At 48.9% G+C, this 57,671-nt stretch carries 56 protein-coding genes and 1 tRNA gene (1 of these 57 running past the window's edge); 34 read left to right on the top strand and 23 right to left on the bottom strand.

The window, feature by feature from the left end:
• The 9 genes from DEF47_RS16525 to DEF47_RS16485 all read left to right on the top strand — a co-directional run.
• Window positions 1-516: the 3' portion of an SIMPL domain-containing protein gene (locus DEF47_RS16525; RefSeq protein ID WP_012188590.1), read on the top strand. The gene continues 216 nt to the left of window position 1, outside the view; 516 of the gene's 732 nt are visible here — the last part of the coding sequence; its start codon lies beyond the left edge, outside the window; it ends in the stop codon at window positions 514-516.
• Window positions 517-961: 445 nt separating this feature from the next.
• A complete protein-coding gene (locus tag DEF47_RS16520; RefSeq protein WP_012188589.1) occupies window positions 962-1,810 on the top strand; it encodes an ABC transporter permease in 849 nt (282 codons plus the stop codon).
• Between the two features lie 2 nt (window positions 1,811-1,812).
• The gene (locus tag DEF47_RS16515) at window positions 1,813-3,096 is read left to right on the top strand and encodes an ABC transporter ATP-binding protein (protein ID WP_012188588.1); all 1,284 of its coding nucleotides are present in this window, start codon (window positions 1,813-1,815) and stop codon (window positions 3,094-3,096) included.
• Window positions 3,096-4,337: a glycosyltransferase gene (locus DEF47_RS16510; RefSeq protein WP_012188587.1), complete on the top strand. Its 1,242-nt coding sequence runs from the start codon at window positions 3,096-3,098 to the stop codon at window positions 4,335-4,337. Before DEF47_RS16515 ends, DEF47_RS16510 begins: the two co-directional genes overlap by 1 nt.
• Window positions 4,330-5,004: a class I SAM-dependent methyltransferase gene (locus tag DEF47_RS16505; protein ID WP_012188586.1), complete on the top strand. Its 675-nt coding sequence runs from the start codon at window positions 4,330-4,332 to the stop codon at window positions 5,002-5,004. The genes DEF47_RS16510 and DEF47_RS16505 overlap by 8 nt, the downstream gene beginning before the upstream one ends.
• Before the next feature lie 2 nt (window positions 5,005-5,006).
• Complete coding sequence (locus tag DEF47_RS16500) at window positions 5,007-6,044, top strand: ADP-heptose--LPS heptosyltransferase (protein WP_012188585.1); 1,038 nt, start codon at window positions 5,007-5,009, stop codon at window positions 6,042-6,044.
• The gene (gene rfaE1, locus DEF47_RS16495) at window positions 6,037-7,017 is read left to right on the top strand and encodes a D-glycero-beta-D-manno-heptose-7-phosphate kinase (protein WP_012188584.1); all 981 of its coding nucleotides are present in this window, start codon (window positions 6,037-6,039) and stop codon (window positions 7,015-7,017) included. The genes DEF47_RS16500 and rfaE1 overlap by 8 nt, the downstream gene beginning before the upstream one ends.
• A 194-nt stretch (window positions 7,018-7,211) precedes the next feature.
• Window positions 7,212-7,988, top strand: a complete 777-nt coding sequence (locus tag DEF47_RS16490; RefSeq protein ID WP_012188583.1) for an O-methyltransferase — start codon at window positions 7,212-7,214, stop codon at window positions 7,986-7,988.
• Window positions 7,985-9,118, top strand: coding sequence for a glycosyltransferase family 4 protein (locus tag DEF47_RS16485; RefSeq protein WP_012188582.1), 1,134 nt, complete (start codon window positions 7,985-7,987; stop codon window positions 9,116-9,118). Before DEF47_RS16490 ends, DEF47_RS16485 begins: the two co-directional genes overlap by 4 nt.
• Window positions 9,119-9,838: 720 nt before the next feature.
• On the opposite strand, the gene DEF47_RS16480 is transcribed toward DEF47_RS16485, so the two are convergent.
• Window positions 9,839-11,104 (bottom strand): chloride channel protein, encoded by a 1,266-nt coding sequence (locus DEF47_RS16480; RefSeq protein WP_012188581.1) that lies wholly within the window; start codon window positions 11,102-11,104, stop codon window positions 9,839-9,841.
• A 27-nt stretch (window positions 11,105-11,131) separates the two neighbouring features.
• A complete protein-coding gene (locus DEF47_RS16475; protein ID WP_012188580.1) occupies window positions 11,132-12,280 on the bottom strand; it encodes a metallophosphoesterase in 1,149 nt (382 codons plus the stop codon).
• Window positions 12,281-12,686: 406 nt separating this feature from the next.
• On the opposite strand from DEF47_RS16475, the gene DEF47_RS16470 reads away from it, so the two are divergent.
• Together DEF47_RS16470 and DEF47_RS16465 are read left to right on the top strand one after the other, a co-directional pair.
• Window positions 12,687-13,610: a phosphotransferase family protein gene (locus tag DEF47_RS16470; protein ID WP_012188579.1), complete on the top strand. Its 924-nt coding sequence runs from the start codon at window positions 12,687-12,689 to the stop codon at window positions 13,608-13,610.
• Window positions 13,607-15,040 carry a zinc-binding metallopeptidase family protein gene (locus DEF47_RS16465; protein ID WP_012188578.1) on the top strand — a complete coding sequence of 478 codons (1,434 nt, stop codon included), beginning with the start codon at window positions 13,607-13,609 and terminating at the stop codon, window positions 15,038-15,040. Before DEF47_RS16470 ends, DEF47_RS16465 begins: the two co-directional genes overlap by 4 nt.
• Here DEF47_RS16465 and DEF47_RS16460 read toward each other — a convergent pair.
• Genes DEF47_RS16460 through DEF47_RS16450 form a run of 3 tightly spaced genes read right to left on the bottom strand, consistent with a single transcriptional unit; the run spans window position 15,037 to window position 16,003 of the window.
• Window positions 15,037-15,345 carry a hypothetical protein gene (locus DEF47_RS16460; protein WP_041304090.1) on the bottom strand — a complete coding sequence of 103 codons (309 nt, stop codon included), beginning with the start codon at window positions 15,343-15,345 and terminating at the stop codon, window positions 15,037-15,039. The two genes, DEF47_RS16465 and DEF47_RS16460, sit on opposite strands and share 4 nt — an antisense overlap.
• Window positions 15,345-15,641: a hypothetical protein gene (locus tag DEF47_RS16455; protein ID WP_012188576.1), complete on the bottom strand. Its 297-nt coding sequence runs from the start codon at window positions 15,639-15,641 to the stop codon at window positions 15,345-15,347. The genes DEF47_RS16460 and DEF47_RS16455 overlap by 1 nt, the downstream gene beginning before the upstream one ends.
• 50 nt (window positions 15,642-15,691) lie before the next feature.
• Window positions 15,692-16,003, bottom strand: coding sequence for a hypothetical protein (locus tag DEF47_RS16450; protein WP_012188575.1), 312 nt, complete (start codon window positions 16,001-16,003; stop codon window positions 15,692-15,694).
• Window positions 16,004-16,082: 79 nt separating this feature from the next.
• Here DEF47_RS16450 and DEF47_RS16445 point away from each other — a divergent pair, with 79 nt between their 5' ends.
• Window positions 16,083-16,574: a hypothetical protein gene (locus DEF47_RS16445; protein ID WP_012188574.1), complete on the top strand. Its 492-nt coding sequence runs from the start codon at window positions 16,083-16,085 to the stop codon at window positions 16,572-16,574.
• Here the strand turns inward: DEF47_RS16445 and DEF47_RS16440 are convergent.
• The 6 genes from DEF47_RS16440 to DEF47_RS16415 all read right to left on the bottom strand — a co-directional run bounded on the left by DEF47_RS16440 (window position 16,546) and on the right by DEF47_RS16415 (window position 24,854).
• Window positions 16,546-17,058 carry a shikimate kinase gene (locus DEF47_RS16440; protein ID WP_012188573.1) on the bottom strand — a complete coding sequence of 171 codons (513 nt, stop codon included), beginning with the start codon at window positions 17,056-17,058 and terminating at the stop codon, window positions 16,546-16,548. The two genes, DEF47_RS16445 and DEF47_RS16440, sit on opposite strands and share 29 nt — an antisense overlap.
• A gap of 354 nt (window positions 17,059-17,412) precedes the next feature.
• Complete coding sequence (gene aceA / locus DEF47_RS16435) at window positions 17,413-18,705, bottom strand: isocitrate lyase (protein WP_012188572.1); 1,293 nt, start codon at window positions 18,703-18,705, stop codon at window positions 17,413-17,415.
• A 169-nt stretch (window positions 18,706-18,874) separates the two neighbouring features.
• Window positions 18,875-20,467: a malate synthase A gene (gene aceB / locus DEF47_RS16430; protein WP_012188571.1), complete on the bottom strand. Its 1,593-nt coding sequence runs from the start codon at window positions 20,465-20,467 to the stop codon at window positions 18,875-18,877.
• Between the two features lie 392 nt (window positions 20,468-20,859).
• The gene (locus DEF47_RS16425; RefSeq protein ID WP_012188570.1) at window positions 20,860-22,545 is read right to left on the bottom strand and encodes an MDR family MFS transporter; all 1,686 of its coding nucleotides are present in this window, start codon (window positions 22,543-22,545) and stop codon (window positions 20,860-20,862) included.
• An 18-nt stretch (window positions 22,546-22,563) separates the two neighbouring features.
• The gene (locus DEF47_RS16420; RefSeq protein WP_012188569.1) at window positions 22,564-23,202 is read right to left on the bottom strand and encodes a TetR/AcrR family transcriptional regulator; all 639 of its coding nucleotides are present in this window, start codon (window positions 23,200-23,202) and stop codon (window positions 22,564-22,566) included.
• A gap of 176 nt (window positions 23,203-23,378) precedes the next feature.
• On the bottom strand, window positions 23,379-24,854 hold the full coding sequence (locus DEF47_RS16415) for a helix-turn-helix domain-containing protein (protein ID WP_012188568.1): 1,476 nt from the start codon (window positions 24,852-24,854) through the stop codon (window positions 23,379-23,381).
• 204 nt (window positions 24,855-25,058) lie between these two features.
• On the opposite strand from DEF47_RS16415, the gene DEF47_RS16410 reads away from it, so the two are divergent.
• The gene (locus DEF47_RS16410; RefSeq protein WP_012188567.1) at window positions 25,059-26,069 is read left to right on the top strand and encodes a GNAT family N-acetyltransferase; all 1,011 of its coding nucleotides are present in this window, start codon (window positions 25,059-25,061) and stop codon (window positions 26,067-26,069) included.
• 115 nt (window positions 26,070-26,184) lie between these two features.
• Here DEF47_RS16410 and DEF47_RS16405 read toward each other — a convergent pair whose 3' ends face one another.
• Window positions 26,185-27,171, bottom strand: coding sequence for a helix-turn-helix domain-containing protein (locus DEF47_RS16405; RefSeq protein WP_012188566.1), 987 nt, complete (start codon window positions 27,169-27,171; stop codon window positions 26,185-26,187).
• 200 nt (window positions 27,172-27,371) lie between these two features.
• Between DEF47_RS16405 and DEF47_RS16400 the strand changes: the two genes are divergently transcribed.
• From DEF47_RS16400 to DEF47_RS16390, 3 genes are all read left to right on the top strand, one after another.
• Window positions 27,372-27,593 carry a response regulator transcription factor gene (locus tag DEF47_RS16400; RefSeq protein WP_012188565.1) on the top strand — a complete coding sequence of 74 codons (222 nt, stop codon included), beginning with the start codon at window positions 27,372-27,374 and terminating at the stop codon, window positions 27,591-27,593.
• A gap of 104 nt (window positions 27,594-27,697) precedes the next feature.
• Window positions 27,698-27,922, top strand: coding sequence for a response regulator transcription factor (locus DEF47_RS16395; RefSeq protein WP_012188564.1), 225 nt, complete (start codon window positions 27,698-27,700; stop codon window positions 27,920-27,922).
• 104 nt (window positions 27,923-28,026) lie between these two features.
• Window positions 28,027-29,715 (top strand): CHAP domain-containing protein, encoded by a 1,689-nt coding sequence (locus DEF47_RS16390; protein WP_012188563.1) that lies wholly within the window; start codon window positions 28,027-28,029, stop codon window positions 29,713-29,715.
• A gap of 359 nt (window positions 29,716-30,074) precedes the next feature.
• On the opposite strand, the gene DEF47_RS16385 is transcribed toward DEF47_RS16390, so the two are convergent.
• Complete coding sequence (locus tag DEF47_RS16385; RefSeq protein ID WP_012188562.1) at window positions 30,075-30,599, bottom strand: GTPase domain-containing protein; 525 nt, start codon at window positions 30,597-30,599, stop codon at window positions 30,075-30,077.
• Window positions 30,600-30,729: 130 nt separating this feature from the next.
• Window positions 30,730-31,095 carry a hypothetical protein gene (locus DEF47_RS16380; protein WP_012188561.1) on the bottom strand — a complete coding sequence of 122 codons (366 nt, stop codon included), beginning with the start codon at window positions 31,093-31,095 and terminating at the stop codon, window positions 30,730-30,732.
• 130 nt (window positions 31,096-31,225) lie between these two features.
• Here DEF47_RS16380 and DEF47_RS16375 point away from each other — a divergent pair, with 130 nt between their 5' ends.
• The 4 genes from DEF47_RS16375 to DEF47_RS16360 all read left to right on the top strand — a co-directional run bounded on the left by DEF47_RS16375 (window position 31,226) and on the right by DEF47_RS16360 (window position 33,551).
• On the top strand, window positions 31,226-31,702 hold the full coding sequence (locus DEF47_RS16375; protein WP_012188560.1) for an aminoacyl-tRNA deacylase: 477 nt from the start codon (window positions 31,226-31,228) through the stop codon (window positions 31,700-31,702).
• A 144-nt stretch (window positions 31,703-31,846) separates the two neighbouring features.
• On the top strand, window positions 31,847-32,659 hold the full coding sequence (locus tag DEF47_RS16370; RefSeq protein WP_041304084.1) for an exonuclease domain-containing protein: 813 nt from the start codon (window positions 31,847-31,849) through the stop codon (window positions 32,657-32,659).
• A 91-nt stretch (window positions 32,660-32,750) separates the two neighbouring features.
• A complete protein-coding gene (locus tag DEF47_RS16365; protein ID WP_012188558.1) occupies window positions 32,751-33,428 on the top strand; it encodes a RhiA family protein in 678 nt (225 codons plus the stop codon).
• 46 nt (window positions 33,429-33,474) lie between these two features.
• Window positions 33,475-33,551, top strand: a tRNA-Glu gene (locus DEF47_RS16360).
• Window positions 33,552-33,607: 56 nt separating this feature from the next.
• On the opposite strand, the gene DEF47_RS16355 is transcribed toward DEF47_RS16360, so the two are convergent.
• Window positions 33,608-34,816, bottom strand: a complete 1,209-nt coding sequence (locus tag DEF47_RS16355; protein ID WP_012188557.1) for a metallophosphoesterase — start codon at window positions 34,814-34,816, stop codon at window positions 33,608-33,610.
• Between the two features lie 152 nt (window positions 34,817-34,968).
• Between DEF47_RS16355 and hemW the strand changes: the two genes are divergently transcribed.
• Together hemW and acs are read left to right on the top strand one after the other, a co-directional pair.
• Complete coding sequence (hemW, locus tag DEF47_RS16350) at window positions 34,969-36,243, top strand: radical SAM family heme chaperone HemW (protein ID WP_012188556.1); 1,275 nt, start codon at window positions 34,969-34,971, stop codon at window positions 36,241-36,243.
• A 99-nt stretch (window positions 36,244-36,342) separates the two neighbouring features.
• The gene (acs, locus tag DEF47_RS16345) at window positions 36,343-38,304 is read left to right on the top strand and encodes an acetate--CoA ligase (protein ID WP_012188555.1); all 1,962 of its coding nucleotides are present in this window, start codon (window positions 36,343-36,345) and stop codon (window positions 38,302-38,304) included.
• Between the two features lie 58 nt (window positions 38,305-38,362).
• Here the strand turns inward: acs and DEF47_RS16340 are convergent, their stop codons facing one another.
• On the bottom strand, window positions 38,363-39,037 hold the full coding sequence (locus DEF47_RS16340) for a DUF4397 domain-containing protein (RefSeq protein ID WP_012188554.1): 675 nt from the start codon (window positions 39,035-39,037) through the stop codon (window positions 38,363-38,365).
• A 258-nt stretch (window positions 39,038-39,295) separates the two neighbouring features.
• Here DEF47_RS16340 and DEF47_RS16335 point away from each other — a divergent pair, with 258 nt between their 5' ends.
• The gene (locus DEF47_RS16335; protein ID WP_012188553.1) at window positions 39,296-39,736 is read left to right on the top strand and encodes a hypothetical protein; all 441 of its coding nucleotides are present in this window, start codon (window positions 39,296-39,298) and stop codon (window positions 39,734-39,736) included.
• Here DEF47_RS16335 and DEF47_RS16330 read toward each other — a convergent pair.
• On the bottom strand, window positions 39,733-39,945 hold the full coding sequence (locus tag DEF47_RS16330) for a hypothetical protein (protein WP_041304081.1): 213 nt from the start codon (window positions 39,943-39,945) through the stop codon (window positions 39,733-39,735). The genes DEF47_RS16335 and DEF47_RS16330 overlap by 4 nt on opposite strands.
• Before the next feature lie 276 nt (window positions 39,946-40,221).
• Between DEF47_RS16330 and egtB the strand changes: the two genes are divergently transcribed.
• From egtB to DEF47_RS16300, 6 genes are all read left to right on the top strand, one after another.
• The gene (gene egtB / locus DEF47_RS16325) at window positions 40,222-41,514 is read left to right on the top strand and encodes an ergothioneine biosynthesis protein EgtB (RefSeq protein ID WP_012188552.1); all 1,293 of its coding nucleotides are present in this window, start codon (window positions 40,222-40,224) and stop codon (window positions 41,512-41,514) included.
• Window positions 41,511-42,491, top strand: a complete 981-nt coding sequence (egtD, locus tag DEF47_RS16320; RefSeq protein WP_012188551.1) for an L-histidine N(alpha)-methyltransferase — start codon at window positions 41,511-41,513, stop codon at window positions 42,489-42,491. The genes egtB and egtD overlap by 4 nt, the downstream gene beginning before the upstream one ends.
• An 82-nt stretch (window positions 42,492-42,573) precedes the next feature.
• Window positions 42,574-42,945 carry a hypothetical protein gene (locus tag DEF47_RS16315; protein WP_012188550.1) on the top strand — a complete coding sequence of 124 codons (372 nt, stop codon included), beginning with the start codon at window positions 42,574-42,576 and terminating at the stop codon, window positions 42,943-42,945.
• 50 nt (window positions 42,946-42,995) lie between these two features.
• Window positions 42,996-43,409 carry a hypothetical protein gene (locus DEF47_RS16310; RefSeq protein WP_012188549.1) on the top strand — a complete coding sequence of 138 codons (414 nt, stop codon included), beginning with the start codon at window positions 42,996-42,998 and terminating at the stop codon, window positions 43,407-43,409.
• A 200-nt stretch (window positions 43,410-43,609) separates the two neighbouring features.
• On the top strand, window positions 43,610-43,906 hold the full coding sequence (locus DEF47_RS16305; RefSeq protein ID WP_287045236.1) for a hypothetical protein: 297 nt from the start codon (window positions 43,610-43,612) through the stop codon (window positions 43,904-43,906).
• Window positions 43,907-43,944: 38 nt separating this feature from the next.
• Window positions 43,945-44,358: a hypothetical protein gene (locus tag DEF47_RS16300; RefSeq protein ID WP_012188547.1), complete on the top strand. Its 414-nt coding sequence runs from the start codon at window positions 43,945-43,947 to the stop codon at window positions 44,356-44,358.
• A 213-nt stretch (window positions 44,359-44,571) separates the two neighbouring features.
• Here the strand turns inward: DEF47_RS16300 and DEF47_RS16295 are convergent, their stop codons facing one another.
• Both DEF47_RS16295 and DEF47_RS16290 read right to left on the bottom strand, forming a co-directional pair.
• The gene (locus tag DEF47_RS16295) at window positions 44,572-45,612 is read right to left on the bottom strand and encodes a glycosyltransferase family 4 protein (protein ID WP_012188546.1); all 1,041 of its coding nucleotides are present in this window, start codon (window positions 45,610-45,612) and stop codon (window positions 44,572-44,574) included.
• Between the two features lie 26 nt (window positions 45,613-45,638).
• The gene (locus DEF47_RS16290; protein ID WP_012188545.1) at window positions 45,639-47,099 is read right to left on the bottom strand and encodes a serine/threonine-protein kinase; all 1,461 of its coding nucleotides are present in this window, start codon (window positions 47,097-47,099) and stop codon (window positions 45,639-45,641) included.
• Between the two features lie 333 nt (window positions 47,100-47,432).
• Between DEF47_RS16290 and DEF47_RS16285 the strand changes: the two genes are divergently transcribed.
• The 5 genes from DEF47_RS16285 to DEF47_RS16265 all read left to right on the top strand — a co-directional run bounded on the left by DEF47_RS16285 (window position 47,433) and on the right by DEF47_RS16265 (window position 53,590).
• On the top strand, window positions 47,433-47,627 hold the full coding sequence (locus tag DEF47_RS16285; protein WP_012188544.1) for a hypothetical protein: 195 nt from the start codon (window positions 47,433-47,435) through the stop codon (window positions 47,625-47,627).
• Window positions 47,628-47,629: 2 nt separating this feature from the next.
• A complete protein-coding gene (locus DEF47_RS16280) occupies window positions 47,630-47,851 on the top strand; it encodes a hypothetical protein (protein WP_012188543.1) in 222 nt (73 codons plus the stop codon).
• Complete coding sequence (locus tag DEF47_RS16275; RefSeq protein ID WP_012188542.1) at window positions 47,851-48,717, top strand: alpha/beta fold hydrolase; 867 nt, start codon at window positions 47,851-47,853, stop codon at window positions 48,715-48,717. Before DEF47_RS16280 ends, DEF47_RS16275 begins: the two co-directional genes overlap by 1 nt.
• Window positions 48,718-48,845: 128 nt before the next feature.
• Window positions 48,846-51,464 (top strand): histidine kinase dimerization/phosphoacceptor domain -containing protein, encoded by a 2,619-nt coding sequence (locus tag DEF47_RS16270; RefSeq protein WP_012188541.1) that lies wholly within the window; start codon window positions 48,846-48,848, stop codon window positions 51,462-51,464.
• 11 nt (window positions 51,465-51,475) lie between these two features.
• A complete protein-coding gene (locus tag DEF47_RS16265) occupies window positions 51,476-53,590 on the top strand; it encodes a two-component system response regulator (RefSeq protein WP_012188540.1) in 2,115 nt (704 codons plus the stop codon).
• A 108-nt stretch (window positions 53,591-53,698) separates the two neighbouring features.
• Here DEF47_RS16265 and DEF47_RS16260 read toward each other — a convergent pair whose 3' ends face one another.
• From DEF47_RS16260 to DEF47_RS16245, 4 genes are all read right to left on the bottom strand, one after another.
• Window positions 53,699-55,144 carry an MFS transporter gene (locus tag DEF47_RS16260; RefSeq protein ID WP_012188539.1) on the bottom strand — a complete coding sequence of 482 codons (1,446 nt, stop codon included), beginning with the start codon at window positions 55,142-55,144 and terminating at the stop codon, window positions 53,699-53,701.
• Window positions 55,145-55,504: 360 nt separating this feature from the next.
• Window positions 55,505-56,146, bottom strand: coding sequence for a response regulator (locus DEF47_RS16255; protein ID WP_012188538.1), 642 nt, complete (start codon window positions 56,144-56,146; stop codon window positions 55,505-55,507).
• An 11-nt stretch (window positions 56,147-56,157) separates the two neighbouring features.
• On the bottom strand, window positions 56,158-57,198 hold the full coding sequence (locus DEF47_RS16250; RefSeq protein ID WP_012188537.1) for a sensor histidine kinase: 1,041 nt from the start codon (window positions 57,196-57,198) through the stop codon (window positions 56,158-56,160).
• 55 nt (window positions 57,199-57,253) lie between these two features.
• Complete coding sequence (locus DEF47_RS16245; RefSeq protein WP_041304076.1) at window positions 57,254-57,589, bottom strand: hypothetical protein; 336 nt, start codon at window positions 57,587-57,589, stop codon at window positions 57,254-57,256.
• Window positions 57,590-57,671 lie beyond the last annotated feature (82 nt).

Below are 57,671 nucleotides of genomic sequence, written 5' to 3'. Positions count from 1 at the left end.
AAAAGCGCTTTGAGCGAAAATAACACCAAAATGAATGCCTTGATCGAGCAATTGAAAGCCGCTGGCATTGCCGATGCTGATATTCAAACCACCAACCTTAACATCTCGCCAAGCTACGATTACTCGGGCAACACCCCAGTTTTGAAGGGCTACGATGTCAACAACAGCGTGCGCGTCAAAGTTTCGGTTAGCGATGCTGGTGGTTTATTGGATAAAGTGGTTGAAGTTGGCGCAAACAACATTTCAGGCCTGAGCTTTGATGTTGCCGACCCAGCTAAATCATTGGAAGCCGCTCGCCAAGCTGCCATCAAAGATGCTCAATTGCGGGCCGAACAATACGCCGCCGTTAGCAACGCTCAAGTTGGCGAAGTGTTGGTTATCAGCGAAACGTCAACTCCTGTAACTTACCCAGTGGCCTACGAATCACGCGATATGGCCGCCGGCGCTGGCGCACCAATCCAACCTGGCCAACAAAGCCAAGTCATCGAAGTTCAAGTTATCTTTGAACTCAAATAACCTTAGTTCGATTTCAGCGCTAAATCCTTGAAATTGTGGGCTTGCTCAAGTATGTTGCTTGGGCAAGCCCGTTTTTACTATACCCTGACCCCCAGCCTCTTTCCCACGGCGGCGGGCGAGGGGCATTCTAACCCTGCATTTTCCCCCTCGCCTCGCATGCGGGAGAGGGGGTCAGCTTACAAGGGTAGGTTTTAAAACCCCTCACCCCAACCCCTCTCCCACGGCGGCGGGCGAGGGGCGATCGAATAATCATGGTGGTGCGGTTCCCCCTCGCCTCGCATGCGGGAGAGGGGGTCAGGGGGTGAGGGAACGCTGGCGGTTGTTAATACGATAAACCATGACACCTAGAGCCTAGAGCCGTATCCTCTTCGTGCACTTCGTAAATCAAAACCCAATATGCTATAATGGCTTGGTCTGTTAACAAACATTGTGTGGTGAGAAAACAGTGCAAAGAGCCTCCACGACGTTACAAACAACCCCCATCACGCGGATAGAACCATCCAAAGGCTGGGTTTCGCTGCAATTACGCGAACTCTGGGCCTACCGTGAATTACTGTTTTTTCTGATTTGGCGCGATGTTAAAGTTCGCTACAAACAGACCGTGCTTGGCGCAGCTTGGGCCATCATCCAACCAGTTTTTTCGATGATTGTCTTTACGCTGATTTTTGGCAGGTTGGCCAAATTGCCTTCCGATGGCATTGCCTACGAAGCTTTTTCGATTACGGCGCTTGTACCATGGGCGTTGTTTGCCAACGCACTCAGCCAAGGCTCAAATAGCTTGGTTGGTAACGCCAACTTAATCAAAAAAGTCTATTTTCCACGATTAACTGTGCCAATTTCAACTGTGCTTGGCGGCTTAGTCGATTTTGCGATTGCCTTTGTAGTGATGTTTGGCATGCTGCTGTGGTTTGGCATCACGCCAAGCATCCGTATGTTGGCGTTGCCATTATTCATTATGCTGGTGCTAATTACTGGTTTAGGCGTGAGTTTATGGCTAGCAGCATTAAATGTGCAGTTTCGCGATATTCGTTATGTCATTCCGTTTATGGCCCAGCTTTGGCAATATGGCAGCCCGGTAGCCTACTCCAGCAGCTTGATTCCTCAAGAATGGCGCTGGTTGTATGGCTTGAACCCCATGGTTGGGGTGATTGATGGCTTTCGTTGGTCGATGCTTGGTACAGGCCAAATTAGTTGGTCAAGTATGCTGCCATCGGTGGGCATTGCCTTATTCCTGCTGTTTACCGGAGCTTTATACTTCCGCCGAATTGAAAAACAATTTGCAGATATGGTGTAACAATGAGCGAGATTGCGATTCAGGTTGAGCATTTAAGTAAGCAATTTCGCATTGGGGCGAATGCATTTCAAAAAACCTTTCGCGAAACAGTGTCGGATATGATGTTAGCGCCAGCCCGCCGCTTGCGTTCAGCCATGCGTGGTCAAGGCAGCCAAGCTGCGACCAAGGAATTTTGGGCGCTGCGCGATGTTTCATTCGATGTTAAGCAGGGCGAAGTCGTTGGGATTATCGGCCACAACGGCGCGGGCAAAAGTACCTTATTGAAAGTGCTTTCGCGGATTACCGAGCCAACCACTGGCTCAGCCTTGATTCGTGGGCGGGTTGGCACGCTGCTTGAAGTTGGCACGGGTTTTCATCCCGACCTCACAGGTCGCGAAAATATGTATCTCAACGGAGCGATTTTGGGCATGAGCCGCGCCGAAATTAACCGTAAGTTCGATGAAATTGTGGCCTTTGCTGAGGTCGAGCAATTTATCGACACCATGGTTAAACATTATTCCAGCGGCATGTATTTGCGCTTAGCCTTTGCGGTGGCCGCCCACCTTGAGCCAGAAATTCTGATTGTCGATGAGGTTCTGGCGGTTGGCGATGCTCAATTTCAAAAGAAATGCTTGGGCAAAATGGGCGAAGTTGCCCAGAATGGCCGGACTGTGCTCTTTGTAAGCCACAATATGGCGGCAATTCGCAGCTTATGTCAACGAGTGGTTTGGCTCAACCAAGGCACTGTGCTCAAAGATGGCCCTTCGGCAGCAATTGTCAACGAATATTTGATGCAAACCGTCACTTCAAGCAGCTCTCGCGTCGATCTGCGCGAGGCAACTCGCCATTATGATTATGGTAAGCGCTTTAAGATTAATGACCTGACCTTTAACCACGGCGAGCCAATTTTGCATGGCGAGGTGCTCAACGTCAGCTTCAACTACGAAGCCTATGCCGATGTCTATGGCGTGTCGTTTGGCTATGGGTTTTCCTCACTCGAAGGCACGCGCCTAATGACGGTCGATAGCGATTTGAATGCACCACGCTACCTTATTAAGCGCGGCCAGCACGGCCAACTCACCAGTACCCTCGATACGCTCAACTTGCAACCTGGCATCTATTTGCTTGATGTTGGGGTGCGTTCAGGTGATGGTAGTGCGTTGGATTACCTGCCTGGATGTGCTCAGGTTGAAATTTTGCCTGGCCCGACTACCCCAGCTTCAATGAGCCGCTTGGATTATGCCGGTAATGTACGGCTTGGCGGGCAGTGGCAATGGCCTGAGACGGCCCAAGAGGATCGCGATTAATGCAACCATTAAAGATTCTGGTGTTGACCAGCTTATTTCCACCGCACTATATCGGTGGCTACGAGGTTGGTTGTGGCGATGTGGTTGCTGGTTTACGCGCCAAAGGCCACGATGTAACGGTGCTAACCAGCACCTACGGCGTGGATCGCGAAGTGCGCGAAGGCTTTATCGAGCGTTCGCTGACGATCGATATTCACCCCGTGGCTCAAACTACTTTAGCCCACCAACGCCGTTTATACGAACGTGAACTCCACAATCAGCCACGCATTTTAGCACTTGCCGAAGCGCTAAAACCCGATATTGTGTTTGTTTGGAGTTTCTACCAAGCCTCGATGTCGGCAGTGCGTATGCTCCAAGCACGCGGCTATCGCACAGTCTTTTTCATCTCCGATCATTGGCCAATTCGGATTGGAATTTTCGATCCATGGCACTATATGCCGCGCCATCCTGTGCGTTGGCTTGGGCGCAAACTGCTTGGCCGAAAGCTTGGGCGCAAAACTGGTTTTCGCAATCATTTGCCATTGAGCTATGCCAATGCAATTTTTGCTAGCGACTTTTTGCTCAAGCAAACCCAACCCATCGGCTCCATGCCCAATGCTCAAGTGATTCGCTGGGGTGTTGATTACGATTTGTTTGTGCGCCGTGAACGATCAGCTAGCATGGGCCAGCGCTTATTGTTTGTTGGTCAAATTTCCGGCCACAAAGGCATGGAAACCTTACTTGAGGCCTTTGCCTTGGTGCAACAAAAGCATGGCTTTGAACAAGCGACGCTCTCGATTGTTGGGGCTGGGCTTTCCGCTGAATATACCAGCGAGATGCAGCGCTACGCCGAAACCCTTGGTATCAGCCAAAGCGTTGCTTGGCGGGGCAAATTGCCGCGCCAAGCACTACCCGACATCTACGCCAGCCACGATATTTTGATCTTCCCATCACGTTGGGATGAGCCATTTAGCATTACTGTCGTTGAGGCGCTGGCAATGGGGTTGGTGGTAGTGGCCTCGGATACTGGCGGCACAACCGAAATTATCAAGCATGAACAAACTGGCATGGTGTTTGCCCGCGACGATGCTGCAAGCTGCGCCGACCATATTGCAACGCTCTTTACCCAACCAGCCTTAGCCCAAAAACTCCACAACCAAGCCACCCAGATTGTCGATCGCGAGTTTCGCATGAGCACCATGATCGATCGGGTTGAAGCAGCGCTCTATGCTGCCTGTAACAAGGATTCGCACCATGACTAAATATATTGCTCGCACACGCCAAATTGTTTGGAAAAATTATCTGCGGGCTTTGCCAGCATTAAAAACTGTCAGCCGTGCCTTAGGGATCGAAAATGCTGCTCGTTCGGCGATGCGCACCATTTTGCCCAAAATTCAGGCTAAACGCACCAGTAAATGGGCTTGGGCCAGCGAAACATCCAAATGCCGCGCTCGGCTTGACCCATTTTGTGTCGGTTATGGCTTAGATTTAGGCTTTGGTGGCGACCCAATCAACCCTCGGGCGGTGCGGGTCGATTTACCGCAACCTTATACTGCGGTTGGTCAATATCCAGTGCAATTGGGCGGCGATGCCGATCATTTATATTGGTTTGCCGATAATGTGATCGATTATATTTATTCATCGCATTTGCTCGAAGATTTCGACGATACCAAAGCGGCGCTAAAAGAATGGCTACGCGTATTAAAAGTTGGTGGTCGTTTGGTGATTTTCTGCCCCGATGAACAACGCTTTCGCGTCCATTGCCAAAAAACTGGCCAGCCCTATAATCCTCATCACAAGCATGCCCATTTTTCGCTAGAGTTTGTCAAAGGCTTGCTGCGCGAATTAGGCCAAACCAAATTTATTCATGAAAACCCCGATGTTGATATTTATTCGTGGGAACTGGTGTGCGAGAAAATTGAGGCCTAGTTGTGGCAGACCCAAACCAAATCTCATTTTTAGCGCGAGTTCAGCGCCGCTTGCGCTACGATTGGCAAAGCAAATTTTTGCCGCGCTGGTGGCATTTAAACTTACACCTACGCAAACCCACGATCCGACGAGTATTAGGCTTTGGCGGTGGCCTTGGCGATCAATTGTTATGCACAGCGATTTTTCGAGCCTTGCGCGAACATGACGAAGCCGATCTTTGGATGCAAACCAATAATCCTGAATTATTCGCGCATAACCCCGATATTGCTGGAATAATTCCGGTGATGCCCTATTATTTTAAAATCATTGAACAGCATGGATTGCCATTCAAACGGCTTAATTATACGACCCATATTAAAGAACAAGCCCGCGATTTACCACCACAGCAACATCTGATTACCAATATGGCTTCGGTTTTGGGAATCGATTATCCTGTGGGTGTGCGGCCTTATCTGCACTTAACTGAGACTGAACGTACTCAACACATTATTTCCAAGCCCTATATTGCAGTCCAAAGCTCAATTTTGGCAGCACGCTACCCAATTGCCACCAAAGAGTGGTATCCCGAACGCATGCAAGTTGTAGTCAATCAATTAGCCAAACACTTTACGATTGTGCAACTTGGCATGCCCAGCGACCCCAAACTTGAGCATGTGATCGATCTGCGGGGCAAAGCCAGCATCCGCGAATCGGCGGCAATTTTGCAAGCGGCGCAGCTCTTTATTGGCTTTGTCGGCTTTCAGATGCACTTAGCACGGGCGGTGGATTGCCGCTCGGTGATTATTTTTGGTGGTCGTGAAGCGCCGTTTCAATCGGGCTATAGCTGCAACAGCAATTTGTACACGCCATTAAGTTGTGCGCCCTGCTGGCTCTGGGAGAATTGCCCAATCGAGCGCCAATGTATGCAGGAAATTACGCCAGAAATGGTCTTGGCGGCGGTCGAAGAACAATTAGGCTTAGTTGGCCAGCCATTGAAAATCGATTATATCAAGCCCCGCCCAGCCCATGAATTGATCGAATTGGAGATTCATTGTGCATGAATTAACTGCCACGCTAGCCAAATTAAGCCAACAACGGGTCTTAATTGTTGGCGATGTTATGCTCGATGAATATATTTGGGGCGATGTGACCCGCATTTCGCCTGAAGCGCCAGTGCCAATCGTCAATGTGCGTTCGCGCAGCTATCGGCCAGGCGGAGCTAGCAACGTTGCCGCCAGTATTGCCGCACTGAATGCCGAGGTGCTGCTTGGCGGGGTGATCGGCGACGATTTGGCAGGCCAACAGCTCAAAATTGCCCTCCAACAGGCGGGCGTTGCTGATAGCACAGGCTTGATCAGTGCTCAACGCCCAACCACGCTCAAAACCCGCATCATCGCCCATAACCAACAGATGTTGCGCTATGATAGCGAGGTCAGCACGGCGCTTGATGAAGCGAGCGAAGCAGCACTGTGCGCTTGGGTTGATCAACAGATTGCTAATTGCCAAGTTTGTATTCTCTCGGATTATGCCAAGGGGGTGCTGACTGAGCGAATTTGCCAGCATGTGATTCAACAGGCACGGTATTACAACATTCCGGTGGTGGTTGATCCCAAGGGCATCAATTATCAGCGTTATGCCCAAGCCAGCGTAATTACGCCTAATCTGCAAGAAACCCAAGTTGTGACTGGGCTAAGCCTCCAAACGCTTGAACAACTGCACCATGCTGCTGATCAATTGTTGGATTTGCTGCAAGGTGCAGCGCTGATTATTACCCGCAGCGCTGATGGCATGGCGCTCTATCGCAACGACCATGCCCCTGTCTTTTTGCCAACCCATGCCCGCAACGTCTACGATGTGACTGGAGCAGGTGATACGGTTGTAGCAATTTTGGCCTTGGCGCTAGCTAGCGGTAGCAGTTTGGAGCATGCCATGCAATTGGCCAATCTAGCAGCCGGAATTGTGGTGGGCAAAGTTGGCACGGCTACCGTCGATCTGGCCGAATTATCGCAAGCAGTTACCAGCCTTTATTTGTAATGGATTATGAGGTTCGCAACCAGTTTCGCCGTACCCTCACCCCCAACCCCTCGCCCACTGTGGCGGGCGAGGGGTGTATTTCCAGAGTGATTCCCCCTCGCCTCGCGTGCGGGAGAGGGGGCTAGGGGGTGAGGGTATGCACGTCATTGCCAACCAATTAACCATTACATGTATTAATTATCAAAGGAACCGCTATGTCGTGGAAAAGCCGAGTCCGGCCATTTATCCCCAAGCCAGTGTTGCAACGTTATATCGCTTGGCGCGTTGCCAATAATCAAAAAACTGTGCGCCAACGCCTATTCGAGCAATATGGCCGCTACGCCGAATATACATTAACCCAACGCTCGCTACCTGAGCTATTTCCCGAAGGTCGTCAGGCCAGCATCGAAGTGCCAGTTGCGGCGATTGTGCGCGACGACACCATGGAAATGCCTTTGGCTGAATTGCTATCATTGGCGGGTGTGACCCAAATTAGCCAACCCAAAACTATTTTTGAATTTGGCACCTACATGGGCGCAACCACGCGCATGATGGCTCAGCATAGCAGCCCGGAAACCAAAATCTACACGCTTGACCTCGATGTCAAGACCCGCAACGAGTATTTGCGGCGCAATGGCTATCAGTTTGAATTAAGCTTCACGCCAGGCCAACACTTTCACAATACCCCTGAGGCCAGCAAAATCACCCAGCTTTGGCTTGGTTTAGAGCCATTCGATTTTAGCCCATATTATGGCCAAATGGATTTAGTCTTGGTTGATGCTGATCATTCGTATCCCTTCGTTAAGGCTGATACCGAAGTGGCGCTGAAATTGGTGCGGCCTGGTGGAGTAGTTGTTTGGGATGATTATACTTGGGTCGATGCGCATCCTGAGTGTGTTGGGGTCACCCGCTGTGTCAACGAATTGGCTGAGCGCTTGCCGATTTACCGCATCAAACAAACTCGTTTAGCGATCTATCGAGTGCCTGCATGAAACGGCGACTCTGGTTCGTCACCGATAGCACAGCCCTTGGGGGAGCCGAGGGCTATTTAGAAACCCTGTTGCTCAATGCCGACCAACAGCAATTTGAACTTGGCTTGTTGCTGCCGCCGCGCCCAGCCACCCAACCCTTGATCGATCGAGCCAAAGCCCATGGAGCGAGCATTGCAACCTTGGATGTGGTGCACGAGCATGGGTTATCGCTGAAGGCAGTCAATCAAGCGGCACGACTTTTTCGCCAATTACAGCCTGATATTGTGCATTTCGTTGTGCCTTCACCGCGCCGCGCCGCAGAATTGGTGCTTGGGGCGGCCTTGGCGCGAGTGCCACGCCGAGTTATCACCTTCCAGTTGGTCACGCCAATTCCCCGCTTCAATTGGCTTTCCCATCATCTGCGGCTGCTCAATCGGCGTTGGCAATACGCCACCTTACACGCTGGCATCGCGGTTTCGCAAGGCAATGCTCAATTGTTATTAGAGCAATTTGGCTTTCCCAAGCGGCGTTTGCATACCATTTATAATGCGGTTGATAGCCAACGCTGGCAGCCGCAACCGCGCGATCCTGCAACTCGTGCAGCGTGGCAAATTCCCGCCGATGTGCCACTTTTAGGCGTGGTTGGGCGTTTGAGCCGCCAAAAAGGCCACCAAATTTTATTCGAGGCCTTACCAACGTTGTGGCAAGCGCAGCCGAATTTGCATGTCGCATTAATCGGCGAGGGCGATTTAGCTGACGAATTACGTCAAGCTGCCCAACAACTACCCAAGCCAAATCAAGTGCATTTTGTCGGCCAGCAAACTAATATGCCTGCGGCTTTGGCCGCACTTGATGTTTTTGTCTTGCCATCGCTGTACGAAGGCTTATCGTTTGCCTTGCTCGAAGCCATGGCCAGTGGGCAAGCAATTGTTGCCAGCAGCACCGATGGTACACGCGAAGCAATCAGCGATGGAATCCAAGGTCTATTGGTTGAGCCAGGCCAAAGTGCTGCGCTGGCGCAGGCAATCGGGCGCATGCTCAGCGATCAATCATTAAACCAAGCCTGTCGCCAAGCCGCCCGCCAACGCATTCAACAACAATTTGAGTTGCAAACGATGTTGCAACGCACGTTTGATTTGTATCGAGCATAGGGATCAGGGGCTAGGGGTCAGGGGTCAGGAAAGAGAGCATAGAACATAAAGATATGAGTGCTTAGTTATTGAGTGATGGAAACTTAACGCAGAGGCGCAGAGCAATAATGGCTCTAGGCTATTGGTATTCCCAACGAATCTCCGATTGCCCATAGCTTATAGCCAACTCCCCTTCGTGTCCTTCGTGTCCTTCGTGGATCAGAAACATAATCAAATACATCTGTGCCAATCTGTGGCTAAAAATCAACCTTTATGATTGCCCTATCTGATCTCTGCCTCCTAGCCACTCGTGAATCAGCCTAAAGCACGATTGCCCAAAGCTGCAACCTAGCCTACAATAGCACTGCGCAAGAGCGCAAGCTGAGACTAAAGCTCAAGCTGAATCGGCAAACGTCGTGTTAGAAAGTGGAGGTTCGAATCCTCCCCCAGCCACCAACTTAGGCTGGGTAGCCCAATTGGCAGAGGCGCTAACACAGCCACTCAAATTCAGATTATCGCTCTAGATTCAGTATTCGCTGTTGAACATCAAGTCAAGCACTATCATGCATATACCGCTGGATGCTAGTTCGAATCTAGCCAGCTCCGCCAAACTTTGGGGCCGTAGTTTAATGGAAAAACCCAGCGCTCTTAGGACTGACGTGGTAGTTTAAACGTATTGATGTGTGCAAATCAATAGCACTGCCGAGGCCCGACACTAGGCTAGAGTTCGGGCCTCATTTTTTAATCAATATGCAGTTGATCAAGCCGTTTGCTAGTTTGATGTGCCAAATGCTGGCGTTTGGCCCAGCCAACCCGTTGCGCCGCGTAGATTCCGCGATGGCCCGAAATGGCGTAGGCAATGCAGGTTGTGAGCATCAAAGGCCCAAGCAAGGCCGAGCCAAATAATTCAACTCCCATCAAGACACAGGCAATCGGGGTATTAGCAGCCCCAGCAAACACTGCAATAAAGCCCAATGCCGCCAACAGATCAGTTGGCACACCAAATAATTGCGCTAAAGCTGAGCCAAGCGTCGCGCCAATCACAAACAATGGCGTTACTTCGCCACCTTTAAAGCCCACGCCCAAGGTCAAGCCAGTTAACAATAATTTGAGTGCAAAAGCCCAAAATACAACGCCTCGTGGCTCAAAAGCCTGCGCCAGCAACGGCAAGCTTAGCCCATTGTAATCACGCGTATTCAACAAAAAACTGATGCTTACAATCAGCCCGCCACCAGCCACTGCCCGCAAAATTGGGTTGGGCAGCCAACGCCGTGACCAGGTTTGCACCAATTCAGTCCAGATCGCAAACGCACTGCTGGCTAAGCCAAAGCAAATTCCTGCTCCAACTAAAATCGCCCAGATCATGCTCAAATCGGGTACACTGCCTACATGATAATGGCTATGGGCAACATTCAGCCAACGCACCACTCCATCGCCAACTAAGGCTGCCACCAAACATGGCAACAACGCTTCATAGCGCAAAACCCCAAATGCTAGCACTTCCATGGCGAAAATTGTGCCGGCTATCGGCGTACCAAAGACGCTGCTGAACCCCGCGCTGATGCCCATCATTACTACCAAACGCCATTCAGCTTGGGGCAAGCGCCACCAACGCCCGATTCGCGCTGCCAAACTCGCGCCCATTTGCACTGCCGTCCCTTCGCGCCCAGCCGAGCCACCACCAAGATGGGTCAACAAGGTTCCGAGCAACACCAACGGAGCCATGCGCAAGGGAATTCCCGCCGAATCAGGGTTATGCAGTTGTTCAATGATCAGATTATTGCCAGCCGCCACGCTTGTGCCAAAACGCTGATAGAGCCAAGCCACCAAGCCACCAAGCAACGGCAAACTGAGTAATAGCCACCAATTGGTGGTTTGCAAGCTGGTCACCCAAGCCAAACTGACTAAAAAGAAGGCACTTGCCACACCAGCAGCAAAGCCTATCACCAAAGCTAATCCAGTCCAGCGCCCAACTTGGCGCATCAGCGTAATAATAGTTCCCAACATCTGATTCCTAAACTACCCAATCTGGTTTTAAAAACTATTCCCGATCTTCTGTCCAGTCAACCGAATCACGCTAATTTCGGGGCGCTTGCCAAACCGCAGCGGCGGCCCAGTAAATCCCCAACCACGATTAACATAGATCTGGCTGTTGGCAAGTTGATAGCGCCCAGCCACAAAACGATCGCGCGAACGCACGGCGCTTTCGGTCAAGATCGGAACCCAGATCTGGCCGCCATGGGTATGCCCGGCCAGAATCACCTGTGGCCCATACGACTTTACCACACTTGGTGCAAAAATTGGGTTATGCAACAACGTGATGCAGGGATCACCAGCCGATAGCTTAGCAAATGCGCGGGTCAGATCAATGCTGCTATGGCTCCAGCCATCACCATCATCATGTTTTGGGTCATCTAAGCCCACCAAATTCAAACGATCAGCGCCACGCCGAATAACCGTTTGCTGATTGATCAACAGTCCAAGATCTGCCCGTTTAATCGCCCAAATCATGCGATCAATATCGCCAGTGTAGTAATCGTGGTTGCCGAGCACCGAAAAAATGCCTTCGCGAGCTTGTAATTGACGCAAGGGCACAGTTGCATCATCAGCAAATTTTGCATGCTGATCAACAAAATCACCAGTAATTGCTACAATATCAGCATCAAGTTGATTAATCAGGGCCACAGCGCGGGCTACATCAGCAGCGGGAGTATAAGCACAAACATGCAAATCGCTTAATTGGACAATTTTAAAGCCCTCGAAACGGCTTGGCAAATTGGCAATCGGTAACTCAAGCTCAACAATTTCTGGGTTAAATGGCTCGATCACACTGCTATAACCAACCAAACCACCCAATAAGCCAGCTTCAAGCATAAAACGCCGCCGACTTAACGTTTCTGCATTGGGAGAGGGTTCAACCATTAAATTAGCTTTAGTTGCAGCGAGTAAACGACGGCCAAGCCACAAGGGATGCAGCAATAACAGCAAGCCAAATACTAAGGGCAAGCAGACCAATGCTCGAAATATCCATTGAGCCAGCCAAAAACGCCAACCTGTTTGCTCAGCCAGCCACTGCCAATCTTTGAGCCACGCCAAATTCCAGCCAAACAGGCCGCCCAGCAAGCCCATCCCAGCCAGCCAAATGCCGATGTTCAAACCCCAAAACCCAAGCTTACGCACCACAAGCCTGCTCTCCACGTATCCAATCGGTTTCATCATTCTAGCACTCAAGTATGTTGGCATACAGCAATCAATACAATCAATCGCTAGTCCACTCTGATTGTTAGGAGTCGCACTGAAGAACATAGAGCAAAGAACATAGAACATAGGGAAGGGATGCAGGCTAAATCAAAAGGCAGAAGTCAAAAATCAAAAATGGAGCTAGATTTTAACGCAGCGGCGCAGAGCATAAAAGAACATAGAACATAGAGCAAAGAACATAGGGGATCAGGCGCTTGGCATAGTAGAATAATCAAACAAATCTGTGCCAATCTGTGGCAAAATAAAACCTTCGTGGGCTTCGTGTCCTTCGTGGATCAATCGGGGTACAATCAACGTCGAGCACTATTCAATTATTGGAGAACGTTTGATGCAGATTAATCCAGCATTAGCGCAGGCAATTGAGGCCGATTCAGGCTTTGAATTGACCCAAGTGGAGTTTATCGGAGCAGGTTGGTTTGCCCAAGCCTATCGATTTTGCAGCCAAGCCAAGCATTATGTAGTGCGGATTAGCAAGCATTACCACGATTTTTTAAAGGATGTCTACGCCTACCAGCATTGGGGCCAACAACTACCAATTCCAGCAATTCTGGCGCATGGTCAATTTGCTGATGGCTGGGCCTACGCGATTAGCCCACATATTGCAGGCCAAACAATTGTCTCACTCGAAGCAGCAGAACTCAGGCAAATTCAGCCAGCACTCTTTAAAAGTTTGCAGCAACTGCATCAACTTAAGCTAGGACCAGTCACCGGCTGGGGTTCGGTCAACAGTCAAGGCCATGGTCGCTATCAATCATGGGCTGAAGAAGTTTTAGATATTGGCAATTACAAATTTGATTTCGATTGGCATGATTGGATCAAACGTGATGATCAAACAGGGACGTTGCTGCGGCAAGGTTATCGGCTAATGGAGCAATTGTTGAGCACAATCAGCACTGAACGATCTTTAATTCATCGTGATTTTGGCTTTGATAATGTGCTGTGTCAGCCACCAACAATTGTGGCCGTGCTCGATTGGGCCGATTTTGGCTATGGCGATTGGGTTTATGATATTGCCCAGCAAAGCTGTTATGGTCAAGCTGAAATCTATTTACAGCCATGGCTCAAATTCGCCCAACAACACGATTTAATTCCTGATAATTTTGAAAAACGTTTGCACTGCTATTGGCTGCGCATGAATTTGACCGATTTGATTGTCTCACAGTTGCGCAACGATTGGCATTGGCAGCGTAAAATTGTGGCAGAATTGAGCTGGTTGATTGAGAATCCTGTGGTAGTGAGGTTGAATCAATGAAGATCACCACAAGTCAAGAGCTGATCGGCTGGCATCGGTATCTTGAGCAATTGGGTCCACGGCTGACTGGCAGTGAGGCTCATCAGGCCTTTATCGAATTTTTAGCGACAGAATTAACCAGTTTGGGCTGTGAGGTTCAGCGTGATCGCTATTATTTTACCCGTTGGCAAGCTCAAAACTGGAGTTTAGCGCTCCTCGATAGCGCTGGCAACGAAACGAGCATTCCCTGTAGCTTTTATTACCCATATTCAGGCTCTACACCGCCTGAGGGCATCATTGGCGAGTTGGTGGATTGTGGCAAAAGCCCTGGCAATTTTCAGCAAGCTGCTGGCAAAATTGCTTTGGTTGAAGTGGCAGTTCCGGCGTTACCAACCATGCTATTTCTGCACCCAACCAAATTCGCCCAAGCCCAGAAATTGCCAAAACTGCTGCGAAACCCAACCCTTGGCTCGTTTTTGACTGGCCCAAATTTAGCCGCCGCCAAACAAGCTGGAGTAAAAGGGGTAATTTGCATTTGGTCGAAAATCTCAGCGGCCAATGCCGATGCTCAATATTTGCCCTTCACCACCAGCTATCAAGCTTGCCCAGCGCTTTGGGTCAACGCTGCGGTTGGTCAGCAACTCAAACAGGCAGTTGGCCAAAAGATTCGCTTCACCCTCGAAGCAACGCTCACTGAGCAATGCCCAACTGATAGCTTGTATGTGGTTTTGCCAGGTCAGCAATCCAACGAAAGCCTTTTGATTAATACTCATACCGATGGGCCGAACGCACCTGAGGAAAATGGCGCACTGGGCTTGCTGGCATTAGTGCGTTGGTTCAAACAGCAGCAGCATCAACGGAATTTGATTTTTATTTTTGCCACAGGCCATTTTCAATTGCCGCAACTTGGCAAGCATGGCCAAGCTACCAGCACATGGCTCGCTGAGCACCCCGAATTGTGGAATGGCCAGCAAATGCGGGCAATTGCAGGTGTGACCTTAGAGCATTTGGGCTGTACTGAATGGCTCGATAATCGGGCATTAAGCGATTATCAACCAAGCCAGCAACCTGAACTTGAGCTAACCTACACCACCAGCCCAATGTTGGAGCAACTGTATTACACCGCGTTGTTGCAGCGCACCAAACAGCGGGTACTCACGATTATGCCAATTAACGAGATTTATTTTGGCGAGGGCGAGCCATTCTACAAAGCCAACATTCCGACAATTTCGCTGATTCCAGCGCCTAATTATCTATGTGCCACACCGAGCAACGCTGTAATCGATAAACTTGATTTTGATTTGATGCAGCAACAAATCGAAACCTTCGCCCGCGTGATCAAGATGATCGATCAGATCAGCACTAGCCATTTGGGCGTAGCTGAACCCCAGCCATTTAGCCTTGTTGGCAGTGTATTCCGCCGCATGGTTGGAGCCAATCAGCGGCACTAAATCACCACAGCCTCAAATTCGATCTGTTCAATTTCAAAGTAGGGGGCAAAGCAACAAACCCATGCTTGGCGCTTTGCCCCTTGTTCATTTAATATATCCAGCAAGAAAACCTGATTTTGGCGGCGATCACGGCCATCAAACGGGCCAAAATCCAAATAGCAACGCCTTTGGCTTGTAATTTGATACTGATTTTCTACGGCCCAAATCTTGATTGATTGCTTAATTGCCTGCGATTGCTTAACGCTGAGATACAGACCAAGGACAGCAATCAATCCCAGTATAAATGATGATATAGCATACAGCATTATTCAACTTCCAAATCAATTTCATAGTTGCCAAAGAAATAGCCGCGATAGCGCAACCAACCTGCAATCTGTTGGCCTGTTTGATCACGTAATTCAATTTTGTACACTTGGTCGTTTTCGCCAGTGCGCCAGAGAAATGGCCCTAAATTGAGCCAAGGCCGCTTAATTTCGATAATTTGATAGTGCTGACCGATAGCCCAAGCTTCAATATGTTCGTTGCGCTTAAGAATTTGATAACGCCCAAGCAAAAAGGCCCCACTCACCACAGCCAACGTTACTAAAACATATACAGTCATAACAATCCTTCCTTTACACTTGCTCTCAATACGTTCATCCAAACCGTTCGTTACGAATCAAAGCGCACATCAAGTTGATCGGAGAATAGGCCGCTAATCCAGCCACCACAACGCACCCAGATTGCCCGTGCCATCCCTTGTGGATCAATCACATCGACATAGAATACGGTATGATACTTACCAGAACGCCAAAAGAACGGGCCACGCCGCAACCATCGTTGCTCCAAGGCGATAATTCGATAGCCATTGGTAGCAGCCCATTGCTGAATTAATTGCACCGAACGTTTATGTTCAAACACATGCCAAGCGATAATTAGGCCCAAGAAACCAACAAACATCAGAAATGGTAAAAACGAATCCATCATCAATCCTTTCAAACTCTCAGAACGTAGAATCGTTATACTATAGGCTGTACGTGCTGATGCATGTGGAGTTGCAAACATGAGCAATGAGCTATTTCTACGCCGCAAATGGACATTCAAGGCCCATGGTTCGCAGGTGGTGATGATCAAACGCCCAGTTGAATCGAGCGAACATGTGATGATGAAGGCATTAATTTGGGCGTTGTATTTGCCCAATTATCCTGAGGCACGGGTTGAAACGCCAATCGGCTTGCGCTATAAGCCCGATGTGATTGCACTGGATTGCCAAGGGTTGCCGAGTTTTTGGGGCGAGGCTGGCCATGTGGGCATGGATAAGCTGGAAACCTTGCTCAAGCGCTATCGCCACACTCATTTTGTGTTTGCCAAATGGGATAGTAATTTAGAAGCCTTAGCTCAGGTGGTTAGCGAATTGACCAGCAGCATCAAACGCTCAGCCCCGATTGATCTGCTTTCGATCCCGGCTGACAGTGGCGAGCGTTTCTTTGGCGCTGATGGCACAATTACGGTTGAGCATAGCCAGATTAATTATCGGCGTTTAATGCAGCCATAATTTGGCTAACGGTGTGTTCATGATCTTCGCCAGTGCAATCTACGGTGATATTGGCAAATTGGCGATACAGCGGCACGCGCTCGGCATATAAATCGGCAAAACTTTGGCCTGGCTGCATCACAATTCCCCGCGAATCCATATCGGTGATGCGTGGCAACAGTTCATCGAATGCGATTGAAAGATAGACGATTGTGCCAAGCCGCTGGAAATTGGCCATAGCATCGGGGCTATAAATCACGCTGCCACCAGTCGCCACCACATATTGATCAAGCTCTAGCTCAGCGCAATATTGATTTTCGACCGCACAAAATTGCTCAGCGCCTAGCCGTTCGAGAATCTCAATCAAGCGGCCATGCTGGCGGGTTTGAATCACCACATCGGTATCAATAAAATCAAAAACTAAGGCTTTAGCTAATAAAATGCCCAGCGTACTTTTGCCCGATCCAGGCATGCCAATTAAAATCACATTGCGATGCTGCGCCATTGCCAAATCTCCAAACACAAGCGTGGGCTGTATTATACGCCAAGCAGCGTAAATACAAAAAAGCTCGCACCGCGATCAGGGAGAGATCGGCGCGGTGCGAGCAATGCAGGGTGTTTTACCATCGCAAAGCCGGCTCACTGGCTTTGCAATAGTCGCAGATCTGTAGGATTCAGGAGCTAGGGATCAGGGGTCAATTTGGCTATAGGCTATGGGCTATCGGAATTATTGCAATACCACAAAATGTTCCGATAGCTCAGCACAATAGATGCTCTGCGCCTCTGCATTAACAGTTATCTAATCCCTGATGACTCCTAAATCCTACTTTTGCCTTTTGATTTCTGCCTTTTGACTTTACTAATGGGCTCCAACAAATTGTTCGTGCTCGGTCGAGCCGCTCAAGGCGGTGGTCGATGACATGCCACCTGAAACTGCTTGCGCAACCAAATCGAAGTAGCCAGTGCCAACTTCGCGTTGGTGCTTGACGGCGGTATAGCCTTCGCTTTCGCGGTTGAATTCAGCTTGTTGCAATTGCACATAGGCGCTCATGCCTTGGTCGCGATAGCCGGTTGCCAAATCGAACATGCTGTAGTTCAAGGCGTGGAAGCCCGCCAAGGTGATGAATTGGAACTTGTAACCCATCGCGCCGAGTTCGCTTTGGAACTTGGCAATCGTGGCATCATCCAAGTTGCGCTTCCAGTTGAATGATGGCGAGCAGTTGTAGGCCAACAATTTGCCTGGATATTGAGCATGGATCGCTTCAGCAAATTTCCGTGCTTCTTCCAAATCTGGGGTTGAGGTTTCACACCAAATCAGGTCGGCATATGGAGCATAGGCCAAGCCACGGGCAATTGCTGAATCGATCCCACCGCGAATACAGAAGAAGCCTTCGGGGGTGCGTTCGCCTGTACAAAACTCGCGGTCACGTGGATCAACGTCGCTGGTCAAGAGGTATGCACCGTTGGCATCGGTACGAGCGACGACCAAGGTTGGTACGTCCATCACGTCGGCAGCCAAACGGGCAGCTTGCAGCGTGCGAATAAAGTGGCTCGTTGGGATCAAGACCTTGCCGCCCAAGTGGCCACATTTCTTTTCTGATGATAATTGATCTTCGAAGTGCACCCCAGCCGCGCCAGCTTCGATCATAGCCTTCATCATTTCAAAGGCATTCAGTGGGCCACCAAAGCCAGCTTCAGCATCGGCGATGATGGGCGCGAACCAGTAGGTACCATCTTTAGCTTCTGAGTGATAAATTTGGTCGCAGCGTTGCAAGGTTTGGTTGATCCGTTTGACAACTTGTGGCACGCTGTTAGCGGGATACAAGCTTTGATCGGGATACATTTGCCCAGCCATATTGGCATCGGCGGCAACCTGCCAGCCACTCAAGTAAATCGCCTTCAAGCCTGCTTTGACCATCTGCATGGCTTGATTACCAGTCAGCGCACCCAACGCATGCACGTAATCTTCGGTGTGAAGGAGATCCCACAAGCGTTCAGCACCCATCCGAGCTAAAGTTTGCTCAATAATCACTGAACCGCGCAAGCGCACAACATCTTCGGCTGTGTAATCGCGCTGAATCCCTTGCCAACGTGCGTCCGTTGCCCAACCCCGTTCCAGTTCTGTTGTTGAGATACCGTTCGTGGTGTTCATGGCTGACTCCTTTGTCAAATTACAATGGTGGCTATTCATTACAATCGCTCAAAGCGCTTGGGCAACGTCGCCAAGGTAATGAAAATCAAGAATCTATCCCAGCGTAGAATTGCAGGTTTTGGTCATTGTTGTTTGATGCCAGCACCTGCAAGCTGCCAATTAATTCACATTAATCGATTTGTTCGTAAGCAGGAAGCGTGAGAAATTCGGTAAAGGTTGGGTTGGCAACCAATTGATCAAACAATTGGCTAGCCCGATCATAATGACCGTTGCGATAGCGTTCTGCGCCAACTTCTTGTTCGATCTTGGCCAGTTCTTCGACGATCAACTCGCGCACCCAATCGAGGGTGATTTTGCGAAAATCTTCGGTAATGCCATTAGGTTGATGTACCCATTGCCAAACTTGAGCACGGGAGATTTCGGCGGTTGCGGCATCTTCCATTAAGTTGTACAGCGGCACGCAGCCTAAGCCACCCAACCAAGCTTCGATATATTGGATGCCAACGCTGATATTTTTGCGCAGGCCTTGCTCGGTAATCGGCGCTGATGGCTCGAAGCGCAGTAAATCATCGGCAGTAATTTCAACATCAAGCTGCTTGCCAATTTGGTTAGCTTCAGGCATCAAAGCATCAAAGGCGGCCTTAGCTAACGGAACCAAACCTGGATGAGCGACCCATGTGCCGTCGTGGCCGTCGCGAGCTTCGCGCTCTTTATCGGCTTGCACTTTGGCGAGGGCTTCGGCATTGGCTTGGGCATCGTGCTTGATCGGAATCTGAGCAGCCATCCCGCCCATTGCGTGAGCACCACGGCGATGGCAGGTTTTGATCGCCAGCAACGAATATGAGCGCATAAAGCGTGAAGTCATCGTCACTAAAGCACGATCAGCCAGCACAAAATGTTGTAATTTAGCAAATTTCTTGATGCAGCTGAAGATGTAATCCCAGCGGCCACAGTTGAGGCCAGCCGAGTGGTCGCGCAATTCATACAGAATTTCGTCCATCTCGAAGGCGGCCAAAATTGTTTCAATCAAAACCGTTGCCTTGATTGAGCCATGGGGCAGGCCGAGTTGCTTTTGGGCAAACACGAACACATCATTCCACAAACGGGCTTCGCGATGGCTTTCGAGTTTTGGCAGATAGAAGTAAGGAGCCGAGCCACGTTCGAGCAAGGTTTTGGCATTGTGGAACAAATACAAACCAAAGTCGAACAGACCACCAGCCAAGGGTTCGCCATCGACGGTGACATGCTTTTCGAGCAAGTGCCAGCCACGAGGCCGCACAAACAGCACCGCAACCTGATCGTTTAATTGATAGGCTTTGCCAGCTTCATTGGTGAAGCTTATCGTCCGATTGACCGCATCGCGCAAGTTAAGTTGGCCGCTGACCAAATTATCCCAGCTTGGAGTGGTTGCATCTTCACAGTCGGCCATGAAGACATTGGCTCCAGAGTTGAGCGCATTGATGATCATTTTGCGATCAATTGGCCCAGTAATTTCCACGCGACGATTACGAATCTCATCGGGGATGGGCGCAATTTGCCAGTCGCTAGCACGAATATGGGCAGTTTCAGCGAGAAAATCAGGGTTTTCGCCTGCATCAAGGCGGCTTTGGCGTTCCACTCGTCCGAGCAATAAGTCGCGGCGAGTTTGGTCAAAAGTGCGATGCAAGGCAGCTAAGAAGTGTAGGGCTGGTTCCGTCAACAATTCCGCCGCAGCGGGGGTGATAGGGGCGTTGATTTTCACGCCATGTTGCCGATCGGTCATGCGGTCGTTCCTTTCCGGTGCGTCACCATCGACGTAGGATTGGTGCATGGATTCTGGTAAAAATTGGCTTGGTAGATAATTTTTATCGCCAGCGAATTTTCACTGAATGAAGAATATCACAATGTTTTCTATCTGTCAAGCGAATATTCGCTAGCAGATAATTTAGTTTATTTAGATAATCTACAAAGAGTTTAAAAACCGAAACCGCGAAGAGTACGAAGAACGTGAAGGCTGTTTTCGCCACAGATTGGCACAGATTATTTTGATTCAATTCTTGCTTGCCCAACACCAATAGCCAAACTTCATAATTTATCCCTCATAATTCATCCTTAAAAAATGAGGATCGAGCTATTGCTAGCTCGACCTCGTATGTTCTATGCTCTATGTTCTGATTAATGAAACGCCGCCATTCCAGCCGCTCCAGCTTCGCCAGTTTGTTCGATTTGGGCCTCAGCTTTTTTGCGACCACCACGCAATTCGATCTCTTTGAGGAAGAAAACCACCACAAAACCCAAAAGCGTAATGCCAAAACTGAAGATAAACACATGATGAATGCCATCGACTAAGCCATATTTGACTGCGCCTAACAAGGTGTTATAAAGCGCTTCGCCCTGCTGGCCGCCTTGGGCAAACTGAGCTTGAATCAGTGATTGGGTTTCGGGTGAGAGCAAAATTTGCGGGTTGTTGAAGGCTGCCAAACTTTCGGCTGGCACATTTTGGGCAACTTCGGCTGGAATTGCCGCCTTGAAAGCTGGCAAATAGGCCGAATTCATCACCGAACCCATCGCTGCCAAGGCAATTGTGCTGCCAATTGAGCGGAAGAAGGTCAAAGCTGAGGTGGCTTGGCCAATTTTGTTGGGCAAGGCATTTTGGGTAATCAAGGTATACAGCGACATCCCCGCACCCATACCCAAGCCGAGCACCACCATATCTATCGCCACATTAGTATTGGTCGAATTGATATCGAGTTGCAGCAGCAGGAAGCCGCCTAACACGCTAATCGCCATACCAACAATTGCGATAATTTTGTATTTACCTGTTGCTGCCACAATTTGACCTGCTACCACGCTACAGATAATCGCAGTTAGCATCAACGGGGTCATAATCAGGCCACTATTGGTAATCGAGGTGCCAATTACGCCTTGCACAAACAAGGGCAAGAAGAAAATATTGCCAAACAGCGCCATATTCGAGATGATTGTGATCAACACCGAGATGCGGAAAATGCTATTTTTGAACAGGCTTGGCTCGATAATTGGCTGGCCATTGTTACGTTCAAGCCATGCTTCAAAGGCAATGAATGCACCCAAAAATACAATCGAAAGCCCAAACATGCTCAAAACTTGAGCTGAAAGCCAAGCGTATTGCGAACCAGCCCAGGTAAAGCCCAGCAACAGCGGCACTGTACCAGCAACCAACAAGATCGAGCCGATGTAGTCGATTTTGACCCGTTGGGCTTTGCGGCCAAGGGTTGGCATCAAAAACACTAAAGTCAAAAGCGCGATAATGCCCAACGGCAAATTGACGTAGAAAATCCAGCGCCATGAAACGTGTTCAGTCAACCAGCCACCAGCGGTTGGCCCAAGGATGGCCGAAATCCCAAAAACCCCACCAGTGATGCCTTGCCAGCGAGCGCGTTCGCGGGGTGTGAACAAATCGCCAACAATCGCCAAGGCAATTGGCATTAAGGCGGCTGCACCTAAGCCTTGCAAACCACGAAAGATGATTAATTGGTTCATGCTTTGGGCCGCGCCACACAAGCCTGAGCCAATCAAAAAGACAATTAAGCCAAAGATAAACAACGGCTTACGCCCGAACATATCCGAAAGCTTGCCATAAATTGGCACCATCACTGTCGAAGCCAACAGATAGGCCGTCGTAACCCAGGTATAGCGATCAAAGCCGTGTAAATCGGTAATGACTTTGGGCATCGCCGTACCCACAATTGTTTGATCGAGCGAGGCCAACAGCATCACCAAGAGCACGCTCAACATGGTGAGCAAGGTTTCGCGCTTGGTATAGCGTGGCTGTTCAAATTCAACTGCTGCCGAAGCCGCTTGCTTAATTGCCGTTTCCATTCCGCGCCTTTCTTAAGCCTACTTCCGTGAAATCCCATGGAAGAAAATTTGAATTATTTGAGGCAGCAACTCTTCAAACGCCACTGTTTGATCAGTTGTCAGATGATGGTAGTTGCGAGGAGAAAGCAAATTGAGATACATCACAATCATTACTTTGGTTGAGATGTTGGGATCAAATTCGCCCTGAGCTTTGCCTTGCTCGATAATTTCGCGTAGCAAATTGCGCACATGATCGATAATCGGCTGGGTGCGTTCATGCTTTTCGGCAAACCGCGAACGCATATCAGCACTGCCAAACACCTCTAGAAAAATCTGCATCCGACGAGCTTCGCTTGGATCATACGTCCGTTGCAAAATTGCTTCTAGGCGTTCGCGGGCGCTGCTAGTGCTGGCCGCCACCGCTTCGATCACTTGCACAAAGTTTTGTAATTGCCGCTCCACCAGGGCAATCATCAAATCTTCTTTGCTAGGAAAGTGCAAATAGACTGTGCCTTTGGCAATGCCAACTTGGGCTGCAATATCGTCGATTGAAGTTTCATGGTAGCCGCGCTCCAACAAAATGGTTTGGGCTGCCTCTAAAATCAGCCGAGCGCGTTCTTCGCGTTGGCGCTCTTTCAACGATCCAGCGGGCTTGGTTGGTTTCTCTAGGCTTGGCATGCTCAATTCCTTACGCTCAGCCATTATTTGACCATCAAACAATTTATGACCGATAAGTCAAATAATAACCCTAACACTATTCCATGTCAATCCAGTCAAAAGTCCTAGGACTCGGGGTTAAATAGTAACAGCGCCGAGGGCTGGCGCTGTCGTGGATTAATTGGTCTTTTGGAGCATTATGGCAACAACGTTCGGCGGATTTCGGCAATTGCGGCGTTGCGGCGATCGCGCAGTTGCTCGCCCCATAGCACCGTTGGCACAGATTTACGCACCGCACAATCGTCAATCGGGCAGCGCTGACAGGTTTCGTGAATCACCGCGCGATGAATCGCCGGATCATCGACGAACTTGATCACTTTGGCTAGCTCAGGCGTAAAGCGAAAACCAACCACCACACTACTGCCAACAGTTGGAGTCAGCACCAATGGCCGCGCAAAACCCAAATCTAAAAAGCGATCTTGGCTTTCTAAAAACTCTGAGATTTGCACATCGACCAAGGGTTGCTGATGCCCATTATGATCAGCCAAATTGATTAACAGTCGCGAGGCCAGCCAACGCCGACAGTAATGTTCGTGTAAACCGATTCCACTTGGTAGCAACAAGCGATTCATGTTAATTCGTTTGATCAGCTTGTAGGAGCCTTCAACATTGTGGAAGCGCAAAAAGTGTAGCGAAATGCCAAAGGCCGCTGGAATGACCTCGCTGAAACGATAGAGCAACATTTCGGGCGTAACATCATAGTGATTAAGCATCGCCAATAGTGGCTCGGCACTCCACGTCGTTTGATTGAACAAGGTTGCAATATCAGCGATCATCGGCTGCCGTGGCATCAACAGCGCACCACCAAAATATGAAGCCTTGAAATCGTTGGAAACTTGGCGAAACGACAGCACTTGATCAGGCGTTGAGGTGACTGAACGCTCGTTCAAGCCCAGCGCTGCATAACCAAGCTCGCGAGCCAAAATAAATTTACGCTGCAATTCATACAAATTCGGATTGATCAACAAGGTTTTGCGCGGCGTGTCGATATAGACCGCACGATAATGCGAGAGAATTTCGTGCTCGGCCAAGCTGGTTTCATCAATGTGATAGCCAAATTGCTGCCGCAAAATCTGCTTGAGCTGATCGATGCCAACCGGAAAGAGATTAAGCTGATATTTGGTGGCAAAAGCTTCGGCCTCTTCCTCAATTTCGGGAAAATAATTTTCATGAATTTCTTGATACGAACGCAACGCCGCCCGAAAAAAATGCTCATCCTTCATATCATATTGGCGGGCAATTTCCCAAATTGCGTGTAACAAGGCGCTAGCTTTATCAGGCGCTTTGGTAAATAAACCAACCAACTCATTCGGATCAAGCTCAAATTCCTCGAAGGGAAAATGGCGTAACAACGGCGAAGAAAGCATATTTTCAAGGTAGGCCAGAGCCGGATTCAGCTTGATCGAGACCAATTCATCGTAGCCTTTGCCCAACACTTGGGCCATTTTGACAATTTTATCGGGCTTAGGATACTTGCGCCCCTTCTCCATCTCAGTCACATACGACGGCGATAATTCAGCGCGTGCAGCAAATTCAGTCAGGCTTAAATTGGCTTCGAGGCGGGCTTGACGCAGTTTCATGCCAAAAATTAAATTAATTACATCAGTGCTCATTCGGTTCCTTCATGCTGCAAAGTCTCGGAAAATAGCGTGAGGCAACCCACTCCCGCTTAACTATACCATCAGAATGAACTTACCCAATTGTGCTCAGTCGCAAGGCGGAGATCGTAAATCGGCCTTAGGCTGATGGCAAACTGCGGCCAGCAAACGATACTTGACAGCAGCAATACTTAATCACCTAGGAGCAACCTTCACATTATGACTGAGCAACAAGCAGCAATTCACCTGAGTAATCCACCGCAAATCGATGGATTTCAAGTACGCTTTTTTCGCGATGACACAGACTTTGCCGCAATGGCTGAGATTTTTACCGCAGCATCCAAAGCGCTAGCCGAGCGCAATATCACCACCGCCGAGGATATTCAACGCCAATATCGTAACACCCCCAATGCCGATTTATCCAAAGATTTGGTGATTATCGAAGTCGATCAGCAGCCGATTGGCTATGCCTTTAGTCGTTGGTACGATGAAACTGCCGGCAATCGGATTTTACGCGCAATTGCCCATATTCGGCCAGAATGGCTTAATCGCGGGATTGGCCACGCGATTTTGCCCTATCAAGAGCAACGATTACGCGAAATTCATGCCGAAAATCCCACTAGCAACACGCCCTTCTTCCAAACCTATGGCTTTGATCGCAACCCCTACAGTGCCAAGCTTTACCAAGAATTTGGCTATGAGGTGGCACGGCGTGGTTTCAGCATGAAACGCGATTTGAGCCAGCCGATTGGAAGCCAAGAACTACCCGCAGGGATCGAAACTCGCCCAAGCCCACCCGAAGTCTATCGCCAAGTTTGGGCAGCCGATGCCGAAGCCTTCCGCGACCACTGGGGCTATTCCGAGCCAACCGAAGCCGATTTTCAACGCTGGGTTCAATCGCCATTCTTCCAGCCGGAGCTTTGGCAAGTAGCATGGTCGGGAGATCAGGTGGTGGGCATGGTGCTGAACTATATCGACCAAAACGAAAATGCCGAGTACAACCTCAAACGTGGCTATACCGAAGGCATCAGCGTGCGACGGCAATGGCGTAAACAAGGGGTAGCTTCAGGCTTGATCAACCGTAGTTTAGCGATCTTTCGTGACATGGGCATGACTGAGGCGGCCTTAGGAGTCGATAGCGAGAACCCAACTGGTGCGCTGCGCGTTTATCAACAATGTGGTTTTGAAGTTGAATATGTGTCAAACACCTATCGTAAGCCGTTAATCTAGAACACAGAGCATAGAGCATAGAACATAACAATTGGGAACAAAGGTTAATAGGCTCTAGGCAATTGGCTTATGGACATGCCATCCATCGCTCCGATAACCTAGAGCCTCATTATCACTACTCCACACATTCTGGTTGTTCATAGATATTGGGTGGAATATAGACCCGAAAATCTTGGAAGGTGCAAATAACTGGAGCCATTGATTGACTAATAATGCCAACATCGAGTCGGCTATACGGAATGCGCTCAATTTCAGCAGAACCGATCAAGCTATTATTCACAAAAAAACGATGCTGATTGTGAATAACCAACATTCCTAATTGATTGACCTCACCAGGGCGGATTGTTGGAACACGTTTTCGATCAAGATGAATTTGAAAACTATCGCCACCATTACGGGTGCTAATCACTGAAGCCAGCTGAGGTTGGTCACGAATCCGAAAGATGGCATGGCTGGCATCGCTCATTTCTTCAAAAATTAGTGCAAAGCCATCATTTTCGCTTTCACCTGCTACCCGTTGAGCATAGACACTTAGATAATAAATTGGTGGCGCAAAACAATGGGAATCACCGCCAATAAACACATCATTATGAAAACGGTTGTGCAAGGTAAGTTGATAAGCGCCATCAGTGATCGTTCGTTCAACCCGACACACCCCATCATCTTTATAACCCAACCCCCAATGTTGATTATTGCCTACAAATAGATCATGAAAATAGAGTTGCCACGTCGCGTAGACCGTTGCCAGTGAAACATCAGCGGCGCTGGGGCTATGCCGACTTGAGAGTAATTCTTCACGATAGCGCACAATTGTGTATTTCTGCAGCACATCGTGGGGTGTGCCGTAGGTATTCCACGCTTGCTTAATCGAACAAAGCATTAAATCTGCCTCAAGAGCTGTCAGGCCAAGTGCTTGCGCCAGCCGCAAGACCTGATCTTTGAAGCGTGGCGTATATTTGCCATTGAACCAATTGCTCAAGGTTGGCACAGCTACGCCAACTTTTTGGGCAAGGGCATTTTGGTTTATCTGTTCATCACGGCTTCGCTCAAAGAACAGTCGTAACAATTCGGCAAAGGTATAGGCTTGATAGCGATGATCCATAGTTCCCCCAACACATCCGCAGAAATACAGCCAAAACGTATCCAATATTCAGTAAAAGTCCAGATTTAAAGCTGAGTGCTAAAAAAACATAACTCGCATAACCCCGCTACTGTTACAGTCATTTCAACAAGTTCTTGTGCTGCGCAGCATATGGCTTCTAGCAATTCAAGAGGCTCAATTGATATAGGGAGACCGAGCGTATGCATAAGTTAAGTGCCCGTGAATACGATGTTTTGGCATTAGTTGATCAGGGTTGGAGTGATGCAGAGATTGCCAAGCGTTTATCAATTTCGATCTGGACAGTCCGAACCCATCTGCGCAGTAGTGCCAGCAAATTGGGCGTGAAATCGCGCCAACAAGCAGCCCATGCCGCCCGCACATTAACCGCCTTTCAACAAGCTGCAACCGCCAAAAATCGCTAATTTTAGCGATGCAAATGGCACAATACTTTTCTATCATAGCAATAGTTCAAGGCCAGGCAATTAATCGTTTTTCGTCATTAGAATAGCCTAAATAGGGAGTATTTATGTCAACATCAACCACTCAACTCACTGCCAGCGAACACCGTGTGATGCAAATCCTAATTCAAGGCAAAACCAACAAAGCCATTGCCCACATCCTTCAGACAACTGAAGGCACAATCGAAACCAGCTTGCATCGGATCTATAGCAAACTCAATGTTGATAATCGAGTTAGCGCCACTCTTACCTATCTAGCAATTGAACCCACCAAGCATGCTAGGGATTCCTAGCATGCACCAGCGAAAGCTAGGAGATCCTAGCAGCGCAAGTATAGCGCAATCTCTATACTCTGCTCAACCAGATTAAGGTTTAAACGAAGTACAAGGAGGACAGTATGCGCAACCACCACTGGCGGATCTGCTTAATTGTAGGACTTTTAGTAAGTCTTGGTCTATGGATGCAGCCTGCTAATGCGAACAAATCGTCAGATCCAAATCGCTTGATTGAGCCATCGATGGGTTTCGAGTTTGCTCAGCTCGATCAGTGGATACCAAGTATTTTTGCTGAGAATGGCCCGCAAACAAACTCACAAGTTGCCCAACGCAGCATTGGATTTGTCCATCGCACAACCCCTTCATTATTGGCAATTGTCAGTAGTTTCGCAAACCCGAAAGCGTTAAGTAGTAGCGGCTGGATTAAACGCTATGATTATCGACGAACTAATGCTGCATATCAGATTGAAACTATCGAATGGCAAAAACGCAGTGTGCAGTTAATTAGTGAACATCAGTTGAGTCGTCAAGCCCATGGAACTCCCGATCATTTACGCTTGATCATCGCGATCAATCAGCAGATTATGGTTTTTGAATATATTGGCTATAGCATCAATCGGGCTGAATTCCTCGCTTGGCTTGAGCAGATCACCCTAATTCCAGCCCAAAAATTCCAAGCATCACCGTTGAGCAACGATGTTAAAGAGGCATTTGCTCAAGCTAACCAGCCTTTAGCTGTATCAATCCAAAATTGCTGTGGGGTTAGTGACCCTGAATTCAATCCTTTTCCTTGTAATAGCAGCGTTGGCAATGGCAATTGTACGTGGTGGGTCCGCTACCGCCGAACAGGCAACAATATTGCCAATTTATCTAATTGTACTGGCAACGCGGATACATGGGATGAATGTGCTGCCAGCTCTTATCCACAATTACTCAGTGATACGCCCAGCGTCAAAAGTGCCGTGGTTTGGACAAACATAAATCATGTAGCATTTTTGGAACAAGTTAATAGCCCAACCAGCATTACGATGTCGCAAATGAATTGGTATAGTCCATGTCCGCAATCAACTATCACCCAAGGGATTACAAATAAGAAATTTATTCGCCACCCTGATGCCATTCAACCCGAACCCGCAAAGCGTTGGCATCTGAGCTACAATTTATCAAGCGGCAATGCCGAGTTATCCTTTAATTATGGCTTGAAATCGGATAAAGCGGTAATTGGCGATTGGAATGGTGATGGTATTGATACGCCAGGGGTTGTACGTGGCAATACTTGGTATCTTTCAAACACCTATGGCGAACCACATACCATCAGTTTTGAATTCGGTGATCCCAATGATATTCCGGTGGTTGGCGATTGGAACGGCGATGGCAAAGATACCCCTGGCCTTGTTCGCGGAACGACTTGGTATATCTCAAACAACCTGAATGGCGGCTGGGCCGAACGATCCTTCGGCTTTGGTGAGGCTGGCGACAAACCCGTGGTTGGCGATTGGAACGGCGATGGCAAAGATAGCCCTGGGGTTGTGCGCGGCATAACATGGTATCTTTCCAATAATCTTAATGGCGGCTGGGCTGATATTTCGCTTGGCTTTGGTGAGCTAGGCGATACATTCATCGTGGGCGATTGGGATGGCGATGGTGATGATACCCCTGGGGTTGTGCGTGGCAATATGTGGTATCTCTCCAACAACCTCAATGGTGGTTGGGCCAATCTCTCCTTCATGTATGGCGATCCCGGTAACTATCCAATTGTTGGTAATTGGGGTGATAGCGATCGGAATAGTGAGATTGGCGTAATTCCCTAAGCCTAATTCATGGAGCCAAGCAGCCCGAGATTCGATTGAATCTCGGGCTGCTATTAATATTTATCCAGTTAATGATTGAAAGCTTCATAACTCCAGCACCAACTGCCAACAATCGCTCACCGATCCCCATTCTTATGTTCTATGTTCTATGGGTAATGATTCATTGGATTGACCACAAGTTCCCGTTCCCTCACCCCAGCCCCTCGCCCACAGCGGCGGGCGAGGGGGTAAGGGCATACCAATCGAGGACGAACTCCGCCCAATCATTGTTGAAAACCTACCCTTGTAAGACGAGGGATGAGGGAATCCAATAGTCGAGCGCTTCATCCACCTTCGTGCGCCTTCGTGCCCTTCGTGGATCAGCATTGACCAACCAACAACTCTAAAGTTTCAACGATGTGGTACTGTTTGGCTGCACTGGCGGCGATGTTTGGCCAGTTCATCGCATTACAATAGCGCTGCAACACGCTCAACGAGAGCATGCCATGCAGATCGCGCTTGTTGAATTGAATAACTTTGGCGATTTGCCCAAGCCTGCCTTGTTGTGCCAAGTAGCTACAGCTTGTGCGCAGCAAACGAATATTCTGGGCTAGTTTGTCGAGCTGCGAATCAAGCACAAATACCACACCCTCAGCCCCATTTAATACCAATAATTCATGTTTTTGATACAAAATCGCCCCATGATTTGCCTTAATCGTGATAATTCGATCAGCATAGCGTAGGCGAAGCTGATCATAATAAAACTCAAAGCCTGTACCCAGCCAAATCTGTTGGCGTGGTTCAATAATGTGGTCTGGCAAAAGCGCTGACAGCGCCCGCAAATTGGTACGTTTGCCAGCTGCGGTTGGCCCGGTATACGCAATTTGGAGATTTTGTTTTAGCATATGGTTTCACCGCGAAGGACACGAAGAGCGCGAAGGATTGCTATCGAGATCGATTGGAACATCGACACCTACAGCCAATAGCCAATAGCCTCATCGTCTTCGTGTCCTTCATGTTCTTTCGTGGATCAGTTTATGGCTTTGGCTCACGCATGCGAGGCTTTAGCTTTTTATCAGCGCCATAAACAAACGGCCCAGGTGAATGATTGACATAGGCTGGCGGCACATAATAACCCTGACTGGGATCGACATTGGCTGGTATGGTGGGTGGTGGCGACAATTCATACATGCCCGGTCGCCGCATGACCAATCGAATCGCACCAACCAAAACCGCAAAGCCTGCTAGATTAAACCAAAAGAGAAAAGCATCAAGTTCTTTGGTTGAAAGGGCAATAATCAAGGTAGTGATCAACAGGAAACTTGCGCCAACCCCGCCTATCAGCAACATTGCATTGATGCCTTGTTTGGATGGCTTGAGTGGTGATTTTGGTCTGAACATGGTTTCTCCTCAATCGCATACATAGTAGCATTTTAGCATAGATTATTGGCAGCAAAATAAGTCTAACGATGGGTAGATGTTGGGCGATTGGCTGATTATAATTAAGTCTGTTTATTGATGGAGGCCAATCATGGGAACTCGAACGCGGGCGACTGATGTGATGTGTCGCGTGACTAGCGATTTTGAATTGTTGAGTTTTGAGGCAACCGAATTTACTGCCGAGGAAGCCGCCGAAAAGCTCAGCTTACCATTAAATATGTTGTTTAAAACTTTATTGGCCAAAGGTGAGAAAAAAGGCTATGTTTTGGCGGTTGTGCCAAGTGATCATCGGCTAAGCCTCAAGAAATTGGCCGATGCGCTTGGCGATAAACGGGTTGAGATGGCTCCAATCGAGGAATTAACCCGCTTGACTGGCTATCTCAAAGGTGGGGTTTCGCCTTTGGGTACACGCCGCGCAATGCCAGTTGTCCTCGATTTTAGTGCCTTTCAGCATGCACGAATTAGCTTGAGTGCTGGTCAACGTGGCTTACAAATGTTGGTAGCGCCAAGCCATTTGCAACAAGCCGCCAAAGCCCTGGTTGCCGATATTAGCGACAACGATAGCTAAAACAGCTCTTAACAATGACAAATATTGACACATAGGCGTGTTAGACTGACAATCAGTAACGACAAACCTTGCAAGCTCTTTGCCCGGATTGTCGAGCGATGTTGTTAAATGTTTCCCACGTTGGGAACTAGAAATGAAGCACGCATGTATACTCTCCTTGATCGTCCGTTGCACACCATTCCGTTTGTGTTGTTCGATATGGAAAGCACTGGCTTAGATGTTCAAATTGGGCATCGCATTTGTGAAATGGCGGCAATGCGCATTCAAGGTCGCGAGATTATTGATCGCTGTGAGTTTTTGGTAAATCCACAACGCGAAATTGATCCCGCTGCGTTTGCGGTAAACGGTATTAGTGCCGAAATGGTTGCCAATGCACCATCATTTGGCGAAATTTGGCCTAAAGTCAATAAATTATTTCATGAGGCAGTTTTAGTTGCGCATAACGCCTATTTTGATATTGGCTTTTTGACCAGCGAATTAAGCCGAATTGATTTACCACCTCTTGAAACACCTGTCATCGATACATTGGCGTTGGCGCGGCGCTACATCACTGCACGCCGCTACAATTTGACCTCGCTCGCAACCAATTTGGGTGAAAAAGCACCTTCGCATCGTGCGATGAGCGACGTTGTGGCCTTACGCCCAGTTTTTGAGCACTTGCTCGATATTTTGTATCGCAAAGGGGTGCATACCTTGGCCGATTTGCTGCGAGCACAGCGCGGCCTGTTGCCTGGCGACGAAGAAAGCCCTTTGATTCAAGAAATTTCGACGGCGATGACTAGCCGCCAATCGTTGATGATCTCCTATCGCACTGCTGGCGGTGATCCGGTTGAGCGGCGCGTGCTGCCGATGGGCTTGACAGTCGAGGGTAAACGTCACATTTTGCACGCCTACTGCTATTTGCGCAATGCTCAGCGCATGTTCGCGCTCGACCGACTATCGATTGTCGAATTGTAATTCGTTACTCTTGGTCGCCTGACTGTCAACAAACTGGCTTGGCTTGACCTTTTATGGCTAGGGTGTTGACAGTTTGCAATTAGGAGGAACGATGAGCAACAATCAATTGACGTTGGTGATGGTCAACGAATCGCCGATCTTTGGCTCGATGATGGTCTATACCCAAAATCCCGATCTTGCTGAGTTGGCGGCCTATCGCTTTATCAACCAGCCAGTTCATCCTACAACCCAAGCAAGCTTTAGTTGGAACGATCAATCGTATGGATTTACTTGGGTGCAAAATGTGGCTCCAGTTGATAACATTGGCATTACGACCAACCTGATTCAGCTTTGGCCTGCCGATGAGAGCCAAAACAACCAAGTGACCCTGACCCAAATCGACGATGCTTATACCTTCAAAGACCAAACTAAAGCTGAGATAACAGGCTCGTTGGTGATTGTGCAAGATAGCACGGTCGGAGCAAATGCGGTGCAAATAGGCGTGAGTTTTGCTGGTAGCCCAGTTTTTGTAGTTGCTTCCGAACCAAACGTGACCGCAACGTTTACCCCAAAGATTGATTATTGGATTGTATTTGGCTATACCGTGGTTGAGAACGGTGTAACCATCACTACAACTACCAAGCCGCAACAGCTGGTGTTCCCATCGGGCTATGATACGATTACCGCCGTGCTAGATGCTGATTATCACTGGCAAATTAGCCCAAGTGTAGCGACGGCTGGCAACCAAAATCAAGCCAGTGCCGAAACACTGGAAATTGCTGCGAGCTAACAATTTGACAAAAACTGGCTGCTGGATATAATACACAACGTTGCATGGCGCATTCGTCTAGCGGCCTAGGACGTCACCCTTTCAAGGTGAAGATCACGGGTTCGAATCCCGTATGCGTCACCAAGACACTCGGCAAAACCGAGTGTCTTTTTGTTTAACTATGTTGAAGTGGGGGCCATTTACCCAACGATGGATGCGGTTTGGCTGGGTTGTAATGTAATTACTGTGACTTCGGGCTTGGTGCCGAGCCGGAAGGGAATGCCCCAATAGTTCGTGCCGGGGTTGATGTAGAGTAGCGATTGCTCAAGCTGATAGTGACCCATGGCATGCTCCAAAAAGGCCGAAGCCATGCTCCAGCCAAGTTTGGGAATGGCAAATTGGCCGTAGTGGGTATGGCCGCTCAAGGTTAGTGGCACGTTGCGTTGGGCCAAAGCGGGCCAGAGCGCTGGGTTGTGGGCTAAAACCACATGAAACTCATTGGCTGGAACATCAGCCAAGGTTTTGGGAATATCAGGGGCCACAATTTCCCGACCTTGGGCCACGTAGGTTCCTGCCGGATCGCCAGTGCCTGCCAGCCACCAACGCACGCCACGATAATTAAATGCCGTCGCTTGATTGACCAAAACCTTGATGCCCATGGCTTCTAATCCAGCCCGCACGCCATCCCAACCAGCATAGACATCGTGATTGCCAGCGATGGCAACCACGCCTAAGGGGGCTGAGAGTTGGCCGAAGGCTGCGGCAAATGGTTCAACGTCATCAACATAATCATCAACTTGATCGCCAGTCATGACAATCAGGTCAGGCTTGGCGGCTTCGATTGCCGCGACGACGTTGCGCAAGTGGCGGCGCGAGGTATGCGGCCCAACGTGGGTATCCGAGATCTGGACAATTTTCAAGCCAGCTAGCTCGTTGGGCAATTGGGGCAAATTAGCGGTCAATTCGCGCACAGCCAAGCGGCGTGAGCCAAAATAAGCCAAACCAATGCCCGTCAAATAGAGTAACCCGATGCCACCGGCCAAGCCACGACCCAACAACCCACTGCTGTGGAAAGGCAAGCCAATAATCAAGCCAATTAGGCCACCGATTGCCATCAATGGCAAGAGCAATTGGCTATACCAAAATGGCCGAAAGCCCCACAAGCGGATATGCGCCGATGGTGCAACTGGCCCACCAAACGAACGTGCTACAAAAAGCAATGGAATGTAACTCAAGAGCATCAAGCCTAGAATGCTGAGCCAGCCACCAGGCACGACACTATAAAACACGCTACCAATAATCAGCCAGCACAGCGCCATCCAAGCCATAATAATGCTGGCAATTTTGCGTCGATTGAGCCGTTGCGATGGACGAGCTTTCGGCAAACTATCTGCTTCTGATGCAGCCATAGATATTCCTCTCTGGGTTAATTGCAGGTTTTGGTATGTCGCCACAGCAAACACCTAGCTAGTGTACTACGAGTTAATCGCTTGCCAAGCCCTTGTCATAGATGTTCAAAAACAGCATGGCGTAAAGCCAAAAATCGCACTACAATAGAGCCATGACAACACATGCAATCAAACATCTTTACGTTCATATACCATTTTGCCAAACCCGTTGTGCCTATTGCGATTTCAATACCTTTGCCAATCGCGAAGATTTTATGCAGCGCTATATTGATGCGCTGTGCCTGCATCTCAAGCGCATGGCGAGCGGCGAGACAATCGCTGACCCAACATGGCCGCAGGTCGCGGATGGGCCGATTCCGTGGGCAAGCTATCAATTACACGATCTTGTTGGGCCGTTACAACAGGCCGATTTGCCCGCGACGGTGTTTCTGGGCGGCGGCACGCCAACTGCGCTACCATTGCACTTACTTGAACAGTTGATGCAAACAATCGGCCAAATTATTCCGCTGGCGCAGGCCGAAGTAACCAGCGAAGCCAACCCAGGCACGGTGCTCGACCACAATTATCTACGGGCAATGCGGTCGATGGGGATTAATCGCCTAAGTATGGGCGTGCAAACCTTGCATGACCCAACCTTGCGGGTGTTGGGGCGGATTCATACCGCCAGCGAGGCCTATGCCTCGTATCAAGCAGCTCGTAAAGTTGGCTTCGAAAATATCAATCTTGATTTTATGTTTGGCTTACCAGGCCAAGATACTGCTCAATGGCGAGCGATGCTCAACGAAATTGTAGGTTGGGATGCTGAGCATTTTGCGCTGTATTCATTAATTGTCGAGCCAAGCACACCGCTAGCCGCCCAAGTAACTGCTGGTCGGGTCAGCATTCCCAACGACGATGCGACTGGCGAAATGTATGAAGCTGCGATGGAAATTTTAGGGGCGGCTGGTTATGGCCATTATGAGATTTCCAATTGGGCCAAAACGCAGAACTCAGCGTTTAACCCAAGCGAGCGTTTGCCGGCCTATGCATCGCGCCACAATGTGGCCTATTGGCTCAACGCCGATTATTTGGGAGTTGGGGCTGGTGCACATAGCCATTGGCGGGGCTGGCGCTGGGTCGATCAACGGATCTTAGAGCCTTTTGCTCAGCAGGTTGAACATGGTCAAGCACCGTTAATCGATATCCAAGTATGCGAGCCACAAGACCGCGATTTTGAAACAATTATGATGGGATTGCGGCTCAATTGTGGTTTAGGCTTTGCCCACTTTCAACAACGGACAGGCCACGATTTGCTTGCGCAGTATCAGCCGATAATCGAACAATTGGTTGGGCAAGGCTTGCTCGAACAAACCACCAACGCCATTCGGTTTACCCCCCGTGGCCGAATGGTTGGCAATCAAGTGATTGAACGTTTTTTGCTTGATTAAGCAGCAGCGATTTTGACATAAACCAAGCATCAACGCTACAATTGGGCCAGACCTCGCACTTGTCCCGCCGCTTGTGAGTACTAATTAGGAGGCATCTCAATGACTGAGCATGCTGCACCAACCACTGTTGGTCAATTTTCGGCAAGCAACGACGCTGAATCAGCATTCTACTACCCACCTGCTGCCTTGGTTGAAAACTCGAACGTGCTGGCCTACGCTCGTGAAAAAGGTTTCGCCGATGTCGAAGCCATGCGTCAATGGTCGATTGAGCATTATCAGGATTTCTGGGCCGACATGGCAACTCGGATGGTCGATTGGTATATGCCATTTAGCAAGGTGCTCGACGATAGCAAAGCACCGTTCTACCAATGGTTTAACGATGGCAAGATCAACATTGTGCACAATGCGCTTGATCGCCATGTCAAAACTTGGCGCAAGAATAAGCTGGCCTTGATTTGGGAAAGTGAAAAGGGCGATAACAAGACCTATAGCTATTGGCAATTGTTCAAACGAGTCAATAAATTTGCCAATGTGCTCAAATCGATGGGGGTCAAAAAGGGCGATACCGTGACGATCTATTTGCCACGGGTTCCCGAAATTGTGATTGCGATGTTGGCTTGTGCCAAAATTGGCGCGATGCACAGCGTGGTCTATGGTGGTTTTAGTGTCGAAGCGCTGCAAACTCGCATCCAAGATGCCCAATCGCGGGTAGTGATTACGGCTGACGGCGGTTATATGAATGGCAAAGTCGTTGAGCTGAAAAAGATCACCGACGATGCGATTAAGCATTCACCAGTGGTCGAAATTGTGATTGTAGTCAAGCGCACAGGCCACGAAGTCGAAATGCAACAAGGCCGCGACTTGTGGTATGAAGAATTGATGGCCTTGCCAATCGCTTCGACCAAGTGCGAAACCGAGCAACTTGATGCTGAACATCCTTTATATATGCTCTACACTTCGGGCACGACTGGCGCTCCTAAAGGTTTAGTGCATACCCATGGTGGCTATCAAGTTGGGGTTGCGACGACCTTGCACTTTAATCTTGATATCAAAGAAGATGATGTGTATTGGTGTGCCGCCGATCCAGGCTGGGTCACGGGCCACTCCTACATTGTCTATGGTCCCTTGATGCTCGGCGCAACCCAAGTGATGTATGAAGGCGCACCAACCTTCCCCTTCCCCAACCGCTGGTGGAATATTGTCGAGCGCTATGGCGTAACCGTGCTCTACACTGCTCCCACCGCAATTCGCGGCTTGATGCGCTTTGGCGAAGCCTGGCCTAATCGCCATGATCTTGGCTCGTTGCGCTTGCTTGGCTCAGTCGGCGAACCAATTAACCCCGAAGCATGGCGCTGGTATCATCGGGTGATTGGCCGCAACAATTGCCCAATTATGGATACTTGGTGGCAAACTGAAACCGGCAGCATGATGATCACGCCTAATCCAACCACGCCACTCAAGCCAGGCTCAGGCACTCGTGCCTCGTTTGGCATCGATGCCGATGTGGTCAACGATCAGGGTGAGCATGCCAGCGATGATGAAGATGGTTTGTTGATTATCCGCAATCCATGGCCTTCGATGTTGCGCACGATTTATAACAACCCTGAGCGCTATATCGAACAATATTGGAGCCGAATTCCAGGTGTGTACACCGCTGGCGATTCAGCCCGCAAAGACGAAGACGGCTATTTCTGGGTAATTGGTCGGATCGACGATGTAATCAAGGTTTCAGGCTATCGGTTGGGCACGGCTGAAGTTGAGTCGGCTTTGGTTTCGCATCCATCAGTTGCCGAAGCTGCCGCAATCGGCTTGCCTCACGAAGTCAAAGGCAATGCGATTCATACCTTTGTGATTTTGAAGAATGGCTACGAAGCCAACCAAGATCTTGAGGATGCGCTGATTGCCCACGTTGGCAAAGTGATGGGGCCAATTGCCCGCCCTGAGGCAGTACAATTTGTGCCAAGTTTGCCTAAAACCCGCTCAGGCAAAATTATGCGCCGCGTCCTCAAAGCCCGTGCCCTAGGCTTGCCCGAAGGCGATTTGAGCACTTTGGAACAATAAAAAATCAGCCGTGTGGTGATGGATAAGATCACCGCACGGCTGATTCAATCAATTCAGCTTATTTCACCATATCGACCCGTGATTGAACCCAGAAATTTTTGCTAGCGAAACCGCTGGCGACCAAGCTATAGCCCCAACCTGATTCGAAGCGCAAGGCTGGCGTGGTAAACAACACGGTTGAGCTGCCAGCTGGGCTGATATCAAAGCTATAGGTGCCTGCTGGAACTTCTAAAGTTGCTGCATCGCCGAATTTAGCCCCTTTGACCACAACATTTTGCGTGCCAGCAATTTTGATATCGACTGCTGGTGCATCGGGCGAGCCGTGAATAACCCGCACGCGGCTCATCCCAGCGCCAGTCATCGAATAATTATCTTCATACAATTTGACATCAAAATTACCTAAACCCAAGCTGCCAACTGCGGCAACTGTGCCAGTATAGCCACCTTCAAGCGTTAATTTGGTTTCAAAGACCGATGCTGCAACACCTGCGCCAGCTGGAGCAATATCAATTGTATATGTGCCATCTGGTAAGGCTAATTGGCCACTCAATGCAAAGAATGGCACACTGGTTAATACGGCTTTGCCATCGACAAAAATATCGACTGCTGGTGCATCGGGCGAGGCGTGCATAACTCGAACATAATTCATCGTGGCGGCTTTGCTTGCCTGTGGTGTACTCAACCCGACAACTGCCAACAAAGCCAATGTCATCAACATCAAACGTCGTACCATTTTAGAATCCTCCAAAAAACAACAATCTTCAGCGAAATTGGTTAACCCTGGCCTATCTCAACTCGTTATAGCGCTATTGTCTTGTTTTACGCGAGTGAGCTTTTGATGGATGTACAAACTATCGACAAATCATGAACAATTCCTAAAACTCATCAATGATTAATCAAAATCCGATCTAGTTCAAGTACATAGCCCACATATGTGAACAGTGTATGGGGTATGCTACGCTCAAGCATCTAGAGTTAGAAAGGGAATCCAATGAGTTATCCACCGCCAACCGTGATCATCAACAATGGCAACGCTGGGCCTGGCTGCTTGATTCGCGGCTTGTGGTTTATTTTTGTCGGTTTGTGGTTGGGAGCATTAGTCACTGGTGTAGCATGGTTCTTGATTGTCAGCATTATAGGCTTGCCACTAGGCCTGATGTTGCTCAATCGGCTGCCTCAAATGATGACCTTGCGCCCAAATCCCGCCAATGCCCAAATGGTGGTGCTCTCAAATGGACAGGTGGTCGTTGGCCACAGTCGCCCTCAACAATCCTTTATCATTCGGGCGATCTACTTTATTGTGGTTGGTTGGTGGTTTAGCGGCATTTGGCTAGCAACGGCTTGGGCAATCGCTGGCTTTAGTTTTGGCTTGGGCTTACCATTATCGTTTTGGATGTTCAACCGTGTGCCAGCGATTACAACCTTAGGCTAAGCGCGACCACTGCTGGTTTTAAGGCTTGCCCGCGTTACATCCAACTGTGGCACGGGCAAGTGATGCTGAATACAATACTGTTGCAAAGCCAGCAGGGCTGCATCCAAAGCGGCTCCTGGGCTTGCACCATAGCCGACCACTCCAACAATTTGCGGGCAAATTGCCCGATATTGCCCAGCCTCAACGCGCACAACAAGCTCATATTGCATATTAAAACTCCTTAAAGAATGCTTGAACAAATTTGCGGATTTTGCTATGTTCAAGCGACTTGGGTTATGCTACACTGCCTTCGTCCATTTGTCATGGCATTGCCGGCTGCCATAACAACGCCGTTTATTTGGCACTCATCCCACCTTTTATCGCGTCGCGACACCAAGAGTTGCCTCATGTTGGTTATCGACCAACTGACCTCTGTTCGTCACCCGCCGCCCTTGAGTGTGTGTACTTTGGGGCAATAGCAAAGGATGCAGTCGATGGAGACACTGATGGATTCGTCGCTTTCAGCGATGCCTGTGCAAGCCCGCCAAGCTCGTTTGATTGAACACTATCAGACAGTGCGCCAATTCTCGGAGTATCTTTGTGAGCCGCTTGTAACCGAAGATTATGTGATTCAGTCGATGCCTGATGTTAGCCCAACCAAGTGGCATCTTGCCCATACCAGTTGGTTTTTTGAAACGTTTGTACTGACCCAAGCCGTGCCCAACTACCAAACCTTACACCCTCAATATGCTTACCTCTTTAATTCGTATTATGTAACGCTCGGCAAACGCCATTGTCGCCCCAAACGTGGCTTGATTTCGCGGCCAACCGTCGAGGAAACCTACCGCTACCGTGCCTATGTTGATCAGCAGATGTTGGCCTTGTTGATTGCGATGGATGCCGAAACCTTTGCCCGTTGGGAGCCAATTCTCGATTTGGGGATTCATCACGAGCAGCAGCATCAAGAATTAATGTTGACTGACCTCAAGCATGTTTTTTCAGAAAACCCCTTGCGCCCAGCCTACCGTGAATTTGCCCCAAGCAACCAACAGCCTGCCGCACCATTGCGTTGGCTCAGCTATCCCGAAGGCATTGTTTGGCTTGGCTATGAAGGTCAAAGTTTTGCCTTCGATAATGAATCGCCGCGTCATCGCCAATTTGTACACAGTTTCAAATTGGCCTCACGGCTTGTCACCAACGGTGAATATTTGGCGTTTATCGAAGATGCTGGCTATGCCCGCCAAGATTTGTGGCTCTCATCAGGCTGGTACACCCGCGAAGATGCTGGCTGGACTGCGCCGCTGTATTGGGAGCAACTCGATGGGGTGTGGCAGCAGATGACGCTTGGTGGTTTGCGACCGCTTGATCTAGCCGAGCCTGTTTGTCATCTCAGCTATTATGAAGCCGATGCTTTTGCCCGTTGGGCGGGCAAGCGCTTGCCCACCGAAGCCGAATGGGAGTTGGCAGCCCAAACCGTGCCGCTCGATGGATCATACGCTGATGCAGGCCGCTATCACCCAACAGCGCTCAATCTCGATAATAGCACTTTGCCCCAACAAATGTTTGGCGAAGTTTGGCAATGGACCCAAAGTGCCTACTCGCCATATCCTGGGTTTCAGCCAGCAGCAGGCGCACTAGGCGAATACAATGGCAAATTTATGTCGGGGCAATATGTTTTGCGCGGCGCTTCATGTGCCACCTCGCGCTCCCATGCCCGCCTGACCTATCGCAATTTCTTCCCACCCGATGCCCGTTGGCAATTTAGTGGCTTGCGCTTGGCAGCAGATGGTGAAGCATGAGCGAAACTCAACAAGTAGCCAAAGTACGCTTGCTTGATGCCGCCCCCACCATAGCCTGCTTCCGCAGCGAAGTGCTTGAGGGCTTGCGTCAACCAATCAAAACCTTGCCCTGTAAATTTTTCTACGATGCTGAAGGCTCGCAGATTTTTGATGCCATTTGTGAATTAGCCGAATATTACCCAACCCGTACTGAGCTGGCAATTTTGCAGCAAGCCATGCCTGCAATTCGCCACTGGGTTGGGCCTGATGTCCGGTTAGTTGAATATGGCAGCGGAGCCAGCCGCAAAACCCGTTTGCTGCTCGATCAACTTGAAGCACCAGCGGCCTATCTGCCAATTGATATTTCACGCGAACATTTGCTCGCCGCCAGCCAAGATTTAGCCGAGCGCTATCCAGCAATCGAAATTTTGCCAATATGTGCTGATTACACTCAGCCCTTGAGTTTGCCCCAGGCTCAACGCTCAGTTGGTCGCACAGTGGTGTTTTACCCAGGCTCGACAATTGGCAATTTTCACCCTGACGAAGCGTTGAGCTTTTTAACAATGATGCGGGAGCTGTGCTTGCCTGATGGTGGCGTGCTGCTTGGCGTTGATCTCAAAAAAGATCCGAGCCTGTTGCATGCAGCCTACAACGATACAGCCGGAGTGACTGCAGCATTTAATCTCAATCTGCTGGCGCGAATTAATCGTGAGCTTGATGCCAATTTCGCGCTAGCCAACTTTCGCCATTATGCCTGCTACAACCCAATTCAAGGCCGAATCGAAATGCACTTAGTCAGTTTGCATGATCAAACGGTGTGGATTGGCGATCAGCAAATTGACTTTCGCCGTGGCGAGCCAATTTGGACTGAATGCTCCTACAAATATCATCTGCAAGAATTTGCCGCTTTGGCAGCCCAAGCCCAACTTGCGGTAGCCGAGGTTTGGACAGACCCCCAAAACCTATTCAGCGTGCACTATTTACGCCCGATTGCTTAACCTTAAGCCGCCGATCTGCCAACAACATGCCGATCGGCGGCGTATTGAATTACGACTTATTGTATGAGAGAGGATAAACACGATGCAACTAGATCATTCAGCATCACTTTTTAGCCCAACGCCTTTGGGACTTAAGTTAATTGGTTGGCGCTATTACCTCAGCGCGGCAACAACGGTCTACCCGCTCATCAAGAACAGTGCAGCCTTTGATTTAGGGCTATGGCTGTTTATGGGCGGGTTGTTTGGCACGATTGCTTGGCTGCTGGCTTGGGTTGGCAATGGACTGATCAAGCGCAAATCCGAAGCCCGCCGAACTGCGGTGATACTTGAAGTGCTACGGATCATTGGTTGGTTATGGAACATGTCGTGGTTTGGGCTGATTGATTGGGTCGTAAGCTGGGTTTGCCTGTGGTATCTCACCCGCCAAAAGCTTGTAGCGTTGTGCAACCATTAAGCAGATCGTGCGTATCAACCTGCGAACAATTAATCTGAAAGGGAGAGAATATGTATACGGTTCCCGTTAATAAACAGCAAACCAAATTGCCCGCCCCGCTTGGACTCAAGCTCGTTGGTGTGCGATATGGCTTAGGCACATTGCTGATGGCCGGATTAACCATCTTGCTTGGGTTCGAGTTGAAAACATGGTTTGGGCCAGACTTCTTCATCCCATTACTGCTGGTATTGGCCTATGCTGGCATAACCGTGCTTTATGCGCGGGTTACTTGGGGCATTTTCAAACAACGTGAGCGTGCCCGCCGACTAGGGGTTTTCCTTGAATTTCTGGCCTTGGCGCTTTCAGCCTTTGATCTGCTAACAGGAAGCCTTGCATTATCAGATTTGGTTTCAATCGGCATCAGCATTGCAGTTATCTGGTATTTACGCCGAACTGAAACTTTAGATTATTTCTACGAAGCCTAATAAAGCTATAAGCCAGAGGAGTGAGAACCATGCTACGAGGCTATTTTGTCCCATCATTAAAGCCAAATCCCTTACCAATCAAACTGATTGCTGGCTACCAATTTGCCACTGCACTCTTTGGTTGCTATGCCCTATTTTGGGCCTTACAACAAGGATCAGGCATAGTTGACCCGCTAAGTGGGGGTAGTACAGGCGTAGATTTGCTACAACATTGGCTTCAAACAGATCATTGGTTGGCGTTGGTATTTATCGGAGCGATTGGTGTTGCCATCACAATTCATAGCTTGCTCGGAGTAGGCCTACTCAAAAAATACCCTTTCGCACGAAATGCCACAATTTGGTGGGATTGGACAGTGATTGGGTTGGCTGGGTTCAGTCTGGCTCAATCCAATTGGTACTTTTGGATTGATGCTGCGGTGATAGCAATAAGTTATCTCATTATTCATTATTTGCAGCAACCGGAAATAATGGAGGTATTTCAGCCAGAAATAAATTAGTGCTTGAATATTGATAAAAACAACGAGGAATAGTAAGTATGCAACAGATTCAGCAAGTAAAATATGGCAAAAAACCATTGGGAATTATGTTGATTGGTTTTATATTTGCAGCACGAGCGACCTTTGCGGGCGGGATGATGTTGATTTTTGTACTGAGATTTCTTGATCTGCAGCCAGGCTATTTGCTGCCATATGGCTTTATGGTGCTAGTTAGTGGGGCTTTTACATTTTTACATATCAAAATCGTCCAAGGGCTATTTGGTTTTCGTGAAAAAATGAGAAACCTTGCGGTTATCTTAGAATTAATTATTGTGGTTTTATATTGGAGTTCACGATTTTTATTTGATTATGAGCCAGAACTAGCACAAACTATTTCGATAATAATTAGTATGGTAATTATTTGGTATTTATCGCGTGATAAAACTCGCGCATGGTTTGCCCCAAACAAATAAAATCGATCATTCATTAAGGTATAGAAATTCTAAAGTTATGCACGATGCTTAACCAATCACCACCCTTCCGTCCCGCCTCAAGGCGGGAAACGCCGGGGGCTTTAATCCCCCTGCACCCCCTAAAAAGGCAATTAATGGCTTGAAATAATTCAGTGATGAAATCTAAATCAAGGGTTTTGCAATAAGAGCGAAACCCTTGATTCATACGCTTAACTAGGCAGTGCCAAATAAGGCGCGACGGTAAACCGCCGCTAGTTCTCGCGCCAAGACATCGTAGCCAAAATTGCTGGCCACGCGTTCGCGGGCGGCTTGGCCCATCTGCAAACGCCGTGCTGGATCTTCGCCCAACTCTTGGATGGCTTGAACAAAGGCTTGGACATTATCCAATTCGCAGAGCAGCCCCGTTTCGCCATGATTAACCACTTCGGGCAGCGCTGAGGCGTTGGTGGTAATGACAGGCTTGCCACAAGCTCCCGCCTCGGCTGCAACAATTCCAAAGCCTTCAACTCGCGCCGGAAACAACAATACATCACAGGAACGATAGGCCGCAATCAAACCATCACGGTCGGGCGTGCCAATCCGCACCATCTGCGGATGCGGCGGCGCTGCCTGCACCCCTTGAAACGACTCGGTGTAATACAGCACATACTGCGGCCCCAGTTGATCCATAATTTTTGGCAGCAGATCAAAGCCTTTGCGCCGCGTGCGATTGCCAACAAACAGCAAACGAATCGGTGCGGGATGCTCAGGCAAATCGTTGGTGCGCTGAAAATCTGGGGCTGGGGTAAAAACTTCGGTATCAATCCCATCGTAAATCACGGTGGTCGGGCGGTCGCCGTAGGTCAGGCGGGTTTGCTCCTGCGTGTAACGGCTGACACAAATCACTTCATCAGCCAAGCGTACCGATAAGCCATCGTAGGTTTTTTCAACCAAGCGATAAAACAAGCGTTGTTGCGGTGAGCTATAGGGCTGAAGCAATGGGTCGGTCACGATGTGATGCACCGTCGTCACCAATGGCAAACCAGGTGCGCGTAACGCCCATGCGCAGCGTGAACGCGCCTGAACCAGATCATGGCCTTGCCACCAATTGCGGCCCAGCGCCAATTTCGCGGCCATCGGGGCAAAATTAAATAAGTGCGATAAACGGCGTAAACTTGGTTGATGGCCAGCTCGTTGCATCGAACGGGTGATATTTTGAATGCCAATATCAACGCCGCCCTTGCCGAGCGGCGAAATGTAGAGGGGCTTTAGCATAAATGTCTGCAACTTCCTCGTGCGGATTAGGGCTTAGGAATGGCAACCGAGGCGCGAATTGTTACTTCGTAGCGGATACCACTAGCATCAGTGCCGATATTGCGGGGATTTCCACCCACAAAGGTCATCAATGCCTCGTTGATTTTAGCAGTATTGCCAAATTCGGCAACTATTGCTTGGCGATATTGCTGTTTCAGTTGATTGGCAATCTCGGTATCGTTTGTGCCTTCAGCAACACTCACTACAATATTGCGCTCAACCCAGCGGGTGGTTGCCGCCTGTGGAATTGGCGTAACGCTGGTAGTAGTGCTTGAGTTGAACAAATTCAAAATCTTTTGATCCATGCCTGGAATGCCGAGCGCCAACAACACCCCGACAATTATAATTGTTAGTAGGGGAATCCATGGCCGAAAGCGCTTTTGCGGCTTGGCGGCTGGTTTAGGTTTGGCAGGCAAAGGCTGGCTTTTGGGCTTGGGTTTGGGCTTGGTGCTACTGGTTGGCGCAGCCTTTTGCGGTTGCGGAATCGCCCCAACGCTAGCGGCCATCGCTGGTTTTTGCGGTTTTTGCTCCAGAATCACCGTTGCTTGCGGTTGAGGCTTGGGCTTTGGTTTGGGTTTGTGCAATGATTCTAATGGCAAGGCGGCACGGAACGCTGCGGCACTTTTCCAACGCTTGCTAATTTCCATTTCCAAGGCTTTGCTGATAGCCTGCTCAGTGGCCGCCGAAACCTTGGGCGCAAGCTGGCGCACTGGTGGAAAGGAAAACGGCGCTTCATCACGTGGATCGCGGCCTGTTAATAAATGATGCAAAGTCGCGCCCAAGGCGTAAATATCCGATTGCGGCGTGGCTTGGCCTTGATATTGCTCAGGCGGCGAATAGCCAGGCGTACCAATTAACGTGCCGCGCTCGTTGGGCTGAAACAATTTGGCAATCCCAAAATCAACAACTTTAACATTGCCAGTTTTACGTTCGATCATAATATTGGATGGTTTGACATCGCGATAGATCAAACGCCGTTCGTGCAGATAATCAAGTACATTGGCAATTTGCTCGGCCCAGTGCAACACGGTTGGTTCATCGAATTGCTCGTTGGCTTGGTGACGCTGCAAATCTTCTAAATCGTCGCCCTCGACAAAATCCATCGCGAGGTAGTAGCGCCCACCATGCAAGAAATCGCCATACACATGGGGAATTTGCGGATGCTGCAATTCACGCAGAATCGAAGCTTCTTCTTTAAATCGTTCAATCGCTTCATCACGTTCGGCCTTATCGTTAAACCGATCGATCAATGATTTAAGCGCGTAGCGTTTACCACTTTGATCGGTAGCAGCATACACCGCGCCCATGCCGCCCTCTTTGATGGCACGGGTGATGCGATAGCGATTGTTCAAAACTATATTATTGCCACATTGTTGGCAGAATTTGGCATCATTGCGATTATCGGTGCCACAGATTGGACACAACGTTCGCTCGGTTGCTATACTCATATCTATGGTTCCTTAGGCTCAGCACCATTTCCTGCTGTATGCTACGCTATGCTATGAGCAACTGTTGCACAGTCTAACACAGAAGTTTCAATGATGGCAGCAATCCTCAATTAACAATCTATCTGTATTTATGGATAGGGTTGATAGATTTTCACAATCCTCATTTCAGCAAGATCACCACCCTTCCGTCCCGCCTCAAGGCGGGAAACGCAGGAGGTTTTCATCCCCCTGCACCCCCTAAAAGGTCGATTATGGAAGAAAATCATTGAATCGTTCTTCCATAGTGATACTTTTTAGGCAACTCTATAAGCCCAATTTTTATGGAGGTTGATGATGGCTTTATCGATTGATGCTATTTACGAGTATGCCGAGGCCTTGATTGCCCGTAAAACGCTTGATGGGGGCCAGATTGAGTTGCGCCAGATGCAGCGTTTATGTGAATTTTTGGCCGATCTAGCCCAGCAGGCCGATGATTCAGCCAATGCCCAACGCTTTGCTCATTTAGCGCAGGCTGTGAAAGGAGCTTAATCATGTTAACTATTGAGTTTATTCAACAACACTTGCGTCAAGCAATTGCCCAAGCGATTGAAGCCAAAAACCCAGCCGAATTGGCGCATTTGCAGCAAATGGCTGGTCTGTTGATGAAGCCTGCCCACTTGCATAACGACTCAGAAACCGAATATGCCTTGCGTTTGCTCGCAGCCAAAGCCGCCAATGCCCGCGAATCATTATTGAAAAAAGAGGATGATTAATGGAACTTGAACATGCAACAGCCTTGATCAATGGGCTTAATTTGCATTATGTACGAGCTGGTAGCGGGCCGTTGGTGGTGCTATTGCATGGCTTTCCCGAATTTTGGTATTCGTGGCGGCATCAAATTCCAGCTTTGGCCGAAACCCACACGGTCGTTGCACTCGATCAACGTGGCTACAACATCTCGGATAAGCCAGCGTTGTGGCAGCACTACACAATTGATCTATTAATTGATGATGTACGGGCGCTCATCGAGCATTTGGGCTTTGAGCGAGCGACAATTGTCGGCCACGATTGGGGCGCAGCCGTAGCGTGGATGTTTGCCATGCGCTATCATGGCTATCTTGAACGCTTGGTCATTATGAATGTGCCGCATCCGCTGCTCATGGCCAAAGGTCTTTTGACCAACCCGCGCCAAATGCTGCGTTCGTGGTATATGTTTGCCTTTCAAATACCCCATTTGCCTGAGTGGTCGGCCAAACGCAACAACTTTCAAGTGCTGACCAAAGCCTTAACTGGCGCGGTGCAACGGCCTGGGGTATTTAGCGCTGAAGATATTCAGGTCTATCATCAGGCTTGGGGCCGGCCCGGGGCATTACGAGCGATGATTAATTGGTATCGAGCCTATATCCGCCAAGGCTCGCGCTATCTCCGTCAATTATCGACCCATCATATTCATGTTCCAACGTTGTTAATTTGGGGCACTGCTGATACGGCACTGGGCCAAGAATTGACCTACGGCACTGAACGTTATGTGACCGATTTACGCATCCGCTACCTGAGCGATGTGAGCCATTGGGTACAACAAGAAGCGCCCAATGAGGTGAATGCTGTGTTGATCCCATTTGTACGGGGTGAGTGGTAGAACCATGGTGAAGCAGGGTAGACCAGATGTCTACCCTCCAAATAAGGCGCTAGTCATCCTGACGAACCTGTGAAGCCTTGCTATGATCTGCCTTGCGCAATTGGCCGATTATGAAAGGTGGTAGCTGCATGAGTTTTCTGCAACAATCTGATGCCGATGCTGTGCCAACTATCGCCCTAGGCCAACCAGCTACGCCTTGGCAATTGGCGCTCAATCAGTTTGTAACCTTGGTTGCCAATGAAAGTTTAGGTGGCGAAAGCCTGCCCCACTATTTTAAACCTTGGCTGACTCATCTGACCACTTGGCTGCTATTTATTCCCACCGATCCGAAAACATTGCTGCAAGGTTTTGTGCTCGGCCAAGCAGACCGCTATCAACTTTTAGCTCAAGCAACCCGTTTGGCCTGGCTGGAACAGTATTATTTCAGTGCTCCGCAGGCGCTTTTGGCTCCTCAACGCTTGGCTAAACCAACTGAATTTGGTTTACCGCTGCCTAGCACGAACGAACCTGTGTGGCTGATTCCTTTGCGAGCCTATGGTCGTTTGTGGGGCATTGTTGTGCTCGAAGTAGCCGAGGCTAGCCCACCCAGCGAACATCCGCTGTATGTCATGGTAGCGCAAGCAATTGCCAATCTCAGCCTGCATTTGGATGCTCGCTATGCCCGCGAATACGAGGTGCAAGCCTACCAGCGCATGCAGATGATGAGCGAATCGTCGCATATTTTGGCTCACACTGGCTTGAATTTGGATCGCATGCTCATGGCGTTGAGTAAGCATTTGTGCCAGCATTTTAGCGATGGCTGTATGATTCAAATCCTGAGTATGAGCCAACCCAGCCAGATTCAGCAAGAGATTTTTCATCATCAACAAACCGATTATCGTACCCAACTCTATCGAATGTCGGCAGAATGGGCTGATCAACTCGCACCTGATTCGTTACGCTATCAAGTGCTTATTTCTAATCAACCCTTAGCATTAAACATCTATGAGCATCAATTGCTACTTGAAGCAAGCGAATTTCAACCGCTATTAGGTGAATATAAATTACACAGTGTGCTAATGGTTGGTCTCTATTGGAACGAACATCCAGTTGGCATATTAAGTTTATTGCGTACTCACATCAATTTGCCATTTATGCAAGAAGATCTTGAGATTGCGCGTGATATTGGCACCCGTTTTGTTGAAGCACTCGAACAAACTCGTTTATATGCTGAGTTGCGTGAACAAGAGCAGGCATTAATGCTGATGGTTCGTCGTTTAGAAGAACAGGTTGAAGAACGCACAAATGAGTTATCAAATAAGAATGTACAGCTTAATCGTGAACTCGATCGGCGACGTAAAACCGAAGAGGCCTTAGTCGAGAGCCAAGCCTTATTGCGTAGTTTTTATGCTAGCACTCCCGTAATGATGGGGGTGGTTGAAATTACGCCTGAGGCTGATTTAGTCTTGCTGACTGCTAATACAATGACGGTTAAGCAATGGCAACTTGCAGCTAGCTATGCTGAAATGACGATGAGCCAGCTTGGAATACCTCAAGCAGATATTGATCGTTGGATTCAATATTTTCAACGTAGCCGAACGAAAGGTCAGCCAGAACGCTTTGACTATAACGATCCATTCGATTCGAACATTATCTATACTGCGACAATTGGCCCGGTTAACACCGCTTCACCAATCGGCCAACGTTTTTGTTTTGTGCTCGAAGATATCACCGCAAGTCGTAATCTTCAGCAATCGTTGGAAGAAAGTAAGCATCTTGTTGAGCAAATTAATGCTTCGATTCCCTGTATTGTCTATAAATATGATGTAAAGCTCAATCAAATAACCTATATTAATCGCTCATTAGAATCAATGCTTGGGTATGGGACAAACGAAATGCTCGAAATGCAAGAAATGGATTTACGTAGCTTAATTCATCCTGATGATTTGATCCAAATTGATGCTTATTTGCCAAGTTTATATACGTCCAAGCCAGGTACAATTATTCAAAATCGCTTTCGCATTAAGCATCGCGATGGCCAATGGCGCTGGATTATTGGCTATGATACCGTATTTCAAACTGATGAAACTGGGTATGCCAGCTCAATTCTATCGGCATTGCAAGATGTCAGCGAGCTCTATTCGCATCGTGAACAATTGCAAGCATCATTGGAAGAAAAAATGGTGCTCTTGCAAGAAATTCATCATCGAGTCAAGAACAATTTGCAAATTGTTTCAAGCTTGCTCAATTTACAAGCTCGCCAAATTAGCGATCCAAATACCCGCGATCGTTTTCTCGAAAGCCAAAGCCGCATTCATGCAATGGCATTAGTCCATGAACAATTGTATCGTTCATCAGATTTACGGTATATCGATTTAGCCGAATATATCAAACACCTTGTGCAATTTTTCCGCCGTTCGCATACGAATCGCCCAACACTTTCAATTAATATCCAGATTGAGCCAGTCAATCTGAATACTGATACAACGATTCAGCTAGGATTAATTATCAATGAACTTCTGACGAATAGTTTCAAACATGCCTTTGTCGCCCAAGAGACCGGCCTGATTTGGTTGAAGGGCAGCTATGATCAGCAGTTTGTAGAGCTAGAAATTGGCGATGACGGCATTGGGATGCCAACTGATCGTCAACCATCCAACTCGATGGGGCTTGAATTAGTGCATGCCCTGATTCGCCAACTTGGTGCCTCGATTCAGCAGCTTTCAACGGATGGCACTGTGTTTAAGTTAACAATTCCACGTAAATAAAGGACCAGCATATGAGTAAAGCAAGCATTGTCATTGTTGAAGATGAAGTAATTGTGGCCTTGGATATGGCGCAAGCACTCAAGGCGGCGGGCTATAACGTGATTGGCAGTTTTAGTTGCGGTGAGGCCGCGCTCGAATTTATTGCCGAACAATGCCCCGATTTGATCGTGATGGACATTCACTTGCAAGGCCAACTTGATGGCATCAGCACTGCCGAACAGATTCAAAAACGTTATGGCTTGCCGATTATTTATCTTACCGCCTACTCTGACTCGGAAACCTTGAGTCGCGCCAAGGCAACCGAACCGTATGCCTACTTGGTCAAACCATTTGAAGATCGTGATTTGCTGAGTGCCATCGAAATGGGTTTGTATCGCCATCGCGTGGATCAGCGCTTGCGGCGCATGGAACGTTTATATTCAAGCACCTTAAACAGCGTTGATGATGCAATTATTACAACAGATATCTATGGCTTGATTAAATTTGCCAATCCGACCGCCAGTAGCTTGTTAAATCGACCGAATGATGCATTAATTGGCCAATTTATAGGCGATGTAGTTCAGCTCCTTGATCGCGAAACCAAAATAACCTATCAATTTGATTTGCCCTATTTAATCCAACAAGCTAATCATCATATGTTATTACCACGCCAGATTCTGGTGAACGATCAAGCTAAATTTGTGGTTGCGCCAAGTATTTCGCAAATTCGCGAAGAAGATGAAGCGATTGCTGGAATTGTCTTAGTGCTGCGTGATATGCGCGATCTTGATGCAGCTGAGGAGCATATTCGCCATCAAGCCTTGCACGATGCCCTAACTGGCTTGGCCAATCGGAATGTTTTTATCAATCGTTTGCAATATATTCTTGATCATTATCATTTACACCATCATCATGCCGTACTATTTATCGATCTTGATCGATTCAAGATTATCAATGATAGTTTAGGCCATATTGTTGGCGACAAATTATTAATTCAAGTTGGTCAACGCTTAGAGCGTTGTATTCGCTCCCATGATTTAGTAGCACGGCTGGGCGGCGATGAATTTACCATTTTGCTTGATGGCGTTAATGATATCCATGATGTTCTACGAGTTACCGATCGTTTATTAAGTGTGGTTGCCGAGCCATATCATATTGATGGCTATAAAGTGTTTACCGCAGCCAGCATTGGAATTGTGGTGATTGACGATCATTACAAGCATTATCACGAAGTGTTGCGCGATGTGGATAGCGCGATGTATCGGGCTAAATCGCAAGGTCGTGGTTGTCGCGCCGTCTTTGACGAAGAGATGCATGTTGAGGCCTTGCGTACATTGCAACTTGAGGTCGAATTACGCCGCGCAGTTGAGCGTGACGAATTGTGCTTGCACTATCAGCCAATTATCAAACTAGCCACGGGCGAGTTATCGGGCTTTGAGGCGTTGTTGCGTTGGAATCACCCAACTCAAGGCGTGATTGGCCCAGCCTCGTTTTTTGCCATTGCCGAAGAAACTGGGATTTTAGCCCAAATTGGCTGGAAGTTGTTACGCGAATCGTGCCAACAAATTTGTGCTTGGCAAAACGAATTTCAGTTTCATCCACCCTTGGAATTGAGCGTTAATTTTACCCATCGCCAATTTTTCCAAGCCAATCTGATTCAGCAAGTTCAAAGCATTTTAGCTGAAACTGGCATGCCTGCACGGCATTTGTGCGCCGAAATTACAGAAGGCGTGATGATGCAAAGTAATCGTGCGGTCGAAGTGATGCACGAATTGCATGATTTGGGCGTGCAAGTGCATATCGATGATTTTGGCACTGGTTATGCCTCGCTCAGTTTGTTGCATAGTGCCCCAATCGATGTTTTAAAGATTGATCGGACGTTTATTCAGCCCGAAAGCGGAGCCAGCAAGCACTCAATCGCCCAGTTAATTAGCTTGATGGCACGATCGTTGGGTTGTGCCGTGGTCGCTGAGGGCGTGGAAGATGCCCAAACTGCCCAGATGTTGATCGAAATGGGTTGCGATTTTGGTCAAGGCTGGTGGTATTCCAAAGCATTACCACCAGAAGAGGCGCGGGTATTAATTCGCAACTTTGCCCAAGGCACAGTAATGGTCCCGGTTCCACTGAATGCCAAAGTTGCTCACTAGGGAGACTTGCAGTATCAACCCTTCTCCCACTTGGTGGGAGAAGGGCGTTCGATCGAGTGATTGCCCGTTGGAAATGGGCATGCGAAAGAGAAAAAGCTATTCCAATAATTATGATTGGGCAATTAAATCCATTTCAGTCGCCATTGGGTTATCGCTAGCCTCTTCATGCAGCGAATTATCCTTGGTTTCCTTGAGCAAGACCATCCCAACCACAAAGGTCAACAAAGCGATGGCAATTGGAAACCATAGGCCAGCATAGATATTGCCGGTACTACTAACCACTGCTGTGGCGATAAAGGGCAACCAACCGCCAAAGTAGCCGTTGCCAACATGATAGGGCAGTGAAACCGAGGTATAGCGAATTTTGGCAGGAAACGATTCCACCAAAAAGGCCGCAATCGGGCCATACACCATACAAACACACAACACCAACCCAAAAATGATCAAGGTGAGTAGAACGGTGTTAGGATTGTTGGCGACCGCAGGCGTGATAACCTTTCCAGCTTCATCGAGAACCGCCGGAGTAATTGGACCAGCCGCCGCTTTCAGGGCCATAAAGGCGGGATAAATCGCAATTGCACCGATTAAATTGCCTGCCATCATCACCGTTTTGCGCCCCCATTTATCTGAAAGCGCTCCCATGACGACGAAAAACGGCATGCCTAAGAACAAAGCAATCGCCACGATTGTATCAACGGTGTTAGCTGGCACTTTGGCTTGGGTTTTGAGCCACGAGTTCACGTAAAATTGAGCGGTATACCAGATTACTGCTTGACCCGCAGCGGCTCCAAACAACACCGTCAAAATCACTTTCCAATTGCGCCGATTGCCAAAACTATCTTTAAGCGGAGCTTTCGAGGTTTTGCCTGCATGTTTGAGTTTGGTAAACAACGGCGATTCACTCATCTTCGAGCGAATGTAGACTGAAACACCCACCAAGACAATTGAGAGCAAGAAGGGAATCCGCCAGCCCCAGCTATCAAAGGCTGCCTTGCTCATCGAGGTTCGTACAATCAAAATTACCAGCAACGAGATAAATAAGCCAAGCGTGGCGGTAATTTGAATAAAACTGGTGTAAAAACCGCGCTTATGGTCGGGAACATGTTCAGCGACATAGACCGCCGCACCGCCATATTCACCACCAAGCGCCAAACCTTGGATGATCCGAATAATCACCAAAATGATCGGGGCGAGGATGCCAATTGAGGCATAGGTGGGCAAAATCCCAATGACCGTGGTTGCGCCGCCCATGATCAGCAACGTGACCAAAAAGGCATATTTGCGCCCAACAATATCGCCAATGCGCCCAAACACCAGTGCCCCGAACGGTCGCGCCGCAAAGCCCGCCCCAAAGGTGGCAAAGGTTTCCAGCAAGGCCGCCGTTTCGTTGCCCGACTGATAGAAATTTGTCGCAATGACCGCAGCAAGACTGCCAAAAATGTAGAAATCGTACCATTCAATCATGGTACCCAAAGCCGATGCAATGATGACCTTCCAAATTGTGGATTGCGAGACAACGGTGGAATGCTGTGATGGCATGGGTGTGTTTGACATCGTGTTGCTCCTTCATTGCAACAACAAATTCAACCCAAATTGTGTGTGCCCTAGACAGCGAACATTCGATGGGGAGATTAACGGGGATATCCTTCCAAGCGAAAATCCATACACCTCCTCGATTAACGGAAGCCAGATTGGGGATGTTTGGCATAACAGCTTGGTTTTTGAATGCTCTGCGCGGAGCAATTCAGCAAGGTTGGGCATCAGGTATGGAGTGTGAAGGATGGGTGGTTGATGCAGAAGTTAAATTTCACTTAAAGCCGTTATGTCGGCGCTACAATAGCACTAGAGTATCGATATGTCAAGTTACTAGTGCTGCTGGTGGGCAACCTTAATCTCTCATCTCTCGGCGTAGGTTTAGGGTTCGATCATGCCACGGCGAATTGCATACTTAACCAGATCGGTGCGATCATGCAAATCAAGCTTTTCCATAATATTGGTGCGATGGCTTTGCACAGTTTTTACGCTAATGACTAATTGGGCGGCAATTTGACGATTGGTCAAGCCCTCAGCAACCAATTTCAAAACCTCTAATTCGCGATCAGTGAGATCGGCTAGCTTGACGGTATCGCTATCACCCAACTGGTTGAGTTTGGCAATCAAAGCGGGGTCGAGGTATGAATCGCCACGTTGCACAGCGCGGATCGCTGAAACTAGCTCGGTCGCAGCAGCACGTTTGAGCACATAGCCAGTTGCGCCAGCTCGCAAAGCTTCCTTGAGATATTCCTCGCCTTCGTGCATACTCAAAAAAATCACTTTGGTTTCGGGCGAGCGACTACGAATCTCGCGGGCGGCGGCCAAGCCATTCATGCCAGGCATCGCAATATCCAACACTGCTAAATCGGGATGCAGGGCATCAGCCAGATCAACCGCCTCTGTTCCATCGTTGGCAGTGCCAATCACCCGAAAATCGGGCTGAGCTTCCAAAACCATGCGCACACCATCACGCATCACAGCGTGGTCATCGGCCAATAAAATTGTTATTTCGGCAATTGCCATAGCACAATCCTTTAGGCGGCGCTGGCTTGGGTTGCTGGCTCCAAGGGAACTGTGATCGTTAATTCAGTGCCAATGCTAGGTGCACTATCGATCGCCATCGTTCCACCGAGAAGATTGACCCGCTCATACATCCCAAACATGCCAACTCCACGGCCATCACGTTCAGGGTTAATTGTATTGGGGTCAAAGCCAACGCCATTATCTTCAACCCGCGCTCGTACAATTTTGGGATTAGTTAGGTCGATATCGACCTCGACATACGAGGCTTGGGCATGTTTCACAATATTGCTAAATGCTTCTTGCAGCATGCGATAGAGCGCGGTTTCGACGGCTGATGGGAGGCGGCGCTCCTCGCCACGAACTTGCACATCAACCCGAATTCCGCGATGGGCTAAACGTTCGGCGGCTTGAGCACGCACGGCGGCGGCCAAACCAAGGTCATCAAGCTGCGATGGACGTAAATCGGCGATGATCGTGCGCACGCCTTCGAGGGTCGTACCAGCCAAATCGCGCAAGCCAATCAGCCGTTCGCGCACCGCTTGGGCTTGGGGATTTTGCGCGGCAGTTTCAGCATAGATCACCAAGGTTGCCAAGGCTTGCGCCGTATCGTCGTGCAATTCACGGGCGATCCGCCGCCGTTCTTCTTCTTGCGCGTTGATCACTTGCTGGGTTAGGCGCTCGGTCAAGGCGCGTGAACGCTCGATGGCGCGAGTGTCATCCTCAACTTGGTCAAGCATTGCATTGAAAGCTTGCGAAAGTTGGGCAATTTGGGTATCGCCAGCACTGGGCTGGGGCACACGCACGCTCAAATCGCCGTCGGTCACGCGCTCGGCGGCAATTTGCAGATTGGTGAGCGGGCGTAGTGCTACGCGCAAAACTGCATAATTGACTGCAACACTCAGCACAACCCCGATCAACGAAAAAACAACCGTTAAGGTCAAGCCTTCGGTCGTTGCTAAGCGGCGTGTGATCGCCGTGCCAGCGATTGCGCCCAAACAAACTATTGCACTATTGCCGATTAAAATCTGGTAAATCAGTGGTATCCGTCGCATAGCAGTATTGTATCATCAACCATCAATCTTATGAACCAAGATTGAGCCATAGTTTTTAGCCGATTAGAACCAGTAGAACGACCCCAAGCCCCGCCACACAGCCAACTAAGACCAAGCCATAGGCCAAACGCGCAACATGCCAAGGCATCCAGCTAAAGCGCAAGCCCAGCATATCGCCAAGGCTCCGGCGATAGCGATGATGGTGGTTTGGGGTTGATCGAACCGCCAAACCATAGGTCGCGATTAATCCGGCAACGCAGCTATGGACAATGGTTTGCAACAGCAAGGCCCATGAAAATGGCTGCCACAGCAGATTAACCAGCGCAGCAATGCCAATTAGCCCAGCCATAAGCCACAAACTTGCAATAAAACGGATTTTTGTGCGGAGCACAGCATCCTCGCAATGCTAAAACAAAATACGGACGTAGAGTGTTCTACGTCCGTATCGTCTGGCGGGCCCGAGGGGATTCGAA

Source organism: Herpetosiphon sp. (genome assembly GCF_003512625.1).
Lineage (GTDB): Bacteria > Chloroflexota > Chloroflexia > Chloroflexales > Herpetosiphonaceae > Herpetosiphon > Herpetosiphon aurantiacus.
The sequence above is the reverse complement of the archived record's forward strand: the minus strand, read 5'-3'. Positions and strand labels throughout refer to the sequence as shown.

Coding starts and splice junctions, on each gene's coding strand:
- DEF47_RS16280 (WP_012188543.1), top strand. CDS start 47,630: ATGTTAACTATTGAGTTTATTCAACAACACTTGCGTCAAGCAATTGCC.
- acs (WP_012188555.1), top strand. CDS start 36,343: ATGACTGAGCATGCTGCACCAACCACTGTTGGTCAATTTTCGGCAAGC.
- DEF47_RS16385 (WP_012188562.1), bottom strand. CDS start 30,599: ATGCTAAAACAAAATCTCCAAATTGCGTATACCGGGCCAACCGCAGCT.
- DEF47_RS16395 (WP_012188564.1), top strand. CDS start 27,698: ATGTCAACATCAACCACTCAACTCACTGCCAGCGAACACCGTGTGATG.
- DEF47_RS16405 (WP_012188566.1), bottom strand. CDS start 27,171: ATGGATCATCGCTATCAAGCCTATACCTTTGCCGAATTGTTACGACTG.
- DEF47_RS16265 (WP_012188540.1), top strand. CDS start 51,476: ATGAGTAAAGCAAGCATTGTCATTGTTGAAGATGAAGTAATTGTGGCC.
- DEF47_RS16340 (WP_012188554.1), bottom strand. CDS start 39,037: ATGGTACGACGTTTGATGTTGATGACATTGGCTTTGTTGGCAGTTGTC.
- DEF47_RS16420 (WP_012188569.1), bottom strand. CDS start 23,202: ATGCCAAGCCTAGAGAAACCAACCAAGCCCGCTGGATCGTTGAAAGAG.
- DEF47_RS16335 (WP_012188553.1), top strand. CDS start 39,296: ATGAGTTATCCACCGCCAACCGTGATCATCAACAATGGCAACGCTGGG.
- DEF47_RS16490 (WP_012188583.1), top strand. CDS start 7,212: ATGTCGTGGAAAAGCCGAGTCCGGCCATTTATCCCCAAGCCAGTGTTG.
- DEF47_RS16355 (WP_012188557.1), bottom strand. CDS start 34,816: ATGGCTGCATCAGAAGCAGATAGTTTGCCGAAAGCTCGTCCATCGCAA.
- DEF47_RS16330 (WP_041304081.1), bottom strand. CDS start 39,945: ATGCAATATGAGCTTGTTGTGCGCGTTGAGGCTGGGCAATATCGGGCA.
- DEF47_RS16250 (WP_012188537.1), bottom strand. CDS start 57,198: ATGCGACGGATACCACTGATTTACCAGATTTTAATCGGCAATAGTGCA.
- DEF47_RS16315 (WP_012188550.1), top strand. CDS start 42,574: ATGCAACTAGATCATTCAGCATCACTTTTTAGCCCAACGCCTTTGGGA.
- DEF47_RS16515 (WP_012188588.1), top strand. CDS start 1,813: ATGAGCGAGATTGCGATTCAGGTTGAGCATTTAAGTAAGCAATTTCGC.
- DEF47_RS16510 (WP_012188587.1), top strand. CDS start 3,096: ATGCAACCATTAAAGATTCTGGTGTTGACCAGCTTATTTCCACCGCAC.
- DEF47_RS16465 (WP_012188578.1), top strand. CDS start 13,607: ATGAAGATCACCACAAGTCAAGAGCTGATCGGCTGGCATCGGTATCTT.
- DEF47_RS16440 (WP_012188573.1), bottom strand. CDS start 17,058: ATGGCGCAGCATCGCAATGTGATTTTAATTGGCATGCCTGGATCGGGC.
- DEF47_RS16450 (WP_012188575.1), bottom strand. CDS start 16,003: ATGGATTCGTTTTTACCATTTCTGATGTTTGTTGGTTTCTTGGGCCTA.
- DEF47_RS16275 (WP_012188542.1), top strand. CDS start 47,851: ATGGAACTTGAACATGCAACAGCCTTGATCAATGGGCTTAATTTGCAT.
- DEF47_RS16300 (WP_012188547.1), top strand. CDS start 43,945: ATGCAACAGATTCAGCAAGTAAAATATGGCAAAAAACCATTGGGAATT.
- DEF47_RS16445 (WP_012188574.1), top strand. CDS start 16,083: ATGAGCAATGAGCTATTTCTACGCCGCAAATGGACATTCAAGGCCCAT.
- DEF47_RS16260 (WP_012188539.1), bottom strand. CDS start 55,144: ATGTCAAACACACCCATGCCATCACAGCATTCCACCGTTGTCTCGCAA.
- DEF47_RS16295 (WP_012188546.1), bottom strand. CDS start 45,612: ATGCTAAAGCCCCTCTACATTTCGCCGCTCGGCAAGGGCGGCGTTGAT.
- hemW (WP_012188556.1), top strand. CDS start 34,969: ATGACAACACATGCAATCAAACATCTTTACGTTCATATACCATTTTGC.
- DEF47_RS16460 (WP_041304090.1), bottom strand. CDS start 15,345: ATGCTGTATGCTATATCATCATTTATACTGGGATTGATTGCTGTCCTT.
- DEF47_RS16290 (WP_012188545.1), bottom strand. CDS start 47,099: ATGAGTATAGCAACCGAGCGAACGTTGTGTCCAATCTGTGGCACCGAT.
- egtB (WP_012188552.1), top strand. CDS start 40,222: ATGGATTCGTCGCTTTCAGCGATGCCTGTGCAAGCCCGCCAAGCTCGT.
- DEF47_RS16375 (WP_012188560.1), top strand. CDS start 31,226: ATGGGAACTCGAACGCGGGCGACTGATGTGATGTGTCGCGTGACTAGC.
- DEF47_RS16455 (WP_012188576.1), bottom strand. CDS start 15,641: ATGACTGTATATGTTTTAGTAACGTTGGCTGTGGTGAGTGGGGCCTTT.
- DEF47_RS16415 (WP_012188568.1), bottom strand. CDS start 24,854: ATGAGCACTGATGTAATTAATTTAATTTTTGGCATGAAACTGCGTCAA.
- DEF47_RS16480 (WP_012188581.1), bottom strand. CDS start 11,104: ATGTTGGGAACTATTATTACGCTGATGCGCCAAGTTGGGCGCTGGACT.
- DEF47_RS16370 (WP_041304084.1), top strand. CDS start 31,847: ATGTATACTCTCCTTGATCGTCCGTTGCACACCATTCCGTTTGTGTTG.
- DEF47_RS16410 (WP_012188567.1), top strand. CDS start 25,059: ATGACTGAGCAACAAGCAGCAATTCACCTGAGTAATCCACCGCAAATC.
- DEF47_RS16380 (WP_012188561.1), bottom strand. CDS start 31,095: ATGTTCAGACCAAAATCACCACTCAAGCCATCCAAACAAGGCATCAAT.
- egtD (WP_012188551.1), top strand. CDS start 41,511: ATGAGCGAAACTCAACAAGTAGCCAAAGTACGCTTGCTTGATGCCGCC.
- DEF47_RS16270 (WP_012188541.1), top strand. CDS start 48,846: ATGAGTTTTCTGCAACAATCTGATGCCGATGCTGTGCCAACTATCGCC.
- DEF47_RS16470 (WP_012188579.1), top strand. CDS start 12,687: ATGCAGATTAATCCAGCATTAGCGCAGGCAATTGAGGCCGATTCAGGC.
- aceB (WP_012188571.1), bottom strand. CDS start 20,467: ATGACCGATCGGCAACATGGCGTGAAAATCAACGCCCCTATCACCCCC.
- DEF47_RS16255 (WP_012188538.1), bottom strand. CDS start 56,146: ATGGCAATTGCCGAAATAACAATTTTATTGGCCGATGACCACGCTGTG.
- DEF47_RS16310 (WP_012188549.1), top strand. CDS start 42,996: ATGTATACGGTTCCCGTTAATAAACAGCAAACCAAATTGCCCGCCCCG.
- DEF47_RS16365 (WP_012188558.1), top strand. CDS start 32,751: ATGAGCAACAATCAATTGACGTTGGTGATGGTCAACGAATCGCCGATC.
- aceA (WP_012188572.1), bottom strand. CDS start 18,705: ATGAACACCACGAACGGTATCTCAACAACAGAACTGGAACGGGGTTGG.
- DEF47_RS16400 (WP_012188565.1), top strand. CDS start 27,372: ATGCATAAGTTAAGTGCCCGTGAATACGATGTTTTGGCATTAGTTGAT.
- DEF47_RS16285 (WP_012188544.1), top strand. CDS start 47,433: ATGGCTTTATCGATTGATGCTATTTACGAGTATGCCGAGGCCTTGATT.
- DEF47_RS16425 (WP_012188570.1), bottom strand. CDS start 22,545: ATGGAAACGGCAATTAAGCAAGCGGCTTCGGCAGCAGTTGAATTTGAA.
- DEF47_RS16485 (WP_012188582.1), top strand. CDS start 7,985: ATGAAACGGCGACTCTGGTTCGTCACCGATAGCACAGCCCTTGGGGGA.
- DEF47_RS16390 (WP_012188563.1), top strand. CDS start 28,027: ATGCGCAACCACCACTGGCGGATCTGCTTAATTGTAGGACTTTTAGTA.
- DEF47_RS16505 (WP_012188586.1), top strand. CDS start 4,330: ATGACTAAATATATTGCTCGCACACGCCAAATTGTTTGGAAAAATTAT.